Here is a 55,086-nt window from a genome sequence, read left to right on the forward strand (position 1 = left end):
CATCCTAATTGACGCTGCGTCTCACCTTGTTTGCCGCGCTGCACTCGTGCTGTGTCTCGCGCAGTTCTATGGCGGGCATGTCATCGAGCTGTTAGAGCGCCATATCCGCCCCGAATATTGTGATTGTGAGCCGGAGCTGTCGACGTCCCCCTGCTGATGCGGTCGCAGGGTTCAACGCTGTCCCGCATTCGTAGCGCTATAAATGCAGTATCTGAACAAGCGCAGGAGCGACACGAGCATGACTGATCGAAACGATCTGGTAGAATTTCTGAAGGCACAGCTTGCCGCTATCGATCTCGAAGAAAGGAGTTACCGCTTTCTCGGGGGCCGGTTCTTTGAAATGGTCATCAGAGGCGAAGCAAAGCTCCCTCTGGATCGCGTTGAGGAGGTGGCAGATTTGCTCGGCTGCGACCGGCGCAAGCTCTTCCGGCTGGCGATGCGTCAGTTTTACGATGAGGACGCGATCGGTCTCTTCGAACGCATGTTCTGCGGAAGTGTGAGCGACGAAGAGCAAAAGTGGCTTGATGCGATCAGGTCAGCGGCAGACGGGCTTGTCCCTGAACCCAACCGGACGGCCAAGCGCCTCCTTCGAGCATTGGTGAAGCCTCAGATCCTGGCAGAACCTCCCGGACTATGATCGCGGACAACCAATATTTAGGATCGCGGTCGTTCCTTCTTGCGGTCTCTAACTGTCCAGTCTGACGAATCCTTCTGGTCCGTCACACTTGGGCCGGGCTCTGGTCGAGAAGCGGCTGCCAGTTGGCTATCACTAAGGTTGTTCTAACGCGTAGAGGCAGGAAAGGTGAATGCGCAATGGATTTCCTCGAAGCCCACTTGGTTACGGGCGTTATCGTCCTGGCTATGGCCCTGGCACTTCTCGCTTACAAGAAGCTTAACCGTCGTCGGTGATTGACACCTTGGAGTGGCGTTCATCCGTGGACCACTCACCCGATGGATCCCTAGGATCGCAGCCATTCCCCGCCCTGCCGTCGATGGGCAATAACCTGGGATCCGGTTAGGTGGGCCGGGCGGGGCTGAAGGCCGTGGTGGGCCAGTGCGCCTTCGTGCGCAGCCGGCCAACGTCACAGGCCCTCTTTGTCCACCGCCCGTCGGACAAGCGCGCAGCGGGTCTCGATCACCTTCCTGACGGTCTTCAGGATCGTATGATACGCGCCGGCATCCGACATCTCCTCAATCAAGGCGTCGGCTTGCGGCAGTATCTCATCCGCCATGCCAGTCAGCTCTGTAACGAGCATTCGCTTTGCGGCTTTTGTCGGGGGGACTAGCGAGGTCCAGTGCGCCATCTGGATGGTATCGGGCAAGGATCTGCCTCCGATCGCCATAGCCAGATTCTTGGAGAGACGAGGGTAGGCTGCCGTGCAGACAACATCGTAAATCGGAGCCAGGTCGGGCACCTGACTGCGGTAGAGCAGGGCGTAGTTTTTGGCGTGGGCGTCGGCGTTGCCGACCAGGTAGTGAAACATCAGCATTCGCTGAAAGCGCAGTGTCTCTGCCGCGGGGCTCCCCGTGGTCCTTCGGATTAGCTGCAGACACTGGCTCACGCCCGGGCCGCCTTCTTCCTCGTATTTGAGTTCCGGTGGCACGCTCAGCGCCTGGCAGAAGTCCTCCTGATGCACACGTTCAATCCGGCCGTCGGGATGCATGATGCGATCGTAGCGCTCGACCAGGAAGTAGTCGATCTTGCCGGCGACGCCTTTCGATACCCGGGGGGCATCGAGATCAAGACGCCGCGCGAGTTTCATGCAGAAGACTTCATTTTCGACGGTGCCATCCAGTCCGTCGATAAAGGGCTTCAGGATATGTGTAGTCGGACGCCCGCCTCGCGGTAGTGTCACCTGACCCTCGACGATGGCGACCGCGAGCTTGTCCTGAGCGCCGGCCAGCGAGAGGCGCACGCCAGCTTCCCCGCCAAGCAGTGGTCGTTGCCGTAGCAGCGACAGGATCTCCTCGAGACGCTTCTCGTCAAGTGGCTCGTCATCCTCCGTTGTGGAGACCGCTGGGGTCGCCCCATGCGGAAGAAGCGTCAGGGCGCCGGCGCATTCCCCTCCGATGATTTCAAGCAGTCCAAAAGCGTTGTTGGAGGAAATGCCGAGGGCGGCCGCAAGGCGACGCCTCGCGTTCTCGTCCGGCAGGAGACCGGAAAAGAAGGGGCGAACGACGCGGTCGTTGAACGGTTCTTCCTGCAACGGCAGGGAGACGGAAAGCGCCATGGGATCAGTGGCGAGGTAGTCGCTGTTATAGGTGAAGGTCAACGAGGCGTCGTCGTCCTGCTTGAGCTCGCCTGCCTTTCGGTCTTTGAGGTAGACGTCCAGCACGCGGCTCATGAGGACGCGCCGCGGTTGGTGATGCTCACGGTCAAGCCGAGCGTCTGCAGAACGGTCAATGCAAGACCAAGCCTACAGCTCTCCTTGCCGCTTTCGAGCTCACGGACGAACCGAACGCCCACGCCTGCGACGCCTGCGAGCTGCTCCTGGGTGAGTTGCTGACGCTTTCGCTCAGCGCGGATCAGTTGGCCGATTGCCAAGCTGTCGGAGACTGTGGTCATGTGATTCATCCCTTTCGGGATGATTGAAGCACAAACGTCGAGTAATTGCACGAAAAAGAACCGAACGGGACGATTAACGGGCGAAACGCTGGTCCGAGGCATGAACCACCCCGATCGGGACTCTCCGGCACTCTAGTAGGGGATGTGGTGATGGAGAGGGTGCCTGGTCGCTTGCCTCGCGTCGGCGTGGTCCGGAAAAGTGATGCGGAAAGCTGTTCCGGTTGCCTTTTCGGCCGACCGCTTAAGTGACTGAAATATAAGAATAAAGAGAGATTGGCTGGGGAACCTGGATTCGAACCAAGATTAACGGAGTCAGAGTCCGTCGTTCTACCGTTGAACTATTCCCCAGCAGTGGATTGCGTAAGTGTGCGATCCGTCGGTGAGCCGGGCTTATAAACAAAAGCCGCCGGCTTGCAAATACCCGTTCTCAAAAAAATCGGAAAAAATTCCACTGCTCCGATGACGCGCCCGCAGGTCCGGTTGCGCGCCGGATTTCGACGGAAAAACAGTTTGGCTAAAACCGGACCCGCTGATATTATCGCGCCAACGAAAATCGAATATGGCGCCAGCGGCATGCCGCAGTCGGCCTTGCGCGGCGCAACGGAATAGACACGTGACAGACCCCGATCGCGGCCCAAGGCCGTCAAGCGAGGGGGCGTCGGCAGAAAGCCGCAGCGGGGAGGCAACCCTCCGGCGCGGCAAGGCCAAGACGAATGCGCCGAAGGTTTCGGGCGCCGCCGTCGTGGCCGGCGAGGGGCAGGCGGCGACGTCGGCTCCGGCTGGACGTTCCGCCACCAAACAGGCGCATGAGCCGGTTCGCAAGCGAAAGCGCCGGCGACGCGGCCGTTCGGGACAGGCCCAGACCGTCGATCTGCCGCATGCCGCAAACGCCGAGAAGGCGGGTGCACCTGCGGCCGAGGCCGAGCATTCCCATCCCGGAAAATCCGGCAAGAAGCGCCGTCGCAACCGCAATCGACGCAGCCTGCAGGGCCGGCCGCTCGCTCCGGGGAAGTCTGCCACTGCCCAGCCGGCCTCGCCGGCGCCGGCCGCGGCTCCCGCCAAGGCGCCTCCGCCGGCCAGGCCGCAGCAGCCGCAGGCGGCGGAACGTCCGCGCCCGCCTGCTGCCGTTTCGCAGTGGTCCAACGATCTTTACGCGGCGCTCGACCTCGGCACCAACAATTGCCGTCTTCTCGTCGCCCAGCCGACGCGCCCCGGGCAGTTCCGCGTGGTCGACGCGTTTTCGCGCATCGTGCGCCTCGGCGAGGGGCTCGCGGCGAGCGGCCGGCTTTCGGCCGAGGCGATGGACCGCGCGGTCGAGGCGCTCCGCGTCTGCGCGGCAAAACTCTCCGGCCGGCAGATCCGCCGCATGCGCCTGATTGCCACCGAAGCCTGTCGTGCGGCGGAGAACGGCGAGGAATTCCTGCGCCGCGTGACTGTCGAGACCGGCCTCGAACTCGAGATCATCAACCGCGAGACGGAAGCGCGGCTTGCCGTTTCCGGCTGCTCGTCGCTGGTCGGCCGTGAGGCGCGGTCGGTCGTGCTCTTCGACATCGGCGGCGGCTCCTCCGAGATCGCCGTCATCCGCATCGGCGAGAGCCGTTCGAGCCGACTTGCCAACCACATCACCCACTGGACCTCGCTGCCGGTCGGCGTCGTCACGCTCTCGGAGCGCCACGGCGGCCGTGACGTCACACCGGAGGTTTTCGAGGCGATGACCGCCGAGGTCGGAGAGATGCTCGCCCGCTTCGACTGCCCGCCGCTCGAAGGTGCGGCAGAAGGCGCCGTGCCGGAGGATTTCCACCTGATCGGCACGTCGGGAACGGTGACCACGCTTGCCGGCGTCCATCTCGACCTGCCGCGCTACGACCGCCGCCGGGTCGACGGCCTATGGCTTTCGGATGCCGAGGTGAGCGCCATGCAGGCGAAGCTGCTCTCCTGGGATTACCAGGGCCGCGCGGCCAATCCGTGCATCGGCCCCGACCGCGCCGACCTCGTGCTCGCCGGCTGCGCGATCCTCGAGGCGATCCGCCGCCGCTGGCCCTCGCCGCGCATGCGGGTGGCCGACAGGGGCTTGAGGGAAGGCCTGCTCACCGACATGATGGCCGATGACGGCGTCTGGCGGCGTGCGCGCAGCCGTCGCCCCTTCCGCGAGCGCGGGCGCTGAACAGGAAAGAACGAAGATGACCAAGGCTCCGATCGCCGGAAACCGCACCGGCCGCAAGCTCGGCCAGAAAGTCAAGAAGACCAAGCTCAAGGCCTCGTCGCGCCGCTGGCTGGAACGGCATATCAACGACCCTTACGTGCAGCGTGCCAAGCTCGAGGGCTATCGTGCCCGCGCGGCCTTCAAGCTGCTTGAAATTGACGAGAAGCACAACATCCTGAAGGGCGCCCGCCGCATCATCGACCTCGGGGCTGCGCCGGGAAGCTGGTCGCAGATCGCCGCCAACGTCACCGGGTCGACCGACACGGACGTGCGGGTCGCGGCGATCGACTTCCTCGAAATGGCGCCGCTGCCGGGCGTGAAGATCCTGCAGCTCGACTTCCTCGATCCGGAAGCGCCGGCAAAGCTCATCGAAGCCATCGGCGGCACGCCCGATCTGGTGATCTCCGACATGGCCGCCCCGACCACCGGCCACCAGAAGACCGACCACCTGCGCACCATGCATCTCTGCGAGGTGGCTGCCCATTTCGCCATCGAGGTGCTTGCCGAGGGCGGACACTTCCTTGCCAAGACCTTCCAGGGCGGTACGGAGCGGGAGCTTCTGACGCTGCTGAAACAGAACTTCCGTCAGGTCGTGCATGTGAAGCCCGGCGCCTCGCGCTCCGAATCGGTCGAGATGTTCCTGCTCGCCAAGGGGTTCAAGGGGCGGAAGCCCGAGGCAACCGACGAGGCCGCGGACTGACCTCGCCGGCCGCCGTCTGCGAGAAGCCGGAATAGGCGCCTACTTCACCGCGACGCTGTCGGGCTCCGGCGATCGTCCATGACCCGAGACGTTGGCGCCTGCATCGCGCGGCATGCGCAGGAAGGGCAGGACGGCGAGCAGCGAGAGACCTGCCACCACGGCAAAGGCGAGATGGAAATCGGCAAGCCCGAGGGAACGGCCCTCGAGTGCGGTGCTTCCTTCGAGAATGGCCGCCGCCGCGGCCACCCCGAGCGCCAGGCTCACCTGCTGCAGCACCGAGCTCATCGAGGTCGCCTGGCTCGCCTTCGCATCGCTGATCTCCGCATAGCTCAGCGCATTGATACCGGTGAAGAAGAAGGACCGGCAGAAGCCTGCGGCAAGCAGCAGTCCCATGATCAGCGGATAGGGCGTGCCGGGCGTGCAGAAGGCGTTCGCCGCCGTTGTTGCCGCACCGGTGATCGCGGCCGTGATAAGCACCGTGCGAAAGCCGACCGCGGCAAAGACCCGGCGGGCGAGAAACTTGGTGGTGATCGCGCCGATTGCGCCGACGAAGGTGATGAGGCCGGACTGGAAAGGCGTGAGGCCGAAACCGAGCTGCAGCATCAGCGGCATCAGGAAGGGTATTGCCCCCGCGGCGATGCGGAAGATCGTACCGGCGATGACGGCAGCGCGGAAGGTGGCGTTGCGGAAGAGGCCGAGGTCGAGAAGCGGCGCCGGATGGCGTCGCGCATGGCGGACATAGAGGAGGCCGGCAGCAAGGCCGGTCGCGGTCGCTCCGATGCCGGCGGCGGGCGGCAGCGCCGGCAGGCTCATCACTGGAAGCCCGAAGACGACGCCGGAGGCGGCAAGCGCGCTCAGCGCGAAACCACGCCAGTCGATCGGCGGCGTTTCGACCGGCGGCACTTCGGGCAGGTGGACGGTTGCGAGCCAGATGCCGGCAAGGCCGATCGGCACATTGATCAGGAAGATCCAGTGCCAGCTGAAATAGGTGGTGATGAAGCCGCCGATCGGCGGTCCGCTCAGCGGGCCGATGAGGGCGGGGATGGTGAGCAGCGCCATCGCAGACACGAGCTCGCGTCTTTCGGTCGTGCGCAGGAGCACCAGGCGCCCGACTGGCGTCATCATTGCACCGCCCATGCCCTGCAGGAAACGGGCGGCGACGAAGGCGAGCAGCGATCCGGAAAAGGCGCAGAGAACGGAGCCGGCCATGAAGACGAGGATCGCCACGCGAAAGATGACTTTCGCGCCGAACCGGTCGGCCATCCAGCCGCTCGCCGGAATGAAGATCGCGAGCGCCAACATATAGGCGGTGAGGGCGAGTTTGAGCGTGATCGGCCCGACGCCGAGGTCTGCGGCGATCGCCGGCAGCGCCGTCGAGATGACGGTCGAGTCCATCTGCTCCATGAAGAGCGCGACGGCGAGGATCAGCGGAACGATGCGGTTCATGCGGAAAGTGCTCACGGGCAGGAGGGGCAGTCACCGGTGCGTCGCGCGGCGCCCTTTCTAGCCGAGGTCCTCGCGGCTTGCCAGCCGCGAATCGACCTCAGTGCAGATGGACATTCACGTGTGCGTGGCGGGTTCTGGCCGCGCGAGAACCCAAAGAAACCCGGCACCTGTGCGCAGCCCGATTTTTCTGTTCCCTTCCTGTCATAGACGTGTTACCAGCCCTCGCCAACTTCCACGTTGTCCTGCAGGAGCGGCCGGGCGGACGATTCGTCCCGGAGAGCCACTGCATTTTTGAAAAGAGGAAATTGGCAATGGCACGCATCGTATTATCGGCCACGGGAGCCGAAGCCCTGACTTTCGACGATGTCCTTTTGCAGCCGGGACATTCCGAGGTCATGCCGGGGCAGACCAACATCGCGACGCGGATTGCCAAGGATATCGATCTCAGCCTGCCGATCCTCTCTTCCGCCATGGATACGGTGACGGAAAGCCGCCTCGCGATCGCCATGGCCCAGGCCGGCGGCATCGGCGTCATCCACCGCAACCTCACGCCGAGCGAACAGGCCGAGGAAGTCCGACAGGTCAAGAAGTTCGAGAGCGGCATGGTCGTCAATCCGGTCACCATCGGCCCGGATGCCACGCTCGCCGAGGCGCTGGCGCTGATGAAGGCGCACGGCATTTCCGGCATTCCGGTCGTCGAGAACGGCGGCCGCCCCGGCCGCCTCGTCGGTATCCTGACGAACCGTGACGTCCGCTTCGCCTCCGATCCCTCGCAGAAGATCCACGAGCTGATGACCAAGGAAAACCTGGTCACCGTCAAGGAAAGCGTCGACCAGCAGGAAGCCAAGCGCCTGCTGCACAGCCATCGCATCGAGAAACTGCTTGTGGTCGACGGCGACGGCCGCTGCGTCGGCCTGATCACCGTCAAGGACATCGAGAAGAGCCAGCTCAACCCCAACGCCGCCAAGGATCTCCACGGCCGTCTGCGCGTCGCCGCCGCGATCTCGACCGGCGAGGACGGCCGCGAGCGCGCCGAGCGGCTGATCGACGCCGGTGTCGACGTGATCGTCGTCGATACCGCGCACGGCCACTCGCAGAAGGTTCTGGATGCCGTCGGGGTGGTCAAGAAGATGTCGAACGCGGTGCGCATCATCGCCGGCAACGTCGCGACAGCCGAAGGCACCCGCGCGTTGATCGAGGCCGGCGCCGACTGCATCAAGGTCGGCATCGGTCCGGGCTCGATCTGCACCACGCGCATCGTCGCCGGCGTCGGCGTGCCGCAGCTTGCAGCGGTCATGGCCGCTGCCGAAGAGGCGGCGAAGAGCGACATTCCGGTGATCGCCGACGGCGGCATCAAGTTCTCTGGCGACCTCGCCAAGGCGATCGCTGCCGGTGCCTCCGCGGTCATGGTCGGTTCGCTGCTCGCCGGCACGGACGAAAGCCCGGGCGAGGTCTTCCTCTACCAGGGCCGTTCCTTCAAGGCCTATCGCGGCATGGGTTCCGTCGGCGCCATGGCGCGCGGCTCGGCCGATCGCTACTTCCAGGCGGAAGTGCGCGACACGCTGAAGCTGGTGCCGGAAGGCATCGAGGGACAGGTCCCGTACAAGGGCCCGGTTTCGGCCGTGCTGCACCAGCTCGCGGGCGGCCTGAAGGCAGCCATGGGCTATGTCGGCGGGCGTGACATCAAGGACTTCCAGGAGAAGGCGACCTTCGTCCGCATCTCCGGCGCGGGCCTGCGCGAAAGCCATCCGCACGGCGTCACCATCACCCGCGAAAGCCCGAACTACCCGGGCGCCGGCGGCTGAGGAGAGTGGATGGAGGGGAGCGGCAGATGGGAGCGAACAAGGTGATCCTGTTGCTGCTCGCCCTCTCGGGCGCCCTTCTCGCCTGGATGTTCTTCGGGCTCGATCCGGAGTTCCAGCGCCTCAGCGGGGCAGGGGGCTTCCTCGATGCCCGCCTGTCCGGCTACGAGGCCGATGCGGTGCGGGGCCTTCAGGCGGCACTTGCCGATCCGGCACGGGCTGAGGCGCGCGACCTGTTTCAGCTGATGTACCTTGGCCCGGACCTCGTCTTGCCGTTCGCGCTGACCCTCGCGCTCTGCCTGCTCCTTCGCGGTTATGCCCCCGGCGTCGTGCTCTACGGCCGACACCTCGATCTGCGTCACGCCCGGCTGCTTTGCCTGTTGCCGATCGCCTACGGCATCTCTGACTACCTCGAGAACATCGGCTTCCTGATCTATTTCCCCCCGGCCGAGCCGGGGCCGTGGCTCGCCGAGAACCTGCCCAACGTCCTGCCGTGGGTCTCCCGCATCAAGTTTGTCCTGCTGTTCGTGTCCGCGTTGCTTGCCTTGCGGGTCACGGTATTTTCCGGCCGCCCGTCCCGGTAACGAAGATGTGTTGCCTGCAATCGCCGGTGGGCACTATCCTGCCCTGCGGCGGGCCTGCGTTCGGGCCGCCATCCAGATACCCTGAACGGAGGATCATCATGGACACGCCGAAAGTCACGCAGGCGATGATCGACGCCTATGACGAATACACTCATCTAACTCTGGATCGCCGTGCATTCATGGAAAGACTGACGGCACTCGCCGGCTCGGGGGCGGCTGCCGCCACGATCGCGCCGCTGCTTGCCGCCAGCAAGGCGAGTGCCGCCGTTGTCCCCGAGGGCGACGCCCGCCTGAAGGCCGAGGATGTGACCTATCCCGGCGGAACGACCGAGATGAACGCCTATCTCGTCCGTCCCAAGGATGCCGCCGGCCCGCTGCCCGGCGTCATCGTCATTCACGAAAACCGCGGTCTCAATCCGCACATCCGCGACGTCGCCCGCCGCATGGCACTCGAGGGCTTCGTCGTGCTGGCGCCGGATTTCCTCTCGCCTTACGGCGGCACGCCGGATGATGAGGACAAGGCACGCGAAATGTTCACCACCCTCGACATGGCCGCGGCCGTCAACAATGCCGAGGCGAGCCGCGTCTATCTGGCCGGCAATGCCGACGCCAACGGCAATGTCGGCGCCGTCGGCTTCTGCTGGGGCGGCGGCATGGTGAACCGCCTGGCCGTCGCCTCGCCGGCGCTTGGGGCAGGGGTCGCCTATTATGGCGCCCAGGTCCCTGCCGACCAGGTGCCGTCGATCCAGGCGCCGCTTCTGCTGCACTATGCCGGGCTCGACGAGCGCATCAACGCCGGCATCGACGCCTACAAGGCGGCACTCGAAGAAAACAAGAAGACGTTCGAGATCCATGTCTACGAAGGCGTGAACCATGCCTTCAACAACGACACCTCGGCCGCCCGCTACGACAAGGCCGCGGCCGATCTTGCCTGGTCGCGGACGGTCGCATTCCTGAAGAAATATCTCTCCTGAACATTCGCTGTTGCGACGGCGCCGGAATCTTTCCGGGGCTGTCGCAACCTTGCGACAGAAGTCATTGCGAAGCACCGCAGGCTTGACCCGCATCAAGAAATTCGACCGGGACAACGATAGGGTGTATACGTCGTGACGGGCAACCCCCGACGGCCAGATCATTCCGCAACACGATTTCTGTCGAGGAGGAAAAGAATGGCATCGAGTATGAAAGCCGCCGTCGTGCGGGAATTCGGCAAGCCGCTGGTGATCGAGGAGATGGCGATACCGGACCCCGGTCCGGGCCAGATTCTCGTCAGGTATCATGCGACGGGCGTATGCCACACCGATCTGCATGCGGCGAACGGCGACTGGCCGGTCAAACCCAATCCACCGTTCATCCCGGGGCATGAGGGTGTCGGCTATGTCGCCAAGCTCGGCGCCGGCGTTACCCGCATCAAGGAAGGCGATCGCGTCGGCGTTCCGTGGCTGCACACCGCCTGCGGTTGCTGCACGCCTTGCCGCACGGGATGGGAGACGCTCTGCGGCAGCCAGCAGAACACCGGCTATTCCGTCAATGGCACGTTCGCACAGTATGGTCTCGCCGATCCGGATTTCGCCGGTCGTCTGCCGGACAATCTCGAATTCGGCCCTGCGGCTCCGGTGCTCTGCGCCGGTGTCACCGTTTACAAGGGGCTGAAGGAGACCGAGGTACGGCCCGGCGAATGGGTGGTGATCTCCGGCATCGGCGGGCTCGGTCACATGGCCGTGCAGTATGCCAAGGCCATGGGCATGCATGTGGTCGCCGCCGACATCTTCGACGAGAAGCTGAAACTTGCGAAGGATCTCGGTGCCGACATCACCGTCAATGGCCGCGCCGCCGATGCGATCGAGCAGGTGCAGAAGGCGACCGGCGGCGTGCATGGTGCGCTCGTCACCGCCGTCTCCCCGAAGGCGATGGAACAGGCCTACGGCTTCCTGCGCTCCAAGGGCACCATGGCCCTCGTCGGCTTGCCGCCGGGCTTCATCTCGCTGCCGGTCTTCGATACGGTGCTGAAGCGCATCACGGTGCGCGGTTCGATCGTCGGCACCCGCCAGGATCTCGAGGAATCGCTGGTCTTCGCGGGCGAGGGCAAGGTTGCCTCGCACTTCTCCTGGGACAAACTGGAGAACATCAACGACATCTTCCATCGCATGGAGGAAGGCAAGATCGACGGCCGCATCGTCCTCGATCTCTCCGCCTGACATCGTCGAATCCGATGAGGCAATAAGGGGAGGTGGCGCCGTGGCGCGGCCTCCCAATTTCACGCGGCGACCGGCTCGGTATCCGGACGGCGGCTTGCCACGATACCCGCGGCCAATGCTTCCATGTCCTGGCGGCGCGGGCTCGACCTCCGCCAGACGAGGCCGATCTCGCGGGACGGCGCCGGGTCGGCGAAGGGAACGATGCGGATCGCCGTGCGTGCAGTCTCCGTATCGACGGCCATCTCCGGGATGAGCGTCATCCCCATGTCGTGCGACACCATCTGCAGGAGCGTCGTCATCGAGGTCGCACCGACATTGACGAGATTACGCTTGTTCGCCGCCTTGCAGACGGCGAGCGCCTGGTCACGCAGGCAGTGCCCCTCCTCGAGCAGCAGCAGCCGGTTCGGGTCGACCTGCGTTTCGGCGAGGGGTGAGACAAGCACGTCGCTCTCGTTGTCGGCCATGGCGACGAAGAAGCGGTCGGTGAAGAGGCTGCGGGTCGCGACGTTCTCCGCCTCCACCGGCAGGGCCGCGATCACGGCGTCTAGACGACCCTCGGCGAGGTCGGCGAGCAGCCGGTCCGTCACGGCTTCCTTGAGCTCGATCTCGATCAGAGGATGCTCGCGACGAAGATAAGGCACCATCTGCGGCACCAGATAGGGCGCGACTGTCGGAATGATGCCGATACGGATCATGCCCTCCAGCATGCCGCTCCTGCGGCGCGCTGCCCCCTCCAGCCGGTCGATGCCGGCGAGCACGCTGCGCACATGCGCAAGGATTTCCTCGCCCTTGGCCGTCAGCAGGGTTGCCCCGCGCGTCCGCTCCACCAGCACCACACCCAGATGCTTCTCCATCTCCATGATCTGTGCCGAAAGAGCGGGCTGGCTGACATGGACCATTTCGGCCGCGCGGCCGAAATGCAGGGTGGCGGCGAGCGCCTCGAAGTAGCGCATTTGACGAATGGTAATCATGATAGGAATATCTTATCAACAACAACATCAAATACAATTGGAAATTATGGAACACTTGGCCGATGGTGGCACCAGTTCACTCGTTTTTGCGAAAACAGGAGGCCAAGATGAACGAGCACGTCAAATCCGCCGGCAAATGTCCGGTCATGCATGGCGGCAATACCGCCATGGGCAAATCCGTCATGGACTGGTGGCCGAATGCGCTGAACCTCGACATCCTGCACCAGCATGACACCAAGACCAATCCGCTCGGCCCGAACTTCAACTACCGCGAAGAGCTTAAGAAGCTCGACGTCGAGGCGCTGAAGGCGGACCTTCGCGCGCTGATGCTCGACAGCCAGGAATGGTGGCCGGCCGACTGGGGCTCCTATGTCGGCATGATGGCCCGCGTTACCTGGCATGCTGCCGGCTCCTACCGCGTCACCGACGGCCGTGGCGGTGCCAATACCGGCAACCAGCGTTTCGCGCCGCTCAACTCCTGGCCGGACAATGTCAACACCGACAAGGGCCGCCGCCTGCTTTGGCCGATCAAGAAGAAGTACGGCAACAAGATCTCCTGGGCCGACCTGATCGCGCTCGCCGGCACGATCGCCTATGATGTCGCCGGCCTGAAGACCTTCGGCTTCGCCTTTGGCCGCGAAGACATCTGGCAGCCGGAAAAAGACACCTATTGGGGTGACGAGAAGGAATGGCTGGCGCCGAGCGACGGCCGCTATGGCGACGTGACCAAGCCGGACACGCTGGAGAACCCGCTCGCCGCGGTGCAGATGGGTCTCATCTACGTCAACCCCGAAGGCGTCAACGGCAAGTCGGATCCGCAGGCGACCGCCTTGCAGATGCGCGAGACCTTTGCCCGCATGGGCATGAATGACGAGGAAACCGTGGCGCTGACCGCCGGCGGCCACACCATCGGCAAGTGCCATGGCAATGGCAGCGCCGCCAATCTCAGCCCCGATCCGGAAGCCGCCGGCCCCGAATTCCAGGGCCTCGGCTGGATCAACACCCACGGCCGCGGCATCGGTCGAGATACCGTCGTCTCCGGTCTCGAAGGCGCCTGGACCAGCAAGCCGACCCAGTGGGACAATGGCTACTTCAAGATGCTGTTCGAACATGAGTGGCATCTGGTCACCAGCCCGGCTGGTGCGCATCAGTGGGAGCCGATCGCCATCGCCGAAGAGGATCGTCCGGTTGATGTCGAGGATCCGTCCATCCGCCGCAACCCGATGATGACTGATGCCGACATGGCGCTCAGGGTCGACCCGATCTATCGCGAGATTTCGTTGAAGTTCAAGGATGACCAGGAGCACTTCTCGGACGTTTTCGCCCGCGCATGGTTCAAGCTGACCCACCGCGATGTCGGTCCGAAGTCGCGCTACTTTGGCCCGGACGTTCCGGATGAAGACCTGATCTGGCAGGATCCGATCCCGGCCGGCCCCACCGACTACGACGTTGTCGCGGTCAAGGCGAAGATCATCAACAGCGGTCTCACCATTGCTGAAATGGTTTCGACCGCCTGGGACAGCGCCCGCACTTACCGCGGTTCCGACAAGCGTGGCGGTGCCAACGGTGCCCGCATTCGCCTTGCCCCGCAGAAGGACTGGGAAGGCAATGAGCCCCAGCGCCTCGCCAAGGTCCTGACGGTCCTCGAAGGCATTGCGGCCGAAACCGGCGCAAGCCTTGCCGACGTCATCGTTCTGGCCGGCAATGTCGGCGTCGAACTGGCGGCAAAGGCCGCGGGCTTCGATGTCGACGTCCCCTTCGCGCCGGGCCGTGGAGATGCAACCGCCGAGCAGACCGATGCGGACAGCTTTGCCGTGCTCGAACCGCTCGCCGACGGCTTCCGCAACTGGCAGAAGAAGGACTATGTCGTCAGCCCCGAGGAAATGCTGCTCGACCGCGCCCAGTTGATGGGGCTCACCGCCCCGGAAATGACGGTGCTCATCGGCGGCATGCGCGTGCTGGGCACCAACTACGGCGGCACGGCGCACGGCGTGTTCACCGATCGTGTCGGCGCGCTGACCAACGACTTCTTCGTCACCCTCACGGACATGGCCTATTCCTGGGTCCCGACCGGCGGCAACAGCTATGCCATCCGCGAGCGTAAGAGCGGTGCGACCAAGTATACGGCGACCCGTGTGGATCTCGTCCTCAGCTCGAACTCGATCCTGCGGGCGTATGCGGAAGTCTATGCCCAGGACGACAACAAGGAGAAGTTCGTGAAGGACTTCGTTGCCGCCTGGACCAAGGTGATGAACGCGGATCGCTTCGACATCGCCTGATCGCCGGGTGAAGGGAACGCTGGTGTGCGGCCCGCCGTCAGGGTCGCACACAGGCAGCCGGACCGGGCGAGCGCCGCACCCCGCGCCGCACTCGGGCACCGGCCGGAAACGGGAACAGCCGGGGTTCGCCCCGGCTGTTCCCGTTTGCTGACTATGTCCGTCTGTGCCGGCGACTTACCAGCCAGGGATCATTTGGCCGGCGCGCAGCCGCGGATAGTAGCGGGGATAAGTCTTGACGTCGCCTTCGAGATCGTCGTCGACCGCCGACGGCGTGATGTTGTCGAGGCAGGCGGTGATGTGGTCGGTGATGGCGTTCATCAGCGAGGTGGAAAGCCCCGGCCGCTTCATCAGGCCGATCTGCACCGGCGGCAGAGGCGGAAAGCCGTCGGTCTGCGTCAGCACCTTCATGCCGGTGCGGAGCGCCGATTCCGGGAGTACCGAAACCGCCATGCCGGCAAGGACGGCGGCAGCGACCACGGTCGAGGACCAGCTGGTGAACAGGATCTGGTAGTCGCGGCCGTCGGCGTCGAGAGCCGAGCAGGCGAGCTGGCGCCAGTTGCAGTCGCGCCGTCCGACGGCGAGGGGCACCGGTGCGTCGTCACGCAGCGGATGGTTGGCCGACGCGACCCAGCAGAGCGGCTCGGTGCGCACCACGTCCGAGCTGCGGGCGCGCGGATTGTGGGTGACGAGCGCGATGTCGAGCTCGCCGCGAGCCATCTTCTCGGCAAGGTCCACCGAGGGTTCGCAGACGATGTAGAGCTCGACGTTCGGATGGGTCTTGGCAAAGCGGCCGATGATTTCCGGCATGTAGCGGTCGGCATAATCGTCCGGCGTGCCGATCCTCAGCGTGCCTTCCAACCGGTTGTCGTCGAATGCGGCTATCGCCTCCGAATTCAGCCGGATGATCCGCCGCGCGTAGTTCAGGAGCTTCTCACCCTCGGCCGTCAGCCGGTTGCCGCGGCCGTCCTTGATGAAGAGCTGCTTGCCGATGCGTTCCTCCAGCCGTCGCATCTGCATCGAAACGGCCGACTGGGTCTTGAAGACTCGGCCCGCGGCCTTCGTGAAGCTTCCTGTGTCGACGATCGCGATGAAGGTCTGGAGCTGGTCGATATCGAGTGGCGCTGACATCTAGAAATTCCATCAGATGGATTGATGATAACTATTAAAAACATTCGTTGGACTGATCAATAGCTTTTCAACATCATCGACCTGCAAATCAACCGGAGCCGCCGACACCGACTCCTCCAACGTTCATACCTCGCTGGTTGGCTCTACCCTTTTGCGGGTACGAGCCCGCCTCCATTCGTGCCGAAATCGAAAGGACTTTGTCGCCATGAGCACGACCGAACGGATGATAGAACTCGATCTTGCGGTTTCCCGGCCGACGCTTGCCGCGCGTCTCGCCGCGACCTGGGAAGGGACGAAGTCCGTTCTGCGCGCGCTCAGGAACCGACGAGCCGCGAACCGCCTTGCCGAACTCGACGATGCGCTGCTGCGCGACATCGGACTTTCCCGTGCCGATGTCGAAAGCATCCTTCGGACCTCCGGCATTGCGGACGATCCTTCGCGTCTTCTCACCCGTACCGCGCGCCATCGCGCCGACCGTTCGTTGCTGCCGGCGAAGTCCGAATGACCCCTCCCAATCCCCGCAGGGTGACTGCCAATAGCCCTGCCGACTTGCCCGGTGACCCTCCCTGTCCCGGGCATTTTTTTATGCTCAGGAATCTTTGCGCCAGCCTCCCACAGGTTTTCCGTTCACGGTAAGAGATTTCTAACTTCCGCACGAGATTCTCTTTCCCATTGCCAGCGGACCCGGTTCCTCCGGGCACGGTCACGGAGCCATTTTCAATGCGGATTTCCAGGAAGCTTCCTCTCGCGGCGGCGGTCTTCACCATTGTCGCCATCAGCGCATCGGTCGCCTTGACGCTATTTCTCGAAGGCCGGGCGCTGCGCCAGCAGGTCTACCAGATGCTGGAAGCGACGGCCGACGGGCGGCGCAACGAAGCGAAGGGCTATCTCGAGAGCATCCGCCTCGACATCGCGGCGATCGCCTCGAACGTGACGACCCAGCAGGCGCTTTACGGCTTCACCGGAGCGTGGAAGTTCCTGGGCGAGGATCCGGCTGCCGAGCTTCACCGCCGCTATATCGATGAAAACCCGAACCCGGTCGGAGAGAAGTACAAGCTCGACAGCGCCAAGAAGGATGCATTCGACCGAGCCCACAAGCAGTTCCAGGCCTATTATCTCAATCATCTGCAGGCGCAGGGCTATGATGATATCCTGATAATCGATCTCGATGGCAACGTCGTCCATTCGGTCCAGAAGGAGAAGGACTACGGCACCAACCTGACGAAGGGGCCGTACAAGGAGTCCGGCCTGGCGGAGGTCTTCGGCAAGATCATTGCCGCCAACGACCCGAATGCCGTCGCGATGTCCGGCTTTGCGGCCTATGCGCCTTCCGAAGGCGCTCCCGCCGCCTTCCTTGCCGTTCCGATCACCATGAACGGCCGCGCGATCGGTGTCGTCGCCTACCGTCTGCCGAACCATCGCCTCGACACGCTCTTTGCCAACCGCAAGGGTCTCGGCGAGACCGGCGAAACCGTTCTGGTCGACTCGGCGGGCACACTGCTGAACGACAGCATGCTGACGCCCGAGAAGGACATCCTTTCTGCGAAGGTCGACACGACGATGCTGCCGGTAGTCATGGAAGGCGGCGACGCCTTCGGAACGCTTTCCGGCTACCGCGACATGACCAGCCTTGCCGCGGGCGCGCCGCTCGAATTCGCCGGCACCCGCTGGGCGGTCTTCGCTCTCATGGGCGAGGATGAAGTCGCGGCGAACCTGCGCGGCACGGCACTGGTGTCCGTGCTCTTCGGCGCCCCGATCGTTCTCCTCGGCATCGTGATCGCTGTTCTCTACTCACGTTCGCTGACGCGCCCGATCACGCGCCTCGTCAAGTCCATGGGCGAACTCGCGGGCGGCAACACGGCGATCCGCCTAGAAGGCGAGGGGCGACAGGACGAGATCGGCGAAATGGTCCGCTCGGTCGCGGTCTTCCGTCAGGCGGTTCTCGAGAAGCGGACGCTCGAAAGCGACGCCGAGACCCGCCGGCTTGCCGACGAGAAGGGACGCCGGGACCGCGATGCCGAACGTGCCGCCGAACAGGCGCGCATGACCGAGGCCGTCGAGATCCTCGGCAACGCGCTGCAGCGGCTAGCGAGCGGCGACCTCACAGCGACGATCGACAAGCCGTTTGCAAGTGGCCTCGACCGACTGCGTGTCGACTTCAACGCCTCGCTCGAACGCCTGTCGCGGACGATCTCCGCCGTCCACTCCAATGTTCACGAGATCAATGCCAAGAGCGTCAAGGTCCGCGCCTCGACCGAGGATCTGTCGCGCCGGACCGAGGAGCAGGCGGCGGCGCTCGAAGAAACCACCAATTCGATCCGCCAGATCATGGAGGCGATCCGCCAGTCCTCCGAACGCGCCGAAACTGCATCCCGGCTTGCCGGCACGGCACGGGACAATTCCGATCGCTCGGCCGGGATCGTCGGCGAGGCGGTGAACGCCATGGCGCGCATCGAGAACGCCTCGTCGGAAATCTCGAAGATCATCAACGTCATCGATGAGATCGCCTTCCAGACCAACCTGCTCGCGCTCAATGCCGGTGTCGAGGCGGCCCGCGCGGGCGAAGCCGGCAAGGGCTTCGCCGTCGTGGCCCAGGAAGTGCGCGAGCTCGCGCAGCGCTCCGCCCAGGCGGCCCGCGAGATCAAGGCACTCATTATCAAGTCGGGTGACGAAGTCGCAAGCGGCGTCGGGCTCGTCAAGGAAAGCGGCGACCTGCTGTCGTCGATCGCCGGCCAGGTCGTCGAGATCAACGACCACATCCATTCGATTGCCACCGCCGCGCGGCAGCAATCGGAGGGTCTCAAGGAAATCAACTCGGCGGTCGGGCGGATGGAGGACGTCACCCAGCAGAACGCCCGCGCCGCCGAGCAGACCGACCGCGAGATGAGCACGCTGTCAAACGACACGCAGACGCTTTCCGACGTCGTTGGGCAGTTCAACGTCGACCGGAGCCTCGCGCCGCAAGGCACGACCGGCCTCAGGCAGGCTTCGAGCACGGGCCCCACCGAGCCGCGGGTCTTCCAGGCGCCGTCCCCGCGTCCGCGCGTGACGCCGGCCAGCCAGACCTCGCGTCCCGTCAGTTCGCCGGCCCGTGCGCTTCTTGGAAGGATTACCAATCGGCTGAACGTGAAGGGCGGCGCCTCCGGCACCGAGGCCTCCAGCGGCGGGGACTGGGAAGAATTCTGAGACGGGCAGGCGGCGGTCCACGTCGCCTGTGCCTGAAACGAGGCGAAGGATCAGCCCTTGCCGTTCGGTGCATCGCCTTGCGGCGCCGGCTCCTGCTCGGGGCCATCGCCCGTCTTTCCCAGATAGCTTTCGAAGACCTGCTCCATGCTTTTCTGGTAGCTCTTCTGCACTTCGAGGCCGCTGTCGAACATGGCGTTCACCATCGTCGTGAACTGCTCGGTCGCCTGGTCGCCCGGCTTCGCGGCAGGCTTGGCAGCCTCCCCCTGCGGCGGCGGAGTCGTTCCCCCATAGCTCGCCATCATGTCCTGGAAGGCCTTGGCGAAGGGATTGTCGAAGAAAGGGTTGCCGGCGGCGGGCGTGGGTTGCGGCTGTGTCGGCTTGACGCCGAACATCGTCTGCATGGCCTGCGTGAACGGGTTGTCGAAGAGGTTCGGCTCCTTGGGCTTTGCCTTCGGTGCGAAGCCCATGCCTTCGAGCCACTGCTGGGTCATCGCGCCCATCGGTGAGTTGGCGAAGGCGGAAGCGTCGAACTGCCCGGTGGTCTGCTTGGAAAGCCCGCCCATGATCGTATCGGCCATGGCCGGCATCATCTTCTTGAAGATGTCCTGGCTGATGCCGGTGAACTGTGCCGCCTGGGCTGCGATCGCCCGCGAGACCTCTTTCGAGCCGAAGAGCCGTTCGAGCACCGTGTTGCCGTCGGCGACGCCCTGGGGCGTGAAAGCCGCGGTCATGTCCTCGAAGTATTTCGCATAGTTCCCGGAGGCCATGGCACCCAGAAGCGCCGTCATGTCATAGGGATTGGCGGTGTTGCGTTTGAATCCGGAGGAGAATGCCGGCATGAGCGCGGCCACAGCCTGTGCCGCCTGCTCCTGCGCGAGGTTGAACTGCCTCGCGACCGCTTCCATCGCCGTGCCGTTCTGCGCCCGCAACATCATCTCGAACAGTGGTAGCATGGATGGCAGCCCTCCGGTTGCATGCAGCGCGTCGTTCCCGCACTATAACCGGAAAAAGCCGAGCGCAAACCGCCTTTTTGGCGGCACCCGCCGCGGAGCGGGCATCCCGCGCAGGGCCGCAGCCCTCAGTACTGGTAGTCTTCGAAGACGTGCTCGATGTCGCGGTTCCAGCGGCCGTCGTAGAGCGCCAGCATGTCCTCGGCGAGCGTCGTCTTCTTGGCGAGGATTTCGTCGAGCGGTGCGAGAAAGACGCTTTCGTCCTGTCCGTCGCTGTTGAGGTGCCCCCGCGCCTTGAGACCTGCCCGTGACATGTCGACCATCTGCCTCGCGACGTCGAGCACGCTGCGGCCGGCGACCTCCGCGGCGAGCCCCTTTGCCGGCACGGTATCGCGCATCGAGACGACGTCGGCGTGCGTCCAGTTGCGGGTGAGATCCTCGGCGGCAGCAAGGCTGGCGTCATCATAGAGGAGGCCGACCCAGAAGGCGGGCAGCGCGCAAATTCGCCGCCACGGGCCGCCGTCGGCGCCGCGCATCTCGAGGAAGCGCTTCAGCCGGACATCGGGGAAGAGGGTCGAAAGATGGTTCGTCCAGTCCCCGAGCGTCGGTTCCCAGTCCGCAATCTCGCCCTTCAGCGCGCCGGCCATAAACTGGCGGAATGTGATGTGGGTGCAGTCGTGGTAACGCCCGTCGCGGACGACGAAATACATCGGCACGTCGAGTGCCCATTCGACGTAATCTTTGAAACCGAACGTCTCGTTGAAGACGAAGGGCAGGGCGCCCGCCCGCGCATTGTCGGTGTCCCGCCAGATGTCGCCGCGCCAGGAGAGCAGGCCGTTCGGCTTACCCTCGGTAAACGGCGAGGAGGCGAAGAGCGCGGTCGCGACCGACTGCAGCTTCATCGACACGCGCATCTTCCGGCGCATGTCTTCTTCGGAGGAGAAGTCGAGGTTCACCTGGATGGTGCAAGTCCGGTACATCATGTCCAGGCCCTTGCTGCCCACCTTCGGCATGTAGCGCGTCATGATCTCGTAGCGCGACTTCGGCATGCGCGGCGTCTCGGCCAGCGTCCACTTGGGGCTGCCGCCCATGCCGAGGAAGCGGATGCCCATCGGCTCGGCGACTTCGCGCAGCACCGAGAGATGCTGGTTCGATTCCCGGCAGGTCTGGTGGAGCGTTTCGAGCGGGCCGCCGGAAAGTTCGAACTGACCGCCGGGCTCGATGGAGATCGCGCCTTCGCCGTCTCCGCCGGCAAGGCCGATGATGTTCTCCCCGTCCATGATCGGTTCCCAGCCGATCTTCTGCTGCATGCCTTTGAGCAGTGCCGAGATGCTCGCCTCGCCATGATAGGGGACGGGGCTGTTGTCCGCCCGGAAGAAGGCGAATTTCTCGTGTTCCGTTCCGATCCGGAAGGCCTCGCGCGGCTTGCAGCCTTCTGCGAGATAGGCGACCATTTCGTCGACCGATGTGAGCGGAGTGTGATCGGTGGTGTCGCGGGCCATGAAGTGAACCTTGTTGGCGAGGTCGGCCCAAGGGATCGGACCATCGCGTGAATGGACCGGAATGAAGCCGGTGCGCAAGTGAAATTCTCTCAAGCCTTCGTCAAAAAAAACGGAAGCTTGCGGCAGGTCAAGCCCGTGTTGTCAATGCCAGTCGCCGACGGTCGCCTGAACCACGGCAAGTGCTGCGACGGCAGCGGTATCGGCGCGGAGGATGCGCGGCCCGAGCGGAATTGCCGTGACGAAGTCGAGCCCGCGCAGGAGCGCCCGTTCCTCCTCGGAAAAGCCGCCTTCCGGCCCGACGAGCAGGGCGAGCGACCGCTCGCGGATACCCTGAAGGGCAGCGAGCGGATTCTGCGTCGCGCTGTCCTCGTCGCAGAAGATGATCCGCCGTGTCGCTGGCCAGCGTTCCAGGAGGTCCTTCAGCCGTTGCGGCGGCGCGACCGTCGGGATCGAAAGGACGCCGCATTGTTCGGCGGCCTCGACGACATTCGCCTGCAGCCGGTCGAGATTGGTGATCTTGCCCTGGACGTGCTGCGTCATCACGGGTTGCAGCAGGCCGGCCCCCATCTCGACGGCCTTCTGCACGAGATAGTCCATGCGCCCGACCTTCAGGGGCGCGAAGAGAAAGTGCAGGTCGCAGGGTTCGGGCTGCGGGCGCGTCTGCTCCGTGGCGGTCATCAGGATGCGCTTGCGGGTCGGGAAGGCGAGCGTCGCCTTCCATTCGCCGTCGCGGCCGTTGAAGAGGAGGAGTTCCGAGCCCTCCGTCATGCGGAGCACGTTGGCGAGATAGTTGAACTGTTCCGGACCGGCTTCCACGACCCCGCCGGACGAGAGCCCTGCGGTGACGAAAAGCCTCTGCATCCGGTAATTGGCGCGCATGATTCCGATATTCCCCTCTTCAGACGAAGAGCAGGAACATAACCCAGTAGAGCAACGCCGCAAGTCCTGCAGCCGCCGGTACGGTGATCACCCATGCGGCGAGAATGCTCAACATGTGCGAGCGACGCACCAGCTTGCGGCGATGCTGTTCGTCGGCATTCGTCTCGCGGCTGTCCTCGATGTCCGGGTTCCCGTTCTTCTTCTGGATATAGGCGCTGCGCCGCCTGGAATGGCGCGTGTACCACTCGCGAAACAGGCCGACGCCGAAAACCGCGCCGACGGCGATGTGGGTGGAACTCACCGGCAGACCGAGCCAGGAGGCGGAGATTACCGTCACGGCGGAGGAGAGCGAGACGCAGTAGGCGCGCATCGGATTGAGTTTGGTGATCTGGCTGCCGACCAGCCGGATCAGTCGCGGGCCGAAGAGCAATAGGCCTGACGAGATGCCGAGCGCGCCGATCCACATCACCCAGGAGGGCGCCTCGCCGCTCCGCAGCGGCCCTCCGGCGCTCAGAGCGTCGACGATTGCCGTCACGGGGCCGATCGCGTTCGCCACGTCGTTGGCGCCATGGGCGAAGGAAAGGAGCGCGGCGGCAAAGGCGAGCGGCAGGCGGAAGAGTTTGCGGAGCGACTGATTGCGGTTTTCCAGCCCGATCGACTGGCGCGCGACGAAAGGGATGCTGACGAGCCAGACCACCAGACCCGTGGCCACGCCGAAGATCGTCGCCGCCGTCCGGGTCATATGGTAGACCTGCCCGATCCCCCTGATCGTGAGATAGCTCGCGAAGGCACCCACCATCACACCGACGAGCACGGGCACCCACCGCCGTGCCGCGGCGATCTTGTCGTCCTGATAGATGATGACGGTCTTGAGGAACCAGAGGATCATGGCGGCGATGGCACCGCCGAGCAGCGGCGACACGACCCAGCTCATGGTGATCCCGATCATCGTCGACCAGTCGACGGCGCCGAAGCCGCTGGCGGCGATGCCGGCCCCCATCACGCCGCCGACGATCGAATGCGTCGTCGAGACCGGCGCGTTGGTCCAGGTGGCGATGTTGATCCAGAGCGCCGCGGCGAGCAATGCCGAAAGCATGATGAAGGAGATGATCCGGGGATCGCTCGCCTCGCGGCTGTCGAGCAGGCCGGAGGCTATGGTTGCGACGACGTCGCCTCCCGCGATCACCGCGCCGGCGATCTCGCAGACGGCGGCGAGCACCAGCGCCGATCCGATGGTGAGTGCCCGTGCGCCGACGGCGGCGCCGACATTGTTCGTCACGTCGTTGGCGCCGATGTTCATCGCCATGTAGGCGCCGATACCGGCTGCGGCGATCAGCAGCGCGCCGCCCGGCTGTCCGAGACCGTAAGCGCCAGCGAATACCGTCGCGAATACGAGGAACACCATGCCGAGCGCGACGGGGACGTGCCGGCGAAGCACGAAGAGCCGCGCTTCTTCGACATAGGTGACCTTGTCGAGATCCTTGTCGAGTGTCGGCTTGAAGAGCTTCGGCGGCGCGCCGGCCATGAGTTGTCTTTCTTCGGTGGGAACGGGCCGGTCCGTCCCCGGTCGTCATAGATTTCGGCCTGCATGCCCGACCGGCGGGATGTGTCCGCCGGAACGGGCGAAATGCTCGTCAGTCCGGCCTCAGCCTTCCTCGGGTGTTCCGTCCCCGGGCGGCATGTTCGCCGCCATCTGCGCCAGTCGATGGAAGAGCACCTTCAGTTCGGGCTCGTTGACGCGGGCGGCCGCCTCCTCGCAGTTCACCCATTCGAGGCGGCGGGTTCCCTTCTCCCGGAAATCCTTCGCCATCTCCTTCACGAGGAGAAGATGCACCTGGACCCGGCAATGGATCTTGAGCCCTCCATCCATTCCCTTGGCGTAGCTGTAGTAGCCGAAGGGTTCGTGGGAGACCTTTCCCTTGACGCCTGCTTCCTCCCAGGCTTCCCGCTCGGCGACCGCATGCGACTTCTTGCCGGGCATAGGCCAGCCCTTCGGGATCACCCATCGGCCGGTGTCGCGGCTCGTGAGCAGCAGGACTTCGACGCCACCTTGTTTCTTGCGCGGACGATAGCACAGGGCGGCATATTGCTGACGCGGCGGCCGCCGCAACATCAACTGCACATCCGAGGCGATCCGGCTCATGATGGTCAATTCCCGCTGTCTCCTGTGTTTGTAGATTACGCTGTGGTTGTGTTCGTTCGGTGACTTCTCCGAAATGGTGCGGCGAATCAGTCAGGCGACCGTTTAACCGTCGATGTTGGATCAACGGCACGTCAGGTCAAGTGTTCTGCTTGTCCACTTTTGGGCTATGCACCGATCATGGGCGCCCACGCGCCTGCCAGTGCCGGAGCCCGTCGATGACGCCGTCGGCCGTGGCGCGTCCGGCGAGGTAGACGTCGTCGCGTTCCTCCGCGAGCCGGCGGAGTTCCGGATGGGCGTTGGCCGGGACGATGCCGCGCACGCCCTCGAGAAGGAACATGCCGAGATCGTTGCCCGTATCGCCTGCGACGACCGCTTCTTCGAGGTCGATGCCGAGCTCTCTGCAAAGCCAGGTCAGCGCCTTGCCCTTGTCGGCATTGCCGGGCAGGACGTCGAGGTCGCGCCCGCTCGAATAGACGAGTTTCACCGACAGCCCCTCGGCCCGCAGTTCCTGCTCCAGCGCCTCGATCCGTTCGAGCGGGGCATCGTGGAAATACCAGCTGGACTTGAGTGCATGCTGATAGCGCTCCGGCTGGCGCCTGATGCCGGGCAGCGAGCGCAGGTGCTCCGCAATCCGGAGCGGATCATAATCCCGGTCGAGCGACGCGGCATAGGCTTCCGCGATCTCCGGCACCGTCGCGGCGTGCATCATCGTGCCGACACCGCCGATGAGGCAGTCTGCCTCCGGCAGTCCTTCCTCGGCGATGAAGGCCAGGATGTCCTCGATCAGCCGGCCGCTGTTGTAGACGAGCAGCGGGCGGCTCGCGGCGTCGAGGCTCGCCCAGTAATCGGCAAACCGTCGCGAGGCGTCACGATCCCCGGCGAGCGTGCCGTCGAGGTCGGAGGAGAAGATCCGCACCGGGCTCAGTCGCCGTCGTTCCATGGTTCGTCCCAGTCCGCGTCGTCGAGCGCCTGCGCTACCGGCCGGCCTTCGACAAGTGCCACGAGCTGCTGGGCAATCCCGGTCCAGGTAAAGAGGCTGCGGGCCTTGTGGGCGCCCATGCGTGACAGGCGGCCATAGAGGCGCGGATGCCTGAGCGGTTTCATCATCGTGATGCCGAGGTCCTCCTTGTCGAAGGGATCGGCAAAGAGCGCATGCCGGCCGTAGCTCACCGCGCGGAAGAGGCCGCCGTGGATGGTGACCACCGTCGGCGTGCCGCTGGCCATGGCCTCGATCGCGGTCATGCCGAAGGGCTCGTAGCGGCTCGACAGCACGAAGAGGTCGGCCGCGCGGTAATGGTCCGGCAATTCCTCGTCGGGGATGAAGCCCGAGAAATCGACGCGGTCGGAGAGCACCAGCGCCTCCACCTGCTCCTGCAACTGCTGCATGAGGGCGCTTTCCTGGGCGTCGAGATTCTCGCCGCCGAGCGCCAGCCGAAGCCGAGCGTCCGGAATGCGGCTCGCGAGCACCGAAAAGCCGTCGATGAGGAGGTCGTAGCCCTTGTTGGTCGCCAGCCGCCCGAGGGCCAACACGACGCGGTCGGAGAAGCCGAGCCGCTGCCGGATCATCTGCCGCGATGCCTGCGAGACCGGGAAGAAGCGATTGTCGTCATAGCCCGGCGGGATCATGTGGACGCGGTTGCGCGCGAGCCCGTAATCGTCGAGCAGCATGTCGAGCTGGATCGGTGTCGTGGCGATCACCAGCTGGCAGCTGCGGTAGATGATGAGCTCGTGCTGGATGCGTTCGCGGAAGTTGAATTCTTCCTCGAACTTGTCGGCGCGCTCCGGATAGTCCGTCTCCATCTGGCGCTTCTTCCAGATGCCGAGCGAATGCGGCGTGTGGATGTGCGGGATCGACAGCGCCTCGGAAAGTCGCTGGCCGGCAACGCCGCCGTCCCAATAGTGGCTGTTGACGAAGAGATAGGAAAGGCCCTCGCTCTTCATGAAACGGAGAGCCTTTTCGCTCCATTCCGTCAGGTGCCGATGCAGGTATTCCTTCGGAATGAAATCCGGCCCGCCGCAGGGAATGCGGATCACCCGCACATTGTCGTCGACCGTGTCGACCTGCGGCTGGTTTTCGAAAAGCCGCGTATAGATATCGACCTTGTGACCGAGCTGGCCGAGCTTCTTGGCCAGTTCGAGGATGTAGACCACCTGTCCGCCGGTGTCGGCGGCGCCTAGCGGAGGATGGGCGGCGACATAGCCGTGGGTCGAGACGAGCGCGATCCGCGGCGTTTCGTGTAATCCGTTGATTGAGTTTGTCATCCCGGTGCTTTTTTAGAAATTTGGTTCGTAAATGCCGGCTTTTGAACGCCGGCAACTGGAACTTTGTTCCTGGAGAAGAATGTTTTTCTTCTCTGGCTCGGGGATGACAGCGGAACGGATGGCCCGCGGCCATCCGAAGGTTGGTTCAGGCGGAAGGCTCGCCGACGATGACGATGTGCAGGGCGCGCGGTCCGTGGGCGCCGAGAAGCAGCGTCTGCTCGATGTCCGCGGAGCGCGAGGGGCCGGTCACGAAGTTCACGGTGCGCGGCATCACCGCCTTGCCGTTCACGGCCCTCAACCGCGACCAGATCGCTTCCATGTCGCCGGCGATGTCGCGGGCGTCGAGCACGACGATGTGATGCTCCGGCAGGAAGGTCAGCGTCACAGGATTGTCCGGGCCGGAGAGAAGCGCGAGCGTTCCCGTCTCGGCGATCGCGCCGAAGGCATGGCTGACGGCGGCGAGGTCGTGGCCGTCGGAGGCGCCGTGGCGGATTTCGAGCGTGCGCTCCTCGCCCCAGGGCGCGACGGCGAGCCGTGGATCGTTGCCGATCCGCACCGCCGCCGGCAGGTTGCGGCCCTTCAGATAGTCGCTCACCGCTGCAGGCAGAGCCGCAAGATCGGAGATGCGGGTAGTGCTGGCGCTGTATTTTTCCGCCATCGCGACGAAGAGGTCGAGGCGGGCTCCGCCCGGCAGCTGGCCGCGGGCCGGAATGATGCCGCGCGGCGTTTCCGCGAGGCGCGAGGCGACCGCGGAGAGGCGTGCGGCGTCGTCCGCCGAGGCCTTTAGCGAGGCACGGACTTTCTTCAGAATTGCAGATTTGCCGTCCATGATGCTCACGCTCCCTGCCTGTTTTTCTGGTGATCCGCCCATTGCTGAAGGAAGGTCCGGCCTTCCGGCGCGGGCAGGTCGCGGTATTTCGTCCAGCCGGAGGCGAGCGGCAGGGCGCCGATCCTCCGCCTGTCGCCGCCGAGTGCCGACAGGAAGCGGCTACCGAGCGAGGTTGCCAGCCGGTAGAGAGCCGGCCGCTTGGCGAAGAAGGCCCAGACGCCGAGGCCGTAGCGGCTGGTTGCCGGGGCGAGGTGGCGCTCGAATTCCCGCTCGCGCCAGTGCCGCATCATCTTCGGCAGCGGGATGCGCATCGGGCAGACGCTCTCGCAACGCCCGCAGAAGGTGGAGGCGTTCGGCAGGTGGCCGGACTGGTCGATGCCGAAGAGCGACGGTGTGAGTACCGCACCCATCGGGCCGGGATAGACCGAGCCGTAGGCGTGGCCGCCGACCGCATGGTAGACCGGACAATGGTTCATGCACGCGCCGCAGCGGATGCAGCGCAGCATCTCCTCGAACTCGGTGCCGAGCATCGCCGAGCGGCCGTTGTCGAGCAGCACGACGTGGTATTCCTCCGGGCCGTCGGGATCTTCCGGACGACGGGGGCCGGTCGAAAAGGTGGTATAGACCGACATGTCCTGGCCCGTCGCCGAGCGGGCGAGCAGCCGGAGGATCTGCGCGCAGTCCTCCAGCGTCGGCACGATCTTTTCCAGCGAGGCGACGACGACATGCACCTTGCCGAGCGTCTGGGTGAGATCGCCGTTGCCCTCGTTGGTGACGATGACGGAGGTGCCGGTCTCGGCGACCAGGAAATTGGCGCCGGTGATGCCGACATCCGCCTGGAAATAGCGCTTGCGCAGCACCTCGCGCGCCTCGGAGAGCAGCGTTTCCGGCGCCGTCAGGTCGCGATCGGCCGGAAGGTGGGTGTGTACCCGGCGGAAATCGGCCTCCACCTGGTCCTTGTTGAGGTGCACGGCCGGCGCGATGATGTGGCTCGGATGTTCGCCGCGCAGCTGGATGATGTATTCGCCGAGGTCGGTCTCGACCGGCTCGACGCCCTGGGTTTCGAGGAATTCGTTGAGGTTGATCTCCTCGGTGATCATCGACTTGCCCTTGGTGACCGTCTTCGCGTTCACCTTGCGGCAGATGTCGAGGATGATCCGGCGGGCGTCTTCCGCGCTCTCGGCCCAGTGGACGTGGCCGCCGGCCGCCTTCACTTTCGCCTCGTAGGCTTCGAGATAGAGGTCGAGATGGGCGAGCGTATGGTTCTTGATGTCGCGGGCCTTGTCGCGCAGGAGGTCAAACTCGGGAAGGGCTGCGGCGGCCGTCGCGCGCTTGGCGATGAAGCCGGTCTCGACGTTCTTCAGCGCCTTCTGGAGCTGCGGATCGTGAAGGGCGGCGAGGCTGTTTTCCTTGAACTGCGGTGCGGTGAATTGCATCGGCCGGTCCCTCACTTGCCCGAGCCGGCGATCGGCGCCGTGTCCGTCATGCCGGCGAGCACCTCCGCCACGTGGCGGACCTCGACCTTCGAGCCCTCCCGCCGCAGCTTGCCGGCCATGTTCATCAGGCAGCCCATATCGCCGGCGAGCAGGACGTCGGCCCCGGCAGCCTCGATGTTCTCCGTCTTCTTGCCGACGATCTTGCCGGAAATGTCGGAATACTTGATGCAGAAGGTGCCGCCGAAGCCGCAGCAGACGTCGCTGTCGGCCATTTCCTTGAGCTCCAGCCCCTCGACGCCGGCGAGAAGCTTGCGCGGCTGCTTGCTGATGCCGAGTTCCCGCAGGCCCGAGCAGCTGTCGTGATAGGTGACGCTGCCCTCGAAGGTCGCATCGACCTTCGGCACGAACATCACGTCGGTGAGGAAGGAGACGAGCTCATGAACCTTTTCGGCGAAGGCGAGGCTGCGCGCCTCCCAGGCCGGGTCGTCCTTGAAAAGTTCGGGATAGTGCTTCTTCAGCATGGCGCCGCAGGAACCGGAGGGAGCGACGACGTAGTCGAAACCTTCGAAGAGCTCGATCACCTGTCTGGCAAGCGCGCGCGTGTCGGCCTTGTCGCCGGAATTGTAGGCGGGCTGCCCGCAGCAGGTCTGCGCCATCGGAACATGCACTTCGCAGCCCGCATCCTCGATCAGCCTGGCGGCGGCAAACCCGACGCTCGGACGAAACAGATCGACGAGACAGGTGGCGAAGAGGCCGACGCGCGGCCGCGCTTTCTGCGGTTCTGGGGTCATTTGGAAAGATCCGTTCCTTCGGTTGTCGTGTGTTTCGAGGCGCGGCCGGAAGCCGGCTGTGCCGCGCGGCTCAGGAGCCGCAGGCGTGCGACACGGCCGCGTTCGTCGGCGCGGCTTGCATCCTCGACGGCCTGCATCACGAAATCGATGTGGGCCTGGGCCGCGCGCTTCGCGCGCTCGCCGTCGCCGGCGACGATCGCCTCGTAGATCGCCACATGCTGCTGCAACAGCCGCTCGCCGGCGTCCTCGAACGCGAACACAGCCTTCCTGTTGAAGAAGATGCCCTGCGAGAGCAGCCGGTAGCAGGCGCGCATCGTGTGCAGCAGGATGACGTTGTGGGCGGCTTCACCGACGGCGTTGTGGAATTCGATGTCTGCGGCGAGCTCGCCTTCGGCCGAGCCGTTCTCCTGCGCCCGCCGCATGTCCGCGATGATCCGGGCGAGAAGCGCCTTGTCCGTTTCCGTTGCGCGGCGCGCGGCAAGCTCGGCGGTGAGGCCCTCAAGTTCGCGGCGGTATTCGAGATAGTCCCGCGAGGCGCGCTGATGGCGCGAGATGAGTTCAGTCACGGGTTTCGAGAACACCTGGCCGATGATGTCGGCAACGAAGGTTCCGCCGCCGTGCTGGCTGACGAGCAGGCCGCGCGATTCCAGTTCCTTGAGCGCTTCGCGGAGAATGGGACGCGAGACGTCGAAGGCCTGCGCCATGTCGCGCTCGCCGGGTAGCCGGTCGCCGTCACGCAGCACGCCGTCGAGGATCAGCTGCTCGATCTGCAGCACCACCTCGTCAGCCGTGCGGCTGTGGCTGATCTGGGTGAAAAGTCCCCGATCCCTTTCGGCATCCGTTTCGGTCACGCCATTCTCCTTCGGGCGCATGTGTAGCAAGCGCCCGAAGGATTGGTCAATTATTTTGTCCAGTTTGCGGGAAGGGGGCGAGCGCCGTCAGCCGAAGGTGAGGAAGAACTTCGAATAGGGGGCCTTCAGCCCACCGATCGCGGCCTTGGTCGCCGCGGCGTCGTTGTTCGTCGCCGCGCCGCGCAGTTTGGCGACGCTCGTTTCGACGGCGCCGAGCAGGGCTTCGAAGTTGCCGTCGGCTTCCTTCGGCGGATGGGCCTTGATGTCGGCGAGGAGGTATTCGAGCACGGCGGCTTCCTCGCGCACGGCTACGGTATCGGCGGCATCCATGCCGAGAACCTTTTCCATACGGGCATGGTAGGCGTTCATGCGGTCGGAGAAGCTGTAGATGTCGTTGCGCAGGTGCAGGTTGCCGATCTCGTCGCGGATACCTTCGAGCGTGTCGTGCGCCTTGCCGAGGTCGCCACCGGCGACCTGGGCGGAGGCGCTCTCGGCAATCGCCGTCACTTTCTTCATCGTGTCGGGGAATGCTGCATCATCGACGTATTGCGGCGGCGCGGGCATCGCGGCGAGCGCCGACCATGCCTTGGTGAAGCGGTCGAGCGCGGCGGCGGATTCCGCGTTGCCGCCCGTATTGGTCGCGAAGAGGGCCGCCCGGTAGTCGCCGTAGGCTGTCCGCAGCCTGGCCTCGAAATCCCGGACCTCTCCGGCCATTGCAGGCGCGGCGAGGACAAGGGCGACCAGAAGGGCCGGCATGGAACGTCTCATCGGGTATCCTCCTTCACGGGGCATTCGTCGTCGGTCTTTTCGTCGCGTCGGGCAGCGACGCGCGTTGCCGATATTCTTGGCAGCAGTCTCGAAAAACAGCAAGAATAACGATGCGCATGTCGCCTAAGTGCGACGAATGTAAGGCCCTGTGGCAAAGGACCCCCTGACGAGCAGACACGACATTTGTTAGAACGGGTGGATTGATCGCATAACGACGGAGCGGGAGTTGGGATTGGATACCGGAAGACTTGCATTTCCCGCCGCACCGGAGCGGGCGATAGCCCTTGGCGAAATCCACGCCCGGCCCTTTCCTCTCGTCAAGTCGTCGCGGGTGCTCCTGCAGCTCGCCTTCATGATGGACGGGGGCGCCGCCGTGCACCACAGCGTGCTTGCGGAGCTGTCGCGAGCCGCCGGCGTTTCCCCGCCCGACCGTGCCTCCCGGCATCATGCGATGGCCTGGGGCGCGGGCACGTTGCGCTGGGAACGGCACACCGAGTTCTCCGCCTGGCTCTGGGAGGGGCCCGCGCCGGAAAATTTCGGCGGTGACATCACCGCTCATCCCTTCGGCAGTGCCTTTTCCGCGCCCGGCCCGCTGATCTCCGGCATCCGGCTGGAGATCCGTCCCGAGGGCAAGGAAGCGACGACGGCGATCGGCAGCTTCGATCCCGCGAGCCTCTGCTACAGCGAGGTGAAGAAGGGACAGGCAACCGTCGTCACCGACTTCCGGCAGGACGGCGACGGCTTGACGCGCATCCTGGTTATCGACCGCGGGCTGAACGACGCGGGTCGCGGCGCGCTGGTCCAGCGGCTTCTCGACATCGAGACCTACCGGACGCTCGCCATGCTCGGCCTGCCGCTCGCCCAGACCCTTTCGCCGGATATTCGCCGCATCGAGGACGGATTGACCGCTGTCACCCAGCGGATGAAGGGGCATGCGCGCGAAGAGGCGGACTCCATGCTCGGCGAGATCACACGCCTCGCCGCCGAACTCGAGGCGAATGCCGCCCTCAGCCTCTACCGTTTCGGCGCGAGCCGGGCCTATGACGGCATCGTGCGCGAACGTATCAACACGCTCGACGAAAGCTCCGTGCCGGGCTTCGAGACGATCGGCTCCTTCCTCGAGCGGCGGCTGGCGCCGGCCATGCGCACCTGCCAGTCGGTCGAGGAACGTCAGGCCAACCTCTCGCGCAAGCTGTCGCGTGCCACCGGCCTCGTCCGTAGCTGGATCGACGTGGAACTGGAGCGGCAGAATTCCGACCTGCTCGCGACCATGAACCGCCGCGCCGAGATGCAGCTTCGCTTGCAGCAGACGGTCGAAGGTCTCTCCGTCGCGGCAATCTCCTATTACGTCGTCGGCCTGATCGGCTATCTGGTGAAGGCGGTGAGCCACGAGATTCTGCCCGTCGATCCGGGCATCATCACCGGCCTCTCCGTTCCCTTCGTCGTGCTCGGCGTATGGCTGGTCGTGCGGCGCATCCGCAAGCACCACGCAGAGGGCGAGAAATAGCGGCCGCTCACCGTTCCCAATAGGGCACGGGCCCGTAGAGTTCGGCGAGGTAGTCGATGAAGAGGCGCACCTTGGCCGGCAGGAACTGGCGGCTCGGATAGACTGCCGAAAGCGAGACGTTGCGTGAGCCCTCATAGGCCGGCAGCACCTGTACGAGCTTGCCCGATTTCAGCTCCGGCCCGATGTCCCAGGTCGAGCGCAGGGCGATGCCGAGTCCCGAAATGACCGCCTCGCGGATCACCTCGCTCGAATTGGTGACCAGCATGCCGTCCGGCCGGAGATTCAGTGCGCCGTGCGGCCCTTCCAGCCGCCAGGCGTCGTAGTTGTGGGCCGGCAGGCAGCGGTGCTTCTTCAGGTCGTCGATCGTTTGCGGCATGCCGTGCTCGGCGATGTAACCGGGCGAGGCGCAAAGGATGCGCCGCACCGGCGCCAGCCGCCGGGCGACCAGCGAGGAGTCGCTGAGATCGGCAATGCGGATCGCAAGATCGAAGCCGCCGCCGACGATGTCGGTGAACTCGTCCGACAGCACAAGGTGGATCGCAAGCTCGGGATGGGCATCCATGAAGCTCTTGAGGTGTGGCGCGATATGCAATCGCCCGAAGGAAGTAGGGGCGGAAATCTTCAGCGTGCCGCGCACCTCGGACGACCTGCCGGAAGCATAGGCCTCCGCGTCCTCAATGCCGGCGAGCACGGCCACGACGCGTTCGTAGAAGCCCTGGCCGGCCTCGGTGAGCGAGATCTGCCGGGTGGTCCGCTGCAGGAGGCGGGTGCCGAGCCGATCCTCCAGCCGCTTGATCCGCTTGGAGACGACCGCCGGCGAAAGGCCGAGTGCCCGCGCCGCCGTCGACATGCTGCCGGTGGCGATCACCCGCGAGAAGACCTCGAGATCCCCGAGATTGGTCATGCGATCTCCATTCTTTCCACTTTTGTCATAAGTCCATAGCATTTGCATGCGTTTGGACAAAGTGGTAAAGAAAAAATACCAGTTGAAGCCGTAGGCAGGGCGGTGTATGCCGATCCAGCCATGCGAGGAAGGACCATGACGGAAGCCATCAAGTTTCTTGAGCCCGATGCCGCGATCCTTGCCCGGCGCAAGGAGATCGTCGACGACCTCGCGGAACTGGTCCCGCCCGAGCGCCTTGTGCACGAGCCGGTCGAGCTCGTCCCCTTCGAAACGGATGGTTTCCTCGCCTATCGCCGCCGGCCGCTCGCTGTCGTCTTGCCTGAAACAACCGCGCAGGTCGCGGCGGTGATGAAATACTGCCATCGCTACGGCATTCCCGTCGTCCCGCGCGGGGCGGGAACCTCGCTTTCGGGCGGTGCCATCCCGCAGGAGGACGCGGTGGTGCTCGGCCTTTCGGCCATGTCGCGCATCCTCGACATCGACTATGCGAACCGGACCGCGACCGTTCAGGCCGGCGTCACCAATCTTTCGATTTCGGATGCCGTCGGCGCCGACGGCTTCTTCTACGCACCCGATCCGAGTTCGCAGCTCGCCTGCACGATCGGCGGCAATATCGGCATGAATTCGGGCGGCGCCCACTGCCTGAAATACGGTGTCACCACCAACAACCTGCTCGGCGTGAAACTGGTGCTGGTCGACGGCACGGTCGTCGAACTCGGCGGCAAGGCGCTGGACGCGGCGGGCTACGATCTGCTCGGCCTTGTCTGCGGGTCGGAAGGCCAGCTCGGGATCGTCACCGAGGCGACGGTGCGGCTGATCGCCAAGCCGGAAGGCGCGCGTCCGGTTCTCTTCGGTTTCGACAGCGCGGAAGCCGCCGGCTCCTGTGTCGCCGACGTCATCGGCGCCGGTATCGTCCCGGTTGCCATCGAATTCATGGACAAGCCGGCGATCGAGATTTGCGAGGCTTTCGCCCATGCCGGCTACCCGCTCGACGTCGAGGCACTGCTGATCGTCGAGGTCGAGGGATCCGAGGCCGAGATGGAGGCGATGCTCGCCTCGATCGTCGAGATCGCCCGCCGGCACGGCGTCCGGACCGTGCGCGAGAGCCAGTCGGCGCTGGAAGCGGCGCTGATCTGGAAGGGCCGCAAGTCGGCCTTCGGCGCCACCGGCCGCATCGCCGACTATATCTGCATGGACGGCACGGTGCCGCTCGGGCAGCTCGCCTACGTGCTGAGGAAGACCTCCGAAATCGTCGACCGTTACGGCCTGAGGGTCGCCAACGTCTTCCATGCCGGCGACGGCAACATGCATCCGCTGATCCTCTACAACATCAACGATCCCGAAGACGCCGCCCGCGCCGAGGCGGCCGGAATGGAGATCCTGAAACTCTGCGTCGACGCCGGCGGCTGCCTGACGGGCGAGCACGGCGTCGGGATCGAGAAACGCGACCTGATGCGCCACCAGTATTCCGATGTCGACCTCGCCCAGCAGATGGCTGTCCGCGCGGCCTTCGACCCGGCCTGGATCCTCAATCCTTCGAAGGTCTTTCCGCTGGAGGGACGGGAGTGATGGCGTCTCAGTTGACTCCCGCGACAGAAACCGAAGCCGCCGAGATCATTCGCGACCATGCCGAGCGGGCGGTGCCGCTGGAGATCAGGGGCGGGGGAACGCGCGCCGGCTTCGGCAACGCCGTGCAGGCCGCCGCGACGCTCTCGTCTTCCGGGCTTTCCGGCATCCTCACCTACAATCCGGCGGAAATGGTGATGACGGCACGCGCCGGAACGCCGGTCGCCGAAATCGAGGCAGCCCTCGACGCCAACGGACAGGCGATGGCCTTCGAGCCGCCGGATCATCGGCCGGTCATGGGAACGGCAGGCGAGCCGACGATCGGCGGCATCTTCGCCGTCAACGCCTCCGGGCCGCGGCGCTTCACCGCCGGTGCTGCGCGTGACAGCCTGCTCGGCGTGCGCTTCGTCAACGGCCACGGCGAGATCGTCAAGGCTGGCGGGCGGGTGATGAAGAACGTGACGGGCCTCGATCTCGTCAAGCTGATGGCCGGCTCCCACGGCACGCTCGGCCTCCTGACGGAGGTCACCTTCAAGGTGCTGCCGCGGCCGCAGACGGCGGCGACCATCGTGCTTTCCGGGCTCGACGACGAGGCCGCCACGCACGCCATGGCGGCGGCGATGGCGCTGCCGGTGGAAGTCTCCGGTGCCGCCCATCTGCCAGAAAGCGTGAGATCACGCTTCCTCTCCGGCGGCCTGCCCGAGGGCCCGGCGACCGTCCTGCGCGTCGAAGGCCTCGAAGCCTCGGTTGCCGTGCGGGCGGAAAAACTCGCCTCCGCGATGCAGCGCTTCGCGCCGACGGCCCGCCTAGGCCCTGAGGAAAGCGCGGTGTTGTGGCGTGAGATCCGCGACGTGAAGCCCTATGCCGACGGCACGATGCGGCCCCTCTGGCGCGTCTCGGTCGCGCCGTCGCAGGGCGAGAAACTCGTCGCGGCGCTGCGGCTCGCGACCGGGGTCGATGCCTTCTACGACTGGCAGGGCGGCCTCGTCTGGATGCGGATGGAGGCTGACCCGGAAGCGGAAGTCCTGCGGCGCTACATCCGGGCACTCGGCGGTGGCCATGCGACCCTCATGCGGGCCTCAGGCGCGGTGCGCGCGTCCGTCGCGTCTTTCGAGCCGCAGGAGCCGGCGCTGGCCTTGCTTTCCCAACGGGTTAAGGCAAAATTCGACCCCGTGGGGATCTTGAATCCCGGCCGCATGACGACAGGAGAACCTGCATGACCGAGCCGACCTCGCAGATGCCGCAGACGCCGCCACCGCCACCGACCCGCCGGACCGACAACTGGATGGACCCCGGCAAGCTCAACGTCCAGATCATCTATGTCCTTTACCTCGCGAGCTTCGTGATCGGTATCACCGCCGTGGTCGGCGTGGTCTTCGCCTATCTCAATCGCGGCAAGTCCGACCCGTGGCTGGAGACCCACTACACGTGGGCGATCCGCACCTTCTGGATCGGCATCCTCTATGTCGCGATTTCCGTCGTGCTGACGCTCGCCCTCGTCGGCGTGATCCTGGCGATTGCCACCGCCGTCTGGGTGATCGTGCGTTGCGTGATCGGCCTGCAGCGGGTGAGCAACGACCAGCCGATCGAGCGGCCGGAGAGCTGGTTGATCTGACCGGGAACTATCCCGACAAACAAAGGAGGGAGGGGCAGGGCCTCTTCCTCCATGCGCTGGAGTTTCGAGTTTGCAGACCAATTTCACTGCCGAGCAACTGGCCGACCCGCACGTCGCGGAAGCCGAGCAGATCCTGCGCAAATGCGTGCATTGCGGCTTCTGCACCGCCACCTGTCCGACCTATGTGACGCTCGGCAACGAACTCGACAGCCCGCGCGGGCGCATCTACCTCATCAAGGACATGCTGGAGAACGGCCGGCCGGCCGACGAGCAGATCGTGCGCCACATCGATCGCTGTCTCTCCTGCCTCGCCTGCATGACCACCTGTCCCTCGGGTGTCGACTACATGCATCTCGTCGATCATGCCCGCATCCATATCGAAAAGACCTACCGACGCCCTTTCATGAACCGCCTGACGCGCGGCGTGCTGGCCATGGTCCTGCCTTATCCGGCACGCTTCCGCTTCGCCCTGACGCTTGCCCGCATCGGCAGGCCCTTCGCGGGTCTCCTGAACCGCGTGCCCCAGCTGAAGCCCTTCGGCGCCATGCTCGAGCTTGCCCCGCGCGCGCTGCCGGCAAAGGCGACATCATTCGCTGCCACGGCGCCGGCCGCCAGTGAGCCGAAGCGCGGCCGCGTCGCGATCCTGGCGGGCTGTGCCCAGCCGGTGCTCGATCCCGGCATCAACGAGGCGACGGTCCGGCTGCTGACGCGGATCGGCGTCGAGGTGGTCGTGCCGGAGGGCGAGGGCTGCTGCGGAGCGCTGGTGCACCACATGGGCCGCGAGGAACAGGCGCTCGATTTCGCCCGCCGCAATGTCGACGCCTGGACTCGCGAGATCGAAAGGGGCGGCCTCGATGCGATCATCATCACCGCCTCCGGCTGCGGCACGACGATCAAGGACTACGGCCACATGCTGCGGCTCGACCCTGCCTATGCGGAGAAGGCGGCGCGCGTCTCGGCACTTGCGAAGGACGTGACGGAATATCTTTCGACGCTCGAACTCCCCCGGCTCGAAGCGAAGGGCATGGTCGTCGCCTATCACTCCGCCTGCTCGCTGCAGCATGGCCAGAGGGTGACGATGGCGCCCAAGACCTTGCTGGCGAATGCCGGTTTCACGGTGCGCGAACCGGCGGAAGGTCACCTCTGCTGCGGTTCGGCCGGCACCTACAACATCCTGCAGTCGGAGATTTCCGAGAAGCTCAAGGCGCGCAAGGTGAAGAACCTCGCCGCGACGAAGCCGCAGGTGATCGCCGCCGGCAATATCGGCTGCATGACCCAGATCGGTTCCGGAACCGAACTGCCGGTGGTCCATACCGTCGAGCTTCTCGACTGGGCCTATGGCGGGGAGCGCCCGCGGAAATTAGCCAAATCCTAAGGATGTTTCGTTAAATTCTGACCTCTGGCCGGGAGAGTTTTCCAGTTCTGGGGGAGGTTCGGTAATGTGCGCCAGAATAGCGATCGCTCTTATTGCGGCACTCACGGGTTCGTGCGAGGCACTCGCTGCCCAGCGCATCTACTGCGTAGCCGACGACGCAAACCTGAAGATGTCGCTCGAAAGCGGCTTCAGCGCCGAAAAAAAGCAGGGCGCTCTCCAGCATTTCCGCGGCATCCTGACGCTGAAGGATTCGAAGGTCCCGGGCCTCGTCGAGACCATGCGCCTCACCTCGTCGATGTTGAAACAGCACTGGATGGACGGCAGCGAACTGCGTCTGCAAGTCTATGCCGAATCCGACAGCGGCCCTTTCGCCACCCTCGAACTCACCGTCGACACGACCGCCTTGCCCGGCGACACGTCTCGTCTCCAGGGCGGTTATACGGTCAAGATACGGACGGGCGAAAAAGGCTCGGAGGGCGATCTCCAGACCGCCCTTTCCCGCGACGGGCGGGTTCTCTGCGAAGTGAAATAGGCCGGCAGACCTGCCCCGATGTGCCGGCCCGGACGGGCCTCACCAGCGGAAGGTGATACCGGCGTTGACGGCGTTCGTCATGATGTTGGTCTTGATCGTCGCGCCGCTGTCGATATCCGCATCGACCCAGGAATAGTTGCCCTTGTATTCGACGAAGGCCTGCCAGCGGTCCGCGATGTCGTAGGCGACGCCGACCTGGGCCTGCACCGTCGCGCCGCCGAGCTGGAATTCGGAGGTGGTGCCGGAGGCGCGGGTCACTTCGACGTGCGGAATGTTCACGCCCGCGCCGGCCCCGACGTAGGGCGTGAACCGGGTGCCCTCGATCGGGAAGCGGTAGAGTGCGTTCAGCGTCACGAGGTTGAGGCCGTCGGTGAATTCGAAGTGGCTCCAGCCCGTATCGGCAAGCGTTTCGTCGTCCGCATAGACCTTGGCATGGCTATAATCGAGCGAGACGCCGAGGTTCGGCTGGCCGATCTCTTCCATCCACCAGGTGCCGCGAATGCCGTAATAGGGCGGCATGGAGAAGGAGTTGCCTTCCCAGCCGGCGGTGAAATCCGGTTCGTCGGAGACTTCGACGTCGCTATGCGGCGCCGACTGTACGCCGCCGTAGACGGAGATCGCCATCTCGGCGCGGGCCGCGGAGGTGAAAAGCAGGAGTGCGGCGACGGCCGCGGAAGAAGACAGGCAGGCGATTTTCTTCGACATTGGGAACCTGATTCTGCTGTTTGAGCTTGACCGCATATTAGGTGGTGTCAACGGCCAAGTCTGTTCCTATTTTGCATCACTGCGGCCAGGAATGTTGTGCCCTATAAGGAATTGCTCGGTGCCGGAACGCTCCGTCATCACATTTCTGTGTCCGGAGCACCTGGAAAAGGAAGAGGCGCTCGATCACTCGCGCGCCTTTCGGAAGGACCGGCACTGGCCGTGTCACGTCAGCCGCCGAGGATCGTTCGCAGGAGGTCGATGCCGCGGTCCTCGAAGCTGACGTCGCCCTGCCGATTGCCGGGGCCGACGACGATCACCTTGGTGCCGATCGACGCGCGCTCGTAGAGGTGCTCGACGTCCTTGTTCATCATGCGGATGCAGCCGGACGACATGTTGAGGCCGATCGTCCACGGCTGGTTCGTGCCGTGGATGCGGAAGATCGTGTCGCGGCCGCCCTTGAAGAGATACATGGCGCGTGCGCCGAGCGGATTGTCGATGCCGCCTTCCTGTACGACGGGCAGCATGTGGCCCTTGGCGGCTTCGCGGCGGCGCATCTCTGCCGGCGGACGCCAGCTCGGCCACTCTTCCTTGCGGCCGATCTTCACGACGCCCGACCAGCCGAAGCCCTCGCGGCCGACGCCGACGCCGTAACGGGTCGCGCGGTTGTTGCCGTCGACGTAGTAGAGGAACTTGTTGTTGGTATCGATGATGATGGTGCCGGGTTTCTCGTCGGTGACGAGCCGTACGACGCGGCGGCGGAACTTTTCGGCCGGCTGCTTCGGCTTCTGTGCGACGAGCGTCACGTCGTTCGCAACCGTCGCAGGCCGTGCAGCCGCAGCCTGGAAGGCGTCGGCCTCGACCGGCGCCAGCATGCCCGTCGCAGCGATCGCAGCTGCTGCAAGCATGGACAAGTATTTCGACATGGTGGACTTCCCCCTTGAATTATACCGGAAAAAAGCCTTAGCCGACTCGCTTGCGGATTCAAGTCCAAAGCGGCCGGCAAAGGCGGGAATTGAGCGGAATACTGCGAAGAACTGCGCGTTTGTCCGAAATCGTCAGATGACGACGACCGTCGTGCCGACATTCACGCGCTCGTAGAGGTCGACGACGTCCTCGTTGCGCATGCGGATGCAGCCCGAGGAAACGGCGTTGCCGATCGTCCACGGCGCGTTGGTGCCGTGGATGCGGTAGAGCGTCGAACCGAGATACATGGCGCGTGCGCCGAGCGGATTGGCCGGGCCGCCTTCCATGTGGGCGGGAATGAAGTGACCCTTCGCCGCCTCGCGAGTGATCATTTCCTGCGGCGGGTTCCAGGCTGGCCACTCGGCCTTGCGGGTGATCTTGTGCTTGCCCGCCCATTCAAAGCCCGGCTTGCCGACGCCGACGCCGTAGCGGCGCGCCTTGCCATCACCGAGCACGAGATAGAGGAACTTGTTGTTGGTGTCGATGACGATGGTGCCGGCGGGTTCGGCCGTCTGGTAGTCGACCATCTGCGGCAGGTAGATCGGATTGAATTCCTTCGGTGCCGGATTGTCCGGCCGCACCGCGACGGGTTGCGGGGCGATTGCAGCCGGCTGGTCGAAGCTTCGCCGGATCTGCCGGCGCGGGGCGGGCGCCATCGGCTGCGGGCGCGGCGCATAGACGACCGGACGCACGGCGCCGCCGAGCTGCATCACCCAAGGGGCGGTGAGGTCGGAGCTGACGACGACCGGCGGACGATTGCGGTAACGGTCGTTGGCGTGGGCGTCGAGGGCGAGGGGCAGGACGAGGCTCGTGGCGAGCAGGAGGGTTTTCTTGATCATCGGGCGGTCTCGCTACAATTAACACCGAGAACTGACGAAGGGCCGTCCTCCGGCCCCGGATCGCCGCACGGTGCCATCCGGCCGGCGCAGAATTGGTAAATCGCCGTTCATGAAAATGCGGCCTTTTCGATAAACCTTTCGTCAGGGTTAGCGGCCGGTTGTGAGAACTGGTGAACAAATGGTAAACATCGCGCCACTGTCAGGGAGAATCATTGCGATGGACGGAACGGGACTGATCACCGGCGACGACGGGCTCGTGCGCTGCTTCTGGCACGGCAATCTGGAGGATTACCGCCGCTACCACGACGACGAGTGGGGAACGCCGGTCTCCGACGACCGGCGCCTGTTCGAGAAGATCTGTCTGGAAGGGTTCCAGTCCGGGCTCTCTTGGCTCACCATTCTGCGCAAGCGGGAGAACTTCCGTGCCGCCTTTGCCGGCTTCGATTTCGAGAAGGTCGCGCAGTTCGGCGAGGACGACATCGCCCGGCTGCTTGCCGACGCGGGGATCGTACGCCATCGCGGCAAGATCGTTTCGACGATCAACAACGCCGCCCGTGCGATCGAGCTGAAGGCGGAGTTCGGCTCGCTCGCCCGTTATTTCTGGAGCTTCGAGCCCGCCCCCGAGGAACGCCCGGCACGGATGGACTACGCGACGCTCAGGGCGAATCCGACCTCGCCGACCTCGGTGCGGCTCTCGAAGGACCTGCGCAAGCGCGGCTGGACCTTCGTCGGCCCGACGACCGTCTATGCCTTCATGCAGGCCATGGGGCTGGTCAACGACCACATCGAAGGCTGCGTCTGCCGCGGCAGGGTCGAGGCGATGCGCGAGGCCTTCGCCCGCCCGCGCTGACGGCTCACTGCAGGTTCGCCAGCAGGTCCGGCAGCTCGCCGAGATGGGCGATCTCGCGGAAACGCGGCGCCTCGAGCGGCTTTTCCACCTGCTCCAGCACCCAGGTCAGTTCGTGCGGCACGAAGACGCCCCAGGCGCCGGCGGCGATTGCCGGCACCACGTCGGACTTCAGCGAATTGCCGACCATCATCGCCCGGTTCGGGCTGTCGCCGTTGCGGGAGAAGACACGGCGATAGGTGGTCGCCGTCTTGTCGGAGACGATCTCCACCGCGTCGAAGAGTTCGCCGAGGCCCGACTGCGCAAGCTTGCGCTCCTGGTCGAAGAGGTCGCCCTTGGTGACGAGGATCAGATAGTAGTCGCCGGCAAGCCGCTCCAGCGTGTCGCGGGCATGTGGCAGCGTCTCGACCGGATGGCTGAGCAACTCCCGCCCGACCCGGAGGATGTCGTCGATCACCCGTGCCGGCACGCAGCGGTCGGTGATTTCGAGCGCCGTCTCGATCATCGAAAGGGTGAAGCCCTTGATGCCGAAACCGTAATAGGCGAGGTTCCGCTTCTCTGCCTCCAACAGCCGTCCGGAGATGTGCTCGGGCTCGGCAAAGTCGGCAAGCAGAGCGGTGAAATGCTCTTCCGTCAGCCGGTAATACTGTTCGTTCTGCCAGAGCGTGTCATCGGCATCGAAGCCGATGGTGGCGAGAGGTCGCAGGGTCATCGTCGTCAGTCCGTCGCATGGGAATGAAAGCACGCAAGTTTAGACCCGGCCTGTGGCAAAGCAATGGTTTTGCGCGGAAACCCTCCGATCGGAGGGAATGTGGAGGACCGGCCGCAACTTGCTCTGCCGGATTGTCGACTTCCATCGAATGTTCGTGCGGTACGGACAGGGCGCAGGCCGCGGCGAAGTTCAGCGCTTCGGCTGGCATCAGGCGAGCGAAAGCGTTGCCGGCGCCAGCGCCACGTGCAGCTCGTGCGGCATATCCGGAAGGCCTGGGGCATAGCCGAAGTCGAGCTTGAATTCGGTGGTACGGAGCCCCCTGCGGTCGGCATGGGCGTAGAGCATCGAAAAGCCCTTGTAGATATCGCCGAGCGGCCCGCTGTGGACGAGCCGGAGATAGCGCTGCGCCGGCACGACGAGCCTCGTCATGCCTTCCGGTACCTCCGTCGCCGTGGCGGCCATGAAGCCGACGAGTTCGCGATAGACGCCGTTCTCGGTGCCGGTCGAGACCTCCAGGAAGGCCGTCGCCCCGGTGTCGGCGTCGAAGAGCCGGTTCCACGCATCCGGCACCACCCGCGACAACTCGTCGAAGCGTCCTTCCACGGAAATTCCGATGACGACGAGTTCCGGCAATTCGACGAGCTCGATCATGGCGGCCTCCTGAGCTGTTGCTGGCGATCGAAGATCCCGCGGAGCGGGGTGCAAGTCGCGGCGAAGCTATTGCGGCGTCTCAAGCCGGTCAAGCGGTGCGGAGAGGCCGCGAGGATCATTCCGCTTGCCGGTTTTTGCCCAATCCGTTAGAGCAGGCCGCAGCCCAAGACCCGCAATCGCCGGATATGCCCATCATGAACGAAAAGCCCAGGAAACCGCAGAAGCTGAAGGCCCGCCTGCCGCGCGGCTTCGTCGATCGCGAGGCCGCCGACATCCGCGCCGTCAACGAGATGGGGGGCAAGATCCGCGAGGTCTACGAGCGCTACGGTTTCGATCCGGTCGAGACGCCGCTCTTCGAATATACCGATGCGCTCGGCAAGTTCCTGCCCGATGCCGACCGTCCAAACGAGGGCGTCTTCTCCCTGCAGGACGATGACGACCAGTGGATGAGTCTCCGCTATGACCTGACGGCGCCGCTCGCCCGCCACGTGGCGGAGAATTTCCAGGAAATCCAGCTACCTTACCGCACCTATCGCGCCGGTTACGTCTTCCGCAACGAGAAGCCGGGCCCCGGCCGCTTCCGCCAGTTCATGCAGTTCGACGCCGACACCGTCGGCGCGCCGGGCGTCAACGCCGATGCCGAGATGTGCATGATGATGGCCGACACGCTGGAAGCCCTCGGCATCAAGCGTGGCGACTACGTGATCCGGGTGAACAACCGCAAGGTTCTGGACGGCGTGATGGAAGCAATCGGTGTCGGTGGCGACGAGAACGCCGCCCGCCGGCTGACCGTGCTGCGCGCAATCGACAAGCTCGACAAGTTCGGCACTGAAGGTGTCACGCTGCTGCTCGGCGAAGGCCGCAAGGACGAGTCCGGCGACTTCACCAAGGGTGCGGGCCTCGATGCCGACCAGATCGAAAAGGTCCTCTTCTTCGTCTCGATTACTGACTACGCCGAGAGCGCGGTTCATCTCGCAGAACTGGTCGCCGGGACGGAGAAGGGTGCGGAAGGTGTCGATGAACTGAACCTCATCCGGAGCCTCGTGCTGGGTGCCGGCTACGGCCCCGACCGCATCAAGATCGACCCGTCGGTGGTGCGCGGTCTCGAATACTACACCGGCCCGGTCTACGAAGCCGAGCTCACCTTCGACGTCACCAACGAAAAGGGCGAGAAGGTCGTCTTCGGCTCGGTCGGCGGCGGCGGGCGCTATGACGGGCTCGTTTCGCGCTTCATGGGCCAGCCGGTCCCGGCCACGGGCTTCTCGATCGGCGTGTCGCGCCTGATGACGGCCTTGAAGAACCTCGGCAAGCTCGGCGCCGACGAGGTGGTCGCGCCGGTTCTCGTCACCGTCATGGACGGCGATGTCGAGAGCATGGGCCGCTACCAGAAGTTCACGCAGGATCTCCGCAATGCCGGCATCCGCGCCGAAATGTACCAGGGCAACTGGAAGAAGTTCGGCAACCAGCTGAAATATGCCGACCGCCGCGGCGCGCCGATCGCCATCATCCAGGGTGGCGACGAACGCGCGCAAGGCGTGGTGCAGATCAAGGACCTGATCGAGGGCAAGCGCCTCTCCGGCGAGATCACCGACAACGCCGAATGGCGCGAGGCCCGCGTGGCGCAGGAGGTCGTGCCGGAAGCCGACCTCGTCGCCAAGGTAAAAGAGATCCTCGCCGCCCAGGCGGAGGACCGCCGGCGGGCGAAGGGGCTTTAAGTTGTTTCTCCGTCGCTACCCCCCTCTGCCCTGCCGGGCATCTCCCCCTCAAGGGGGGAGATCAATCCGCTGCAGTGGCGGCATGCTCCCGCTGATCTCCCCCCTTGAGGGGGAGATGTCACGAAGTGACAGAGGGGGGTATGTCCCCAATCATGCGGGAGCCAGCCCATGCCCCTGATCAACATGCCGGACTTCGCCGCCGACATTCTTGACGAGTTCGCCGGTCGCGGTGCGGTGCGGGTCGACACGCCGGTCATCCAGCCGGCCGAGCCCTTCCTCGACATGGCCGGCGAGGACCTTCGCCGGCGCATCTTCCTGACCGAGAACGAGCGGGGCGCGAGCCTCTGCCTGCGGCCGGAATTCACCATTCCCGTCTGTCTCCGCCATATCGAGACGGCGACCGGCACGCCGAAGCGCTACGCCTATCTGGGCGAAGTTTTCCGCCAGCGTCGCGAGGGCAGCAACGAGTTCTACCAGGCCGGCATCGAGGATCTCGGCGACACCGCGATCGCGCGCGCCGACGCCCGTGCGATCGGCGATGCCTGGGGTGTCCTGACCCGCCTTCTGCCGCAGCGCCGCCTTTCGGTCGTGCTCGGCGACCAGGCGGTGTTCGAGGCGGTGGTCAAGGCGCTCGGCCTGCCCGGCGGCTGGCAGAAGCGGCTGATCCACGCCTTCGGCAACAGCGAGCAGATCGAGCAGCTGTTGCGCAAGCTTGCGAGCCCCAACCATGTGCAGGGCCTCGATCCCGTCGTCGCGAACCTCGTGGCGAACGGCGACGAGGCCGCACTGATCGCCCATATCGATGCCACCATGCAGGCGACCGGCTATTCCACCAATGCCAGCCGCTCGCCGGTCGAGATCGCCGCACGGCTCAAGGAGAAGCTGGCGCTCGCCGAGACGCGGCTCGACGGCGCGGCACTGCTGCTCCTGCGTGAGTTCCTGTCGCTCGAACTGCCGCTTTCGGAAGCCTCCGGCGCGCTTGCCGGTTTCGCCGATGCTGCCGGCCTGACGCTCGGGTCGGCGCTGTCGCGCTTCGACGAGCGGGTCGCGGCGCTGGCCGAGGCCGGGCTGGACCTGACGACGATCACCTATCGCGCCGCCTTCGGGCGCCCGCTCGACTATTATACCGGCCTCGTCTTCGAGATCGCCGCCGAAGGTTCGCCGGCCGTGCTCGCCGGCGGCGGTCGCTTCGACCGGCTGCTGACGCTGCTCGGTGCGGAAAGCCATATCCCGGCCGTCGGCTTCTCGCTGTGGCTTGACCGGATCGAGGCGGCGAGGGCTGACGCGGCGGTCCGAAAAGTGGAGTCCGGTTTTCGGGCGGAACCGCCGCGCGAAGAAAAGAGCGGAGCATGACCATCACGATTGCACTCCCCTCCAAGGGCCGGATGAAGGACGACGCCTCGGCGATCTTCGAGAAGGCCGGCATGAAGATCGTCGCCGTCGGCAATGACCGTTCCTATCGCGGCCGTGTCGAAGGCTTCGATGACGTCGAGATCGCCTTCCTCTCGGCCTCGGAAATTTCCCGCGAGATTGGCAACGGCACCGTCGATTTCGGCATCACCGGCGAGGACCTGATCCGCGAAGGGCTGGCGGAGGCCGACAAGCGCGTCGAGTTTTGCGCCCGCCTCGGCTTCGGCCATGCCGATGTCGTCGTCGCCGTGCCGGAAATCTGGCTCGACGTCGACAGCATGGCCGATCTCGGCGACGTCGCCGCCGATTTCCGCACCCGCCACGGCCGGCGGCTCACCATCGCGACGAAGTACTGGCGGCTGACGCAGCAGTTCTTCTCGAGCCAGCACGGCATCCAGCTCTACCGCATCGTCGAGAGCCTCGGCGCGACGGAAGGGGCGCCCGCTGCCGGCCAGGCGGACATCATCGTCGACATCACCTCGACCGGTTCGACGCTCAGGGCGAACCATCTGAAGATCCTTTCCGACGGCGTGATCCTGAAATCCGAGGCCTGTCTCGTCAGGGCAAGAAAGCCCGTGCACGAAGGCGGTCCCCGGATCGCCGAGATCGTCGGCGCCGTCCGCGCGGTCCTGTGAGGCGGCGATGAGCGACGCGGAGCGGGTGATCGGTCTCTATGAGCGCCACGCCCGCGCCTTCGATGCGCTCCGCTCGAAACACCTGTTTGAAAAGCGCTGGCTCGACCGTTTCGCCGGGCAATTGCCGCCCGGTTCTTCGGTGCTCGACCTCGGCTGCGGTTCTGGCGAGCCGATGGCTGCTGATCTTATCGCTCGCCGCCTCCTCGTCACCGGTGTGGACAGCTCGCCGACGCTGATCGGTCTCTGCCGGGCGCGTTTTCCCGCCGGGGAATGGCGGGTCGCCGACATGCGCCATCTGGCGCTCGGGCGGACGTTCGATGCGCTTCTCGCCTGGCACAGCTTCTTTCATCTGACGCCCGACGAGCAGCGCGACATGTTTCCGCTCTTTGCCCGTCATGCGGCCGAAGGCGCGATGCTGATGTTCACCTCCGGCCCGCACGAGGGCATTGCCGTCGGCACCTTCGAGGGCGAGCCGCTCTACCATGCGAGCCTCGGACCCGAGGAATATCGCCGGCTTCTCGACGCGAACGGGTTCGCCGTCGTCGATCACGTGGCGGAAGACCCGGACTGCGGCGGGGCGACGATCTGGCTGGCACGACGGGTCATCTGAACGCAAGAACCCGCCGGATCACTCCGGCGGGTTCTTTCATTAGGGCAGGGGTGCTTGACGTATCAGGCGATCGCGTAGGCGCCGCGGCGGGCGTCAAGCGAGTAGGCGCCGGGGCCGAAGGTGGCGAGCACGATATACGCGCCGGCGAGCGTGATGTTCTTCATCATCATGATCTGGTTGAGGACAGTCAGCCAGCCGTTGGCGGCAGCCGGGAAGTCCGGAACGTTGATCGCAGACCCGTGGAAGACGACGCCGGTGAAGACGCAGAAGGCGGCGAGCAGCCAGCCGGCGATCCGGGTCTGGTAGCCGACGAGGACGGCAAGGCCGGCGACGAGTTCGAATAAGCCGGCGAGGTAGGCGAGTGCGCTGGCTGCGGGCAGGCCGGCGCCGGTGATCATGCCGGCGGTGGCGCTCGGATCGGCGAGCTTGCCGAAGCCGGAATAGATGAAGATGAAGGACAAGAGGACGCGGCCGAGAAGGATGGCCAGATTGTTGGCGTTCGACATGAAAGGCTCCTGTTTGCGTGCGCCTGCATGCAGGCGGTCAATGACGATTTCGCGAACCTTTTCTCACGCATCCATTGTTGCGGATAGATGCACAATTCTTGACTGTTCGTTCAAGAATAGAAAACAACGAGGAGCACGGCGGGTCGCCGCTTCCTGTCTCAGGCGTAGATGCTGGCCGGAAGCGCCGGTGCCAGCCGGAACCGCGGGAACATGAAGACACCGCAGATACTGCCCGCGACGCCGCCCTCTACTCCTGTCGTCTCGGCAATGCAGAAAACGGGCTGGCGATACTCGTCGTCGGAGACAATCGTCGTCGAATAGCAGAAGGTCGACGAAACGGTCGCGGCCTGCTCGAACAGGTCGAGGACATGCGCCCGGTCGTGGGCATCGTAGCAGCGAGTCATGTTGAGCAGCCCGCATTCCGGCCCATCCAATCCGTGCAGGACCGTCGCGCGGTCGCCGAGACGGATGATTCCGTTGGCGAGATCGCCGGTCCAGGATTCGGAAACGGTGAACCGTGAGAAGCTGTCGGCATCGCCGCCGCCCGTCTGCAAGTGCGGCATGGGATCTACAGCGAGGGTGGTTCTGGCAATCTTAAACAAGGCATTCCCCAAAGTCGAAGCCGATGGCTGAGGGCCGGTCTCGGGTTCAGTTTCGGTCAGTGTGGCTTAAGCTACGCTTCGGTCGGGACCGGCAGATTGCCGCGCCCGTCCAGGGCGCCAGAACGGAGACGTCCGGAACTAACGCTTCCGGCGAATCTGTCGTGCATATTATCTCTTTCTTAAGGACAGGCAATATCGAGACAGGAGCCGCGTACTCCACTCCGCCTTGTGCAGGTTCTCCGGAAAATCTGTCCAAAGATGAACAGTAAAGCCGATGTAGAGATGGGGTCAAACTGTCCCGTTATGGGACAGTTCTCACGAAGCGATATAAATTTTGCAGAATTTCCGCAAATGGAATCTTTAATCTTGACGCCCCCGAGGTGACTTTTTGCGGCCAAACATCCGGAGAGGCGAAAACGGGCTCGCGGCGGCGGCACTTCTTCAATCAAGACCGATCGGGAGTGGAGAGGGGCGTGCTCCGCCCGGTTGCCAAAGGATCGTCGAGCCCGTCCCTGCGGTGATTCATCCAACGCAAAAGGGCGACCCGAAGGCCGCCCTTTCGTCAAATCCCGGTGAGGGGATGGCTCACATCATGTCCATGCCGCCCCTTCTGCGCGTTTATCGCGCTGAAGCAGAAAGAAAGCATGGGCGGCCAACGCAAAAGGGCGACCCGAAGGCCGCCCTTTCGTCCAATCCCGGTGAGGGGATGGATCACATCATGTCCATGCCGCCCCTTCTGCGCGCTTGTCGCGCTGAAGCAGCAAGAAAGCATGGGCGGCCAACGCAAAAGGGCGACCCGAAGGCCGCCCTTTCGTCAATCCCGGTGAGGGGATGGATCACATCATGTCCATGCCGCCCCTTCTGCGCGCTTGTCGCGCTGAAGCAGCAAGAATGCATGGGCGGCAAACGCAAAAGGGCGACCCGAAGGCCGCCCTTTCGTCAAATCCCGGTGAGGGGATGGATCACATCATGTCCATGCCGCCCCTTCTGCGCGCTTGTCGCGCTGGAGCAGCAAGCATGCATGGGTGGCAAACGCAAAAGGGCGACCCGAAGGCCGCCCGTTCGTCAAATCCCGGTGAGGGGATGGATCACATCATGTCCATGCCGCCCATGCCGCCCATGCCGCCCGGCATGCCAGCCGGAGCGTCCTTCTTCGGCAGTTCGGCGATCATGGCTTCGGTGGTGACCAGCAGGCCGGCAACCGAAGCTGCGTCCTGGAGAGCCGTGCGAACGACCTTGACCGGGTCGACGATACCCATGGCGATCATGTCGCCATATTCGCCGGTCTGGGCGTTGTAGCCGAAGTTGTCGTTGTCCTTTTCGAGGATCTTGCCGACCACGATGGAGGCTTCGTCACCGGCGTTCTCGGCGATCTGGCGGGCCGGAGCCTGCAGAGCGCGACGAACGATGCTGATGCCGGCTTCCTGGTCCTGGTTGACACCCTTGACGGTGATCTTCGCGGACGAACGCAGCAGAGCCACGCCACCGCCGGGCACGATGCCTTCCTGGACAGCAGCGCGGGTCGCGTTGAGCGCGTCGTCGATGCGGTCCTTCTTTTCCTTCACTTCGACTTCCGTCGAGCCGCCGACGCGGATGACGGCAACGCCACCAGCGAGCTTGGCAAGGCGTTCCTGCAGCTTCTCGCGGTCGTAGTCGGAGGTGGTTTCCTCGATCTGGGCCTTGATCTGGCCGACGCGGCCTTCGATGTCGGACTTCTGGCCGGCACCGTCGACGATCGTGGTGTTTTCCTTGGAGATCGAGACCTTCTTGGCGCGGCCGAGCATGTCGAGGGTGACGTTCTCGAGCTTGATGCCGAGGTCTTCGGAGATGACCGTACCGCCGGTGAGGATCGCGATGTCTTCCAGCATGGCCTTGCGGCGATCGCCGAAGCCCGGAGCCTTGACGGCAGCGATCTTCAGGCCGCCACGCAGCTTGTTGACGACGAGGGTGGCGAGAGCTTCGCCTTCGACGTCTTCAGCGATGATGACGAGCGGCTTGCCGGTCTGGACGACGGCTTCGAGAACCGGGAGCATAGCCTGGAGGTTCGAGAGCTTCTTCTCGTGCAGGAGAATGTAAGCGTCTTCGAGGTCGGCGATCATCTTTTCCGGGTTGGTGACGAAGTAGGGCGACAGGTAGCCGCGGTCGAACTGCATGCCTTCGACGACTTCGAGTTCGGTTTCGGCGGTCTTGGCTTCTTCGACCGTGATCACGCCTTCATTGCCAACCTTCTGCATTGCTTCTGCAATGTCGAGACCGATCTGGCGTTCGCCGTTGGCGGAAATGGTACCGACCTGGGCAACTTCTTCGGAAGTGTTGATCTTCTTGGCCTTGGCCTGGAGATCCTTGACGACTTCGGCGACGGCGAGGTCGATACCGCGCTTCAGGTCCATCGGGTTCATGCCGGCGGCAACGGCCTTGGCGCCTTCGCGAACGATGGCCTGGGCGAGAACGGTTGCCGTGGTGGTGCCGTCACCGGCGATGTCGTTGGTCTTCGAAGCGACTTCGCGGACCATCTGGGCGCCCATGTTCTCGAACTTGTCTTCGAGTTCGATTTCCTTGGCGACCGAAACACCGTCCTTGGTGATGCGCGGAGCGCCGAAGGACTTGTCAATGATGACGTTGCGGCCCTTCGGACCGAGCGTGACCTTCACTGCATCGGCGAGGATGTCGACGCCGCGCAGCATCTTCTCGCGCGCAGTACGGCCGAACTTGATATCTTTAGCTGCCATTTTTCAAAACTCCCGGGCTTTGGCCCACTGGTGAATTGTCGTTATTGCGGGAAATGGAGGACCGGCCGATCAGCCGATGACGCCCATGATGTCGGCTTCCTTCATGATGAGGAGGTCGACGCCGTCGAGCTTGACTTCGGTGCCGGACCACTTGCCGAACAGGACGCGATCGCCGACCTTGACGTCGAGCGCAACGACCTTGCCGTGCTCGTCGCGGGCACCGGGGCCGACGGCGACGACTTCGCCTTCAGCGGGCTTTTCCTTGGCGGTGTCGGGAATGATGATCCCGCCCTTGGTCTTTTCTTCGGATTCCACGCGGCGAACGACGACGCGGTCATGAAGCGGACGGAATTTGGTGTTTGCCATTGTCTAATCCCTCGATCAAATGACATCTACGGGACGGGAACCGCCCGTATCGATATGATTAGCACTCGCATTTGGTGAGTGCTAGCGTGACCGATTTAGGGAGCGTGCCGAGGGGAGTCAAGAACCGCTCCGAAAAAAGCGGAGCGACTTTCGAAAATGCTTTCGAAACCAGTTAATAGGGGCGGGTGAGCCGGGCGGATGCCCGGCCTTTTTCTCGTTCGCCTCAGATGGCGAGCCCCGCATAGGTGCCGAACTCGGCGACGATGCCACGCTCGGACATGAAGGCCTTCGGGTCGAAGTCGATCGCACCGTAGAACTCGGCGACCTTCGCCTTGGCGTCGGCAAGCGCCTTCTGGCTTTCCCACTCGACGATGGTGACGATGTGCACGGTTTCGCCGCCGTCGGCAATGGCCACCTTGTTGTAGAGGCAGCCGGGCAGCGTCTCGAAATAGCCGTGGATGATGGCAAGGCGATCCTCGAGTGCGAGGCGGTGATCCGCGGGGCAGGTCATGCGGTCGACGCGGAAGATGGAGGTGCGGCTCTTGGTCAGGGTCATGACGTTCATTTTCGGGGTCCTGAATATTGTTTTGCTGACAACGATGGGAGGATCGGACCTCAACCAATGTTGAGGTCAATAGGGTTTCGCAATTTTTCGGATGAGCGCGGTTGCCCCGACCGCAGAATGGCTTACGCTCGGCCGCAAAGCCGCGCTCGCGTCTTCGCAAAACTGTCGGAGAAGCATGATAGGGCTCGCCGGATTTGGGCGTGCACAAGGAGGGAAAGGCTTGGAAGCGGCAAAGGACTGGACGGAAGGGCCGCGGCCGGCATTCTCCGAGTTCGTCTCGGCCTTCGCGACGATCGGCGTCCTGAGCTTCGGCGGGCCCGCTGCACAGATCGGCCTCATGCACCGCATCGCCGTCGACGAGAAGCGGTGGATCTCCGAGGAGCGCTTCCTGCATGCGCTGAACTACTGCATGCTGCTGCCGGGACCCGAAGCGCAGCAGCTCGCGACCTATATCGGCTGGCTGCTGCACGGCGTCCGCGGCGGCATGGTCGCCGGGCTGCTCTTCGTGCTGCCGGGTCTTGCCGTGATCGTCGGCCTGTCGGCCGCCTACGCGCTCTATCAGGAAACGACCTGGCTCGCCGGCTTGTTCTTCGGCCTGAAGGCCGCCGTCCTGGCGATCGTCGTCGAGGCGGTGATCCGCATCGGCCGCCGGGCATTGAAGAACCGCTTTCATCGCCTTGTGGCACTCGTGGCCTTCCTCTCGCTTTTCCTGTTCTCAGTACCGTTTCCGCTGGTGGTGTTGATCGCTGGTCTGGCTGGCTTCCTGGTCGCACGTGCCGGGCCGGCCGTTCCGGCCTCTATCACGGAAGCCCTTGTGTCGGAGGAGCGCCGCATGCCGGACGGCGGATTTCTGTCGGGCCGAAGCCTGCTCGTGCTCCTCTTCTGGATCGCGGTGTGGCAGGCGCCGTTGCTCCTGCTCTCGACCGGCGCCCTCGGCGGCGCTTTATCCGCGGTCTTCGCCTTCTTCTCGAAGATGGCGCTCGTCACCTTCGGCGGCGCCTATGCCGTGCTCGCTTATGTCGCGCAGGTGGCCGTCGAAACGCACCACTGGCTGAAACCCGGCGAGATGCTCGACGGTCTGGCGCTCGCCGAAACGACGCCGGGGCCGCTGGTGCTCGTTCTCTCCTTCGTCGGCTTCCTCGCCGGCTATCGCGATCCCGGCATGGTCGGAGCCTTTCCGGCCGGTGTGCTCGGCGCGCTGCTCACCGCCTGGGCCACCTTCGTGCCGAGCTTCATCTGGATTTTCGCCGGTGCCCCCTATATCGAACGGCTGCGCGGCAACCGGCTGCTGACCGGGGCGCTTTCGGCGATCACCGCCGCCGTCGTCGGCGTGATCCTCAATCTCGCCGTCTGGTTCGCCCTACATGTTCTCTTCGCCGAGGTGCGCCGGTTTGTGTTCTGGCGGGGCTTCGGAGGACAGGGCCTCGACGGTGCGCCGGGCGTCTTTTCCGTCTCGATCAGCCTACCGGACCCGGCGACGCTCGATCCGGCGGCCCTCGCCGTCTCGCTTCTGTCGGCGCTTCTCATCTTCCGGTTCGGATTCGGCATCGGCCGGGTGCTTGTCGTGGCGGCCGCGCTCGGCCTCGCATTGCGGCTCTTCGTCTCCTGAGTGTCGGCTTGAAGAACGCGCTGACCGGGCATATTTCCGCAAGCGTCTGCAAATCCCCTTGCCTTGCCGGCTCTCCTTTGCGATGTCAGCCGGGACCATTTTCCACGACAGGACCGAGGAATGCCCGAACACATTTCCAGCTTGAGCGACGTCAGCGACCGTTACGACGTGATCCTCTGCGACGTCTGGGGCGTGCTGCACAACGGCGTCGACGCCTTTCCCTCGGCCTCGGAGGCGCTGACCGAAGCGCGTGGCAAGGGCTTGTCCGTCGTGCTGATCACCAATTCCCCGCGTCCCTCGCCCGGTGTCATCAGCCAGTTGAAGACCATCGGCGTCGCCGATACCGCCTATGACCGGATCATCACCTCCGGCGACGTCACCCGCAAGCTGATCGCCGAGGGCCCGTCGAAGGTCTTCTTTCTCGGGCCTGACCGTGATCTCTCGCTCCTCGACGGACTTCATGTCGAGGCGGTCGCGCAGGACGCGGCGCAAGCGATCGTCTGCACCGGCTTCTTCGACGACGAGACCGAGGTGCCGGAAGACTATCACGACATGCTGACGGCCTTCTCCGCCCGCGGGCTGCCGCTCATCTGCGCCAATCCGGACCTGATCGTCGAGCGCGGGGCGCGGATGATTCCCTGCGCCGGCG

At 64.6% G+C, this 55,086-nt stretch carries 51 protein-coding genes and 1 tRNA gene (1 of these 52 only partly in view); 23 read left to right on the plus strand and 29 right to left on the minus strand.

All coding sequences use genetic code 11. The features are described from left to right. The first annotated feature begins 238 nt into the window (after positions 1-238). Positions 239-637 (plus strand): hypothetical protein, encoded by a 399-nt coding sequence (locus ACM6UT_RS15600; RefSeq protein ID WP_416798266.1) that lies wholly within the window; start codon positions 239-241, stop codon positions 635-637. Positions 638-1,082: 445 nt separating this feature from the next. Here ACM6UT_RS15600 and ACM6UT_RS15605 read toward each other — a convergent pair whose 3' ends face one another. The 3 genes from ACM6UT_RS15605 to ACM6UT_RS15615 all read right to left on the minus strand — a co-directional run bounded on the left by ACM6UT_RS15605 (position 1,083) and on the right by ACM6UT_RS15615 (position 2,914). After that, a complete protein-coding gene (locus tag ACM6UT_RS15605; RefSeq protein ID WP_416798267.1) occupies positions 1,083-2,345 on the minus strand; it encodes a type II toxin-antitoxin system HipA family toxin in 1,263 nt (420 codons plus the stop codon). Continuing rightward, positions 2,342-2,575 carry a type II toxin-antitoxin system Y4mF family antitoxin gene (locus ACM6UT_RS15610; protein WP_416798399.1) on the minus strand — a complete coding sequence of 78 codons (234 nt, stop codon included), beginning with the start codon at positions 2,573-2,575 and terminating at the stop codon, positions 2,342-2,344. Before ACM6UT_RS15610 ends, ACM6UT_RS15605 begins: the two co-directional genes overlap by 4 nt. 265 nt (positions 2,576-2,840) lie before the next feature. Continuing rightward, positions 2,841-2,914, minus strand: a tRNA-Gln gene (locus tag ACM6UT_RS15615). A gap of 211 nt (positions 2,915-3,125) precedes the next feature. On the opposite strand from ACM6UT_RS15615, the gene ACM6UT_RS15620 reads away from it, so the two are divergent. Together ACM6UT_RS15620 and ACM6UT_RS15625 are read left to right on the plus strand one after the other, a co-directional pair. Further along, a complete protein-coding gene (locus tag ACM6UT_RS15620) occupies positions 3,126-4,730 on the plus strand; it encodes a Ppx/GppA phosphatase family protein (protein WP_416798268.1) in 1,605 nt (534 codons plus the stop codon). Between the two features lie 16 nt (positions 4,731-4,746). Further along, a complete protein-coding gene (locus ACM6UT_RS15625) occupies positions 4,747-5,469 on the plus strand; it encodes an RlmE family RNA methyltransferase (RefSeq protein ID WP_416798269.1) in 723 nt (240 codons plus the stop codon). A gap of 39 nt (positions 5,470-5,508) precedes the next feature. On the opposite strand, the gene ACM6UT_RS15630 is transcribed toward ACM6UT_RS15625, so the two are convergent. Next, a complete protein-coding gene (locus ACM6UT_RS15630; RefSeq protein WP_416798270.1) occupies positions 5,509-6,915 on the minus strand; it encodes an MFS transporter in 1,407 nt (468 codons plus the stop codon). A 311-nt stretch (positions 6,916-7,226) separates the two neighbouring features. Between ACM6UT_RS15630 and guaB the strand changes: the two genes are divergently transcribed. From guaB to adhP, 4 genes are all read left to right on the plus strand, one after another. After that, the gene (guaB, locus tag ACM6UT_RS15635) at positions 7,227-8,720 is read left to right on the plus strand and encodes an IMP dehydrogenase (RefSeq protein WP_129334415.1); all 1,494 of its coding nucleotides are present in this window, start codon (positions 7,227-7,229) and stop codon (positions 8,718-8,720) included. Between the two features lie 26 nt (positions 8,721-8,746). Further along, the gene (locus ACM6UT_RS15640; RefSeq protein WP_416798271.1) at positions 8,747-9,301 is read left to right on the plus strand and encodes a hypothetical protein; all 555 of its coding nucleotides are present in this window, start codon (positions 8,747-8,749) and stop codon (positions 9,299-9,301) included. A gap of 98 nt (positions 9,302-9,399) precedes the next feature. Next, positions 9,400-10,275: a dienelactone hydrolase family protein gene (locus ACM6UT_RS15645; RefSeq protein ID WP_416798272.1), complete on the plus strand. Its 876-nt coding sequence runs from the start codon at positions 9,400-9,402 to the stop codon at positions 10,273-10,275. Positions 10,276-10,470: 195 nt separating this feature from the next. Continuing rightward, complete coding sequence (gene adhP, locus ACM6UT_RS15650) at positions 10,471-11,499, plus strand: alcohol dehydrogenase AdhP (RefSeq protein ID WP_416798273.1); 1,029 nt, start codon at positions 10,471-10,473, stop codon at positions 11,497-11,499. 59 nt (positions 11,500-11,558) lie between these two features. Here adhP and ACM6UT_RS15655 read toward each other — a convergent pair whose 3' ends face one another. After that, positions 11,559-12,470, minus strand: a complete 912-nt coding sequence (locus ACM6UT_RS15655) for a hydrogen peroxide-inducible genes activator (RefSeq protein ID WP_416798274.1) — start codon at positions 12,468-12,470, stop codon at positions 11,559-11,561. A gap of 107 nt (positions 12,471-12,577) precedes the next feature. Between ACM6UT_RS15655 and katG the strand changes: the two genes are divergently transcribed. Beyond that, entirely contained in the window at positions 12,578-14,749 is a 2,172-nt protein-coding gene (gene katG, locus ACM6UT_RS15660) for a catalase/peroxidase HPI (protein ID WP_416798275.1), read from the plus strand. Positions 14,750-14,923: 174 nt separating this feature from the next. Here the strand turns inward: katG and ACM6UT_RS15665 are convergent, their stop codons facing one another. Next, on the minus strand, positions 14,924-15,877 hold the full coding sequence (locus ACM6UT_RS15665; RefSeq protein ID WP_416798276.1) for a LysR substrate-binding domain-containing protein: 954 nt from the start codon (positions 15,875-15,877) through the stop codon (positions 14,924-14,926). Between the two features lie 205 nt (positions 15,878-16,082). Between ACM6UT_RS15665 and ACM6UT_RS15670 the strand changes: the two genes are divergently transcribed. Together ACM6UT_RS15670 and ACM6UT_RS15675 are read left to right on the plus strand one after the other, a co-directional pair. Then, positions 16,083-16,382, plus strand: coding sequence for a DUF1127 domain-containing protein (locus tag ACM6UT_RS15670; protein WP_416798277.1), 300 nt, complete (start codon positions 16,083-16,085; stop codon positions 16,380-16,382). 215 nt (positions 16,383-16,597) lie between these two features. Then, on the plus strand, positions 16,598-19,063 hold the full coding sequence (locus ACM6UT_RS15675; protein ID WP_416798278.1) for a methyl-accepting chemotaxis protein: 2,466 nt from the start codon (positions 16,598-16,600) through the stop codon (positions 19,061-19,063). Positions 19,064-19,113: 50 nt separating this feature from the next. On the opposite strand, the gene ACM6UT_RS15680 is transcribed toward ACM6UT_RS15675, so the two are convergent. From ACM6UT_RS15680 to ACM6UT_RS15735, 12 genes are all read right to left on the minus strand, one after another. Continuing rightward, the gene (locus ACM6UT_RS15680; RefSeq protein WP_416798279.1) at positions 19,114-20,016 is read right to left on the minus strand and encodes a DUF937 domain-containing protein; all 903 of its coding nucleotides are present in this window, start codon (positions 20,014-20,016) and stop codon (positions 19,114-19,116) included. A gap of 125 nt (positions 20,017-20,141) precedes the next feature. Beyond that, entirely contained in the window at positions 20,142-21,515 is a 1,374-nt protein-coding gene (locus ACM6UT_RS15685) for a glutamate--cysteine ligase (protein WP_416798400.1), read from the minus strand. Positions 21,516-21,656: 141 nt separating this feature from the next. Then, positions 21,657-22,394 carry a 16S rRNA (uracil(1498)-N(3))-methyltransferase gene (locus tag ACM6UT_RS15690; RefSeq protein ID WP_416798280.1) on the minus strand — a complete coding sequence of 246 codons (738 nt, stop codon included), beginning with the start codon at positions 22,392-22,394 and terminating at the stop codon, positions 21,657-21,659. Positions 22,395-22,413: 19 nt separating this feature from the next. After that, a complete protein-coding gene (locus ACM6UT_RS15695; RefSeq protein WP_416798281.1) occupies positions 22,414-23,919 on the minus strand; it encodes an inorganic phosphate transporter in 1,506 nt (501 codons plus the stop codon). 120 nt (positions 23,920-24,039) lie between these two features. Beyond that, on the minus strand, positions 24,040-24,537 hold the full coding sequence (locus tag ACM6UT_RS15700; RefSeq protein WP_416798401.1) for an NUDIX hydrolase: 498 nt from the start codon (positions 24,535-24,537) through the stop codon (positions 24,040-24,042). Between the two features lie 175 nt (positions 24,538-24,712). Continuing rightward, positions 24,713-25,477, minus strand: coding sequence for an HAD-IIB family hydrolase (locus ACM6UT_RS15705; RefSeq protein ID WP_416798282.1), 765 nt, complete (start codon positions 25,475-25,477; stop codon positions 24,713-24,715). Beyond that, entirely contained in the window at positions 25,459-26,799 is a 1,341-nt protein-coding gene (locus ACM6UT_RS15710; protein WP_416798283.1) for a glycosyltransferase family 4 protein, read from the minus strand. The genes ACM6UT_RS15705 and ACM6UT_RS15710 overlap by 19 nt, the downstream gene beginning before the upstream one ends. Positions 26,800-26,944: 145 nt before the next feature. Next, positions 26,945-27,628: a LutC/YkgG family protein gene (locus tag ACM6UT_RS15715; protein ID WP_416798284.1), complete on the minus strand. Its 684-nt coding sequence runs from the start codon at positions 27,626-27,628 to the stop codon at positions 26,945-26,947. Positions 27,629-27,633: 5 nt separating this feature from the next. Further along, the gene (locus ACM6UT_RS15720) at positions 27,634-29,064 is read right to left on the minus strand and encodes a LutB/LldF family L-lactate oxidation iron-sulfur protein (protein ID WP_416798285.1); all 1,431 of its coding nucleotides are present in this window, start codon (positions 29,062-29,064) and stop codon (positions 27,634-27,636) included. An 11-nt stretch (positions 29,065-29,075) separates the two neighbouring features. Then, positions 29,076-29,855: a (Fe-S)-binding protein gene (locus tag ACM6UT_RS15725; protein ID WP_416798286.1), complete on the minus strand. Its 780-nt coding sequence runs from the start codon at positions 29,853-29,855 to the stop codon at positions 29,076-29,078. Then, complete coding sequence (locus tag ACM6UT_RS15730) at positions 29,852-30,706, minus strand: FadR/GntR family transcriptional regulator (protein WP_416798287.1); 855 nt, start codon at positions 30,704-30,706, stop codon at positions 29,852-29,854. The genes ACM6UT_RS15725 and ACM6UT_RS15730 overlap by 4 nt, the downstream gene beginning before the upstream one ends. An 87-nt stretch (positions 30,707-30,793) precedes the next feature. After that, positions 30,794-31,474, minus strand: a complete 681-nt coding sequence (locus tag ACM6UT_RS15735; protein ID WP_416798288.1) for a hypothetical protein — start codon at positions 31,472-31,474, stop codon at positions 30,794-30,796. Positions 31,475-31,706: 232 nt separating this feature from the next. On the opposite strand from ACM6UT_RS15735, the gene ACM6UT_RS15740 reads away from it, so the two are divergent. Further along, positions 31,707-32,981 carry a DUF3422 family protein gene (locus ACM6UT_RS15740; protein WP_416798289.1) on the plus strand — a complete coding sequence of 425 codons (1,275 nt, stop codon included), beginning with the start codon at positions 31,707-31,709 and terminating at the stop codon, positions 32,979-32,981. 7 nt (positions 32,982-32,988) lie between these two features. On the opposite strand, the gene ACM6UT_RS15745 is transcribed toward ACM6UT_RS15740, so the two are convergent. Continuing rightward, positions 32,989-33,885: a LysR family transcriptional regulator gene (locus ACM6UT_RS15745; protein WP_416798290.1), complete on the minus strand. Its 897-nt coding sequence runs from the start codon at positions 33,883-33,885 to the stop codon at positions 32,989-32,991. 135 nt (positions 33,886-34,020) lie between these two features. Here ACM6UT_RS15745 and ACM6UT_RS15750 point away from each other — a divergent pair, with 135 nt between their 5' ends. The 5 genes from ACM6UT_RS15750 (at position 34,021) to ACM6UT_RS15770 (ending at position 38,973) form a co-directional block, all read left to right on the plus strand. Then, positions 34,021-35,454 (plus strand): FAD-linked oxidase C-terminal domain-containing protein, encoded by a 1,434-nt coding sequence (locus ACM6UT_RS15750; protein ID WP_416798291.1) that lies wholly within the window; start codon positions 34,021-34,023, stop codon positions 35,452-35,454. Then, complete coding sequence (gene glcE, locus ACM6UT_RS15755; RefSeq protein WP_416798292.1) at positions 35,454-36,671, plus strand: glycolate oxidase subunit GlcE; 1,218 nt, start codon at positions 35,454-35,456, stop codon at positions 36,669-36,671. Before ACM6UT_RS15750 ends, glcE begins: the two co-directional genes overlap by 1 nt. After that, positions 36,668-37,066, plus strand: coding sequence for a DUF4870 family protein (locus ACM6UT_RS15760; protein WP_416798293.1), 399 nt, complete (start codon positions 36,668-36,670; stop codon positions 37,064-37,066). The genes glcE and ACM6UT_RS15760 overlap by 4 nt, the downstream gene beginning before the upstream one ends. Before the next feature lie 70 nt (positions 37,067-37,136). Then, complete coding sequence (glcF, locus tag ACM6UT_RS15765; RefSeq protein ID WP_416798294.1) at positions 37,137-38,441, plus strand: glycolate oxidase subunit GlcF; 1,305 nt, start codon at positions 37,137-37,139, stop codon at positions 38,439-38,441. Positions 38,442-38,505: 64 nt separating this feature from the next. Next, complete coding sequence (locus ACM6UT_RS15770; protein ID WP_416798295.1) at positions 38,506-38,973, plus strand: hypothetical protein; 468 nt, start codon at positions 38,506-38,508, stop codon at positions 38,971-38,973. Between the two features lie 39 nt (positions 38,974-39,012). Here ACM6UT_RS15770 and ACM6UT_RS15775 read toward each other — a convergent pair whose 3' ends face one another. The 3 genes from ACM6UT_RS15775 to ACM6UT_RS15785 all read right to left on the minus strand — a co-directional run bounded on the left by ACM6UT_RS15775 (position 39,013) and on the right by ACM6UT_RS15785 (position 41,480). Further along, positions 39,013-39,678, minus strand: a complete 666-nt coding sequence (locus ACM6UT_RS15775; RefSeq protein ID WP_416798296.1) for an outer membrane protein — start codon at positions 39,676-39,678, stop codon at positions 39,013-39,015. A 227-nt stretch (positions 39,679-39,905) separates the two neighbouring features. Next, entirely contained in the window at positions 39,906-40,601 is a 696-nt protein-coding gene (locus tag ACM6UT_RS15780) for a L,D-transpeptidase (protein ID WP_416798297.1), read from the minus strand. A 132-nt stretch (positions 40,602-40,733) separates the two neighbouring features. Further along, positions 40,734-41,480 carry a L,D-transpeptidase gene (locus ACM6UT_RS15785; protein WP_416798298.1) on the minus strand — a complete coding sequence of 249 codons (747 nt, stop codon included), beginning with the start codon at positions 41,478-41,480 and terminating at the stop codon, positions 40,734-40,736. 217 nt (positions 41,481-41,697) lie between these two features. Between ACM6UT_RS15785 and ACM6UT_RS15790 the strand changes: the two genes are divergently transcribed. Beyond that, a complete protein-coding gene (locus tag ACM6UT_RS15790) occupies positions 41,698-42,330 on the plus strand; it encodes a DNA-3-methyladenine glycosylase I (protein WP_416798299.1) in 633 nt (210 codons plus the stop codon). Between the two features lie 4 nt (positions 42,331-42,334). Here ACM6UT_RS15790 and ACM6UT_RS15795 read toward each other — a convergent pair whose 3' ends face one another. Together ACM6UT_RS15795 and ACM6UT_RS15800 are read right to left on the minus strand one after the other, a co-directional pair. Then, positions 42,335-43,039 carry an HAD family hydrolase gene (locus ACM6UT_RS15795; RefSeq protein ID WP_416798300.1) on the minus strand — a complete coding sequence of 235 codons (705 nt, stop codon included), beginning with the start codon at positions 43,037-43,039 and terminating at the stop codon, positions 42,335-42,337. A 207-nt stretch (positions 43,040-43,246) separates the two neighbouring features. After that, the gene (locus ACM6UT_RS15800; protein ID WP_416798301.1) at positions 43,247-43,690 is read right to left on the minus strand and encodes a GyrI-like domain-containing protein; all 444 of its coding nucleotides are present in this window, start codon (positions 43,688-43,690) and stop codon (positions 43,247-43,249) included. A gap of 194 nt (positions 43,691-43,884) precedes the next feature. On the opposite strand from ACM6UT_RS15800, the gene hisS reads away from it, so the two are divergent. The 4 genes from hisS to ACM6UT_RS15820 all read left to right on the plus strand — a co-directional run bounded on the left by hisS (position 43,885) and on the right by ACM6UT_RS15820 (position 48,060). Further along, a complete protein-coding gene (gene hisS, locus ACM6UT_RS15805) occupies positions 43,885-45,405 on the plus strand; it encodes a histidine--tRNA ligase (RefSeq protein ID WP_416798302.1) in 1,521 nt (506 codons plus the stop codon). 168 nt (positions 45,406-45,573) lie between these two features. Then, positions 45,574-46,758 (plus strand): ATP phosphoribosyltransferase regulatory subunit, encoded by a 1,185-nt coding sequence (locus tag ACM6UT_RS15810; RefSeq protein ID WP_416798303.1) that lies wholly within the window; start codon positions 45,574-45,576, stop codon positions 46,756-46,758. Beyond that, positions 46,755-47,450 carry an ATP phosphoribosyltransferase gene (gene hisG, locus ACM6UT_RS15815; RefSeq protein WP_416798304.1) on the plus strand — a complete coding sequence of 232 codons (696 nt, stop codon included), beginning with the start codon at positions 46,755-46,757 and terminating at the stop codon, positions 47,448-47,450. The genes ACM6UT_RS15810 and hisG overlap by 4 nt, the downstream gene beginning before the upstream one ends. A 7-nt stretch (positions 47,451-47,457) precedes the next feature. Next, positions 47,458-48,060 (plus strand): class I SAM-dependent methyltransferase, encoded by a 603-nt coding sequence (locus ACM6UT_RS15820; protein WP_416798305.1) that lies wholly within the window; start codon positions 47,458-47,460, stop codon positions 48,058-48,060. Positions 48,061-48,122: 62 nt separating this feature from the next. On the opposite strand, the gene ACM6UT_RS15825 is transcribed toward ACM6UT_RS15820, so the two are convergent. The 5 genes from ACM6UT_RS15825 to ACM6UT_RS15845 form a co-directional block, all read right to left on the minus strand. Next, positions 48,123-48,566, minus strand: a complete 444-nt coding sequence (locus ACM6UT_RS15825) for a DoxX family protein (protein WP_416798306.1) — start codon at positions 48,564-48,566, stop codon at positions 48,123-48,125. A gap of 158 nt (positions 48,567-48,724) precedes the next feature. Continuing rightward, positions 48,725-49,129, minus strand: coding sequence for a hypothetical protein (locus tag ACM6UT_RS15830; RefSeq protein WP_416798307.1), 405 nt, complete (start codon positions 49,127-49,129; stop codon positions 48,725-48,727). 1,127 nt (positions 49,130-50,256) lie between these two features. Further along, on the minus strand, positions 50,257-51,897 hold the full coding sequence (groL, locus tag ACM6UT_RS15835; protein ID WP_416798308.1) for a chaperonin GroEL: 1,641 nt from the start codon (positions 51,895-51,897) through the stop codon (positions 50,257-50,259). 69 nt (positions 51,898-51,966) lie between these two features. Continuing rightward, positions 51,967-52,263, minus strand: a complete 297-nt coding sequence (gene groES, locus ACM6UT_RS15840; protein WP_114362633.1) for a co-chaperone GroES — start codon at positions 52,261-52,263, stop codon at positions 51,967-51,969. Between the two features lie 223 nt (positions 52,264-52,486). Then, on the minus strand, positions 52,487-52,828 hold the full coding sequence (locus ACM6UT_RS15845; RefSeq protein WP_416798309.1) for a hypothetical protein: 342 nt from the start codon (positions 52,826-52,828) through the stop codon (positions 52,487-52,489). A gap of 175 nt (positions 52,829-53,003) precedes the next feature. On the opposite strand from ACM6UT_RS15845, the gene chrA reads away from it, so the two are divergent. Together chrA and ACM6UT_RS15855 are read left to right on the plus strand one after the other, a co-directional pair. Then, positions 53,004-54,437, plus strand: a complete 1,434-nt coding sequence (chrA, locus tag ACM6UT_RS15850) for a chromate efflux transporter (RefSeq protein ID WP_416798310.1) — start codon at positions 53,004-53,006, stop codon at positions 54,435-54,437. 120 nt (positions 54,438-54,557) lie between these two features. Further along, on the plus strand, positions 54,558-55,086 hold the 5' portion of the coding sequence (locus tag ACM6UT_RS15855; protein ID WP_416798311.1) for a TIGR01459 family HAD-type hydrolase. The gene runs 323 nt beyond the window's last position; only the first 529 of its 852 coding nucleotides appear in the window; its start codon is at positions 54,558-54,560; its stop codon lies off the right edge, out of view.

It is taken from the genome of Ciceribacter azotifigens (assembly GCF_048159625.1).
Lineage (GTDB): Bacteria > Pseudomonadota > Alphaproteobacteria > Rhizobiales > Rhizobiaceae > Allorhizobium > Allorhizobium azotifigens.

What these genes read in the sequence shown, in the direction of transcription:
- ACM6UT_RS15600 (WP_416798266.1), top strand. Translation starts at nt 239, where the DNA reads ATGACTGATCGAAACGATCTGGTAGAATTTCTGAAGGCACAGCTTGCC.
- ACM6UT_RS15605 (WP_416798267.1), bottom strand. Translation starts at nt 2,345, where the DNA reads ATGAGCCGCGTGCTGGACGTCTACCTCAAAGACCGAAAGGCAGGCGAG.
- ACM6UT_RS15610 (WP_416798399.1), bottom strand. Translation starts at nt 2,575, where the DNA reads ATGAATCACATGACCACAGTCTCCGACAGCTTGGCAATCGGCCAACTG.
- ACM6UT_RS15620 (WP_416798268.1), top strand. Translation starts at nt 3,126, where the DNA reads ATGGCGCCAGCGGCATGCCGCAGTCGGCCTTGCGCGGCGCAACGGAAT.
- ACM6UT_RS15625 (WP_416798269.1), top strand. Translation starts at nt 4,747, where the DNA reads ATGACCAAGGCTCCGATCGCCGGAAACCGCACCGGCCGCAAGCTCGGC.
- ACM6UT_RS15630 (WP_416798270.1), bottom strand. Translation starts at nt 6,915, where the DNA reads ATGAACCGCATCGTTCCGCTGATCCTCGCCGTCGCGCTCTTCATGGAG.
- guaB (WP_129334415.1), top strand. Translation starts at nt 7,227, where the DNA reads ATGGCACGCATCGTATTATCGGCCACGGGAGCCGAAGCCCTGACTTTC.
- ACM6UT_RS15640 (WP_416798271.1), top strand. Translation starts at nt 8,747, where the DNA reads ATGGGAGCGAACAAGGTGATCCTGTTGCTGCTCGCCCTCTCGGGCGCC.
- ACM6UT_RS15645 (WP_416798272.1), top strand. Translation starts at nt 9,400, where the DNA reads ATGGACACGCCGAAAGTCACGCAGGCGATGATCGACGCCTATGACGAA.
- adhP (WP_416798273.1), top strand. Translation starts at nt 10,471, where the DNA reads ATGGCATCGAGTATGAAAGCCGCCGTCGTGCGGGAATTCGGCAAGCCG.
- ACM6UT_RS15655 (WP_416798274.1), bottom strand. Translation starts at nt 12,470, where the DNA reads ATGATTACCATTCGTCAAATGCGCTACTTCGAGGCGCTCGCCGCCACC.
- katG (WP_416798275.1), top strand. Translation starts at nt 12,578, where the DNA reads ATGAACGAGCACGTCAAATCCGCCGGCAAATGTCCGGTCATGCATGGC.
- ACM6UT_RS15665 (WP_416798276.1), bottom strand. Translation starts at nt 15,877, where the DNA reads ATGTCAGCGCCACTCGATATCGACCAGCTCCAGACCTTCATCGCGATC.
- ACM6UT_RS15670 (WP_416798277.1), top strand. Translation starts at nt 16,083, where the DNA reads ATGAGCACGACCGAACGGATGATAGAACTCGATCTTGCGGTTTCCCGG.
- ACM6UT_RS15675 (WP_416798278.1), top strand. Translation starts at nt 16,598, where the DNA reads ATGCGGATTTCCAGGAAGCTTCCTCTCGCGGCGGCGGTCTTCACCATT.
- ACM6UT_RS15680 (WP_416798279.1), bottom strand. Translation starts at nt 20,016, where the DNA reads ATGCTACCACTGTTCGAGATGATGTTGCGGGCGCAGAACGGCACGGCG.
- ACM6UT_RS15685 (WP_416798400.1), bottom strand. Translation starts at nt 21,515, where the DNA reads ATGGCCCGCGACACCACCGATCACACTCCGCTCACATCGGTCGACGAA.
- ACM6UT_RS15690 (WP_416798280.1), bottom strand. Translation starts at nt 22,394, where the DNA reads ATGCGCGCCAATTACCGGATGCAGAGGCTTTTCGTCACCGCAGGGCTC.
- ACM6UT_RS15695 (WP_416798281.1), bottom strand. Translation starts at nt 23,919, where the DNA reads ATGGCCGGCGCGCCGCCGAAGCTCTTCAAGCCGACACTCGACAAGGAT.
- ACM6UT_RS15700 (WP_416798401.1), bottom strand. Translation starts at nt 24,537, where the DNA reads ATGAGCCGGATCGCCTCGGATGTGCAGTTGATGTTGCGGCGGCCGCCG.
- ACM6UT_RS15705 (WP_416798282.1), bottom strand. Translation starts at nt 25,477, where the DNA reads ATGGAACGACGGCGACTGAGCCCGGTGCGGATCTTCTCCTCCGACCTC.
- ACM6UT_RS15710 (WP_416798283.1), bottom strand. Translation starts at nt 26,799, where the DNA reads ATGACAAACTCAATCAACGGATTACACGAAACGCCGCGGATCGCGCTC.
- ACM6UT_RS15715 (WP_416798284.1), bottom strand. Translation starts at nt 27,628, where the DNA reads ATGGACGGCAAATCTGCAATTCTGAAGAAAGTCCGTGCCTCGCTAAAG.
- ACM6UT_RS15720 (WP_416798285.1), bottom strand. Translation starts at nt 29,064, where the DNA reads ATGCAATTCACCGCACCGCAGTTCAAGGAAAACAGCCTCGCCGCCCTT.
- ACM6UT_RS15725 (WP_416798286.1), bottom strand. Translation starts at nt 29,855, where the DNA reads ATGACCCCAGAACCGCAGAAAGCGCGGCCGCGCGTCGGCCTCTTCGCC.
- ACM6UT_RS15735 (WP_416798288.1), bottom strand. Translation starts at nt 31,474, where the DNA reads ATGAGACGTTCCATGCCGGCCCTTCTGGTCGCCCTTGTCCTCGCCGCG.
- ACM6UT_RS15745 (WP_416798290.1), bottom strand. Translation starts at nt 33,885, where the DNA reads ATGACCAATCTCGGGGATCTCGAGGTCTTCTCGCGGGTGATCGCCACC.
- ACM6UT_RS15750 (WP_416798291.1), top strand. Translation starts at nt 34,021, where the DNA reads ATGACGGAAGCCATCAAGTTTCTTGAGCCCGATGCCGCGATCCTTGCC.
- glcE (WP_416798292.1), top strand. Translation starts at nt 35,454, where the DNA reads ATGGCGTCTCAGTTGACTCCCGCGACAGAAACCGAAGCCGCCGAGATC.
- ACM6UT_RS15760 (WP_416798293.1), top strand. Translation starts at nt 36,668, where the DNA reads ATGACCGAGCCGACCTCGCAGATGCCGCAGACGCCGCCACCGCCACCG.
- ACM6UT_RS15770 (WP_416798295.1), top strand. Translation starts at nt 38,506, where the DNA reads ATGTGCGCCAGAATAGCGATCGCTCTTATTGCGGCACTCACGGGTTCG.
- ACM6UT_RS15775 (WP_416798296.1), bottom strand. Translation starts at nt 39,678, where the DNA reads ATGTCGAAGAAAATCGCCTGCCTGTCTTCTTCCGCGGCCGTCGCCGCA.
- ACM6UT_RS15780 (WP_416798297.1), bottom strand. Translation starts at nt 40,601, where the DNA reads ATGTCGAAATACTTGTCCATGCTTGCAGCAGCTGCGATCGCTGCGACG.
- ACM6UT_RS15785 (WP_416798298.1), bottom strand. Translation starts at nt 41,480, where the DNA reads ATGATCAAGAAAACCCTCCTGCTCGCCACGAGCCTCGTCCTGCCCCTC.
- ACM6UT_RS15790 (WP_416798299.1), top strand. Translation starts at nt 41,698, where the DNA reads ATGGACGGAACGGGACTGATCACCGGCGACGACGGGCTCGTGCGCTGC.
- ACM6UT_RS15795 (WP_416798300.1), bottom strand. Translation starts at nt 43,039, where the DNA reads ATGACCCTGCGACCTCTCGCCACCATCGGCTTCGATGCCGATGACACG.
- ACM6UT_RS15800 (WP_416798301.1), bottom strand. Translation starts at nt 43,690, where the DNA reads ATGATCGAGCTCGTCGAATTGCCGGAACTCGTCGTCATCGGAATTTCC.
- hisS (WP_416798302.1), top strand. Translation starts at nt 43,885, where the DNA reads ATGAACGAAAAGCCCAGGAAACCGCAGAAGCTGAAGGCCCGCCTGCCG.
- ACM6UT_RS15810 (WP_416798303.1), top strand. Translation starts at nt 45,574, where the DNA reads ATGCCCCTGATCAACATGCCGGACTTCGCCGCCGACATTCTTGACGAG.
- hisG (WP_416798304.1), top strand. Translation starts at nt 46,755, where the DNA reads ATGACCATCACGATTGCACTCCCCTCCAAGGGCCGGATGAAGGACGAC.
- ACM6UT_RS15820 (WP_416798305.1), top strand. Translation starts at nt 47,458, where the DNA reads ATGAGCGACGCGGAGCGGGTGATCGGTCTCTATGAGCGCCACGCCCGC.
- ACM6UT_RS15825 (WP_416798306.1), bottom strand. Translation starts at nt 48,566, where the DNA reads ATGTCGAACGCCAACAATCTGGCCATCCTTCTCGGCCGCGTCCTCTTG.
- ACM6UT_RS15830 (WP_416798307.1), bottom strand. Translation starts at nt 49,129, where the DNA reads ATGCCGCACTTGCAGACGGGCGGCGGCGATGCCGACAGCTTCTCACGG.
- groL (WP_416798308.1), bottom strand. Translation starts at nt 51,897, where the DNA reads ATGGCAGCTAAAGATATCAAGTTCGGCCGTACTGCGCGCGAGAAGATG.
- groES (WP_114362633.1), bottom strand. Translation starts at nt 52,263, where the DNA reads ATGGCAAACACCAAATTCCGTCCGCTTCATGACCGCGTCGTCGTTCGC.
- ACM6UT_RS15845 (WP_416798309.1), bottom strand. Translation starts at nt 52,828, where the DNA reads ATGAACGTCATGACCCTGACCAAGAGCCGCACCTCCATCTTCCGCGTC.
- chrA (WP_416798310.1), top strand. Translation starts at nt 53,004, where the DNA reads ATGATAGGGCTCGCCGGATTTGGGCGTGCACAAGGAGGGAAAGGCTTG.